Below are 56562 nucleotides of genomic sequence, written 5' to 3' on the forward strand. Positions count from 1 at the left end.
GGAAAATGCCAATTTCGTCTTTTACGGCTTCGGGCGCGATCCCAATGTCATGGTCGCCATCGAATCCTACAAGAATGAGGAGGCGGTAAACGCCATCCGCAAAACCGACGCCTTCAAGCAACTGGTCAGCCAGATGCTCGACCTGTGCAGCGGCCCGATGACGATGGAATTGTTCAACGGCCTGGAAATGGGACCGGATATTTTCGACGTCTATGCGCAGGGCAAGTCCACCGTCCACCCCCAAACCGCGACCAACTACGCCGAGTTCCTGTAAGCCTCTGTGGCGTCGCTGGCGGTATCGACCGGCCTGCCCTTCCCCAGCCAGCGCACGAACCGTGAATCCGGCCGCGACCATTCCATCGTCGCGCGCCGGCGCGCAATCAACCATCGGTCGCCATGGGGCACAAATTCATCATCGTATCGGCCGGCATGGTCTATCCCCAATTCGGTAACGACGATGATATAGGTCGTCACCTTCGCCCGGTCAGGCGCCGTGAAATCGATCATCGTCGTGGTCAGGTTATGGCGCTGGAAATTGCCCGAATCGAATGCGCCGCGTCGCCGCGCTGCGGGCAGCAGCATCGCAATGATGGCGTCAGGCCCCTGCAACGCGCCCTGCCCCTGCACTTCGAACAGCCCATCGGGGTGGAAGACCTGATGATGCAGGTCATAATCGGCCGTATCCGGCGCCCGGTTATAGAGTTCGATCGTGTAGCGGATCGCCTCGCGCGCCAGCATTTCCTCCAGCGTCATGCCTCTCTCCCTTTCCGCGTCAGAACAATCCGCGCGTCCAGCCCCCATCAACCGCGATCGTCTGCCCGGTGATATAGCTGGCCCGATCCGAGCAGAGGAATGCCGCAATGCCCGACACCTCATCGGGTCGGCCATGCCGCCCCATCTGGATCACCGGCGGCGGCTCCCGCTGGGTCCGCGCCTCCGTCCCGCCACCCTGCGTTTCCTGGTTCAGCCCCGTGTCGATGCTGCCCGGCGCGATCGTGTTGACGGTGATGCCATGCGGCGCCAGTTCGTTCGACAGGCTCCGCGCCAACCCGACGGCGGCGGTGCGATAGGTATTGGACAGGATGATGTCGAAGAAGCGATGCGGTTCCTTCGCGCAGACCGATCCCAGATTGACGAAGCGGCCAAAGCCCTTCGCCTTCATCGCGCCGTAGGTTTCCCGCACCAGCATAGCGATAGACAGCACGACCTGTTCGTTACTCAGCCGGAAATCGTCGTTAGAAGCTTCCTCGAACCCGTAGCGCACCACCGACCTGACGTTACCGATGACAAGGTCAGGGTCGCCGAACAGGCGGCGCGTTTCCGCCACCGCCCGAATGATCCCGGCTTCGTCGGCCATGTCCGCGCTGATCCACCCGGCCCGGCCGCCCTCGGCCTCGATCATGGCGACGGTGTCGCGCAGTGCCTCTTCGCGCCGCGCGACCACCATCACATGCGCGCCTTCCCGCGCCAGTTCGCAGGCGATCGCCCGGCCCATGCCGGCGCTGCCGCCCGATACCAGCGCGACCCGGCCTTCAAGCCCCAGCTTCATGCAAAACCATAGGGATCATAGCGGCCGTTGATGAACATCTCGACCTGCGCGGCGCCGGTGTGGACCGATCCGTCGGGCGCATGCAGCGTCACCCGCATCAGATATTCGACGCCATGGGTCTTGTTGCCGTCATTGCCCTTGTCCTCGACGCCGGTGCCTTCGCCGAAATTGGTCGCCAGTTGCTCGCCGCTGACCTTGTAAGGGACGTATGTGAAGGGCTGTGTCGACCAATCGAACGTTTCCCATTCGATCGCCAATTCCTCCGACCCATGATAGGTGTGGAAGGTGCCGCCATCCTTCCAGCTGCCCGGATGATAGCCCATCGTCTGCCCCATCCACGGCGGCGCGGCGACATCATAGCGGATTTTCCAAGTCCCGCCCTGGTCATCCTCCAGATACATGGTCGCATCGGTCAGCATCCGCGTGCCTTCCACGAAATGCATGTCATGCCGGGCCAGGGTGAAATGCAGCGCTTCGCTGTCCCATCCCTTGAACACATGGCCACCCAGCGGCGTGCCGAACACATCGTTCATCTTCGCCTGCACGCCCTCGGGCGTTTCATGCAGGTGGAAGAAGCCGCTATAATCGCCCGCGACGAAGCAGTTCCACCAGCGCATCGCCCGCTGCGGCCCGGATTTGCGACGCGGCGGCAACAGCGACGCCAGCGGCGCCAATGGCGGCCGCTCCGCATAGAGGCCCCAACTATGATCGCGCGCGGCGAACCATGTATCAGGCATGATTTCGAACCGTCTGCCCTGATATTCGGCCCAGCCCGTCGCCACGCCGGGCTGCGAATAGCGGCTCTGGTCGGTCGTCAGCCGCCCGCGATTTTCGGCCGAATGATGATCTTCCAGAAACGCCGGGGATACGCCTTCCCACAATATGTCGAAGGACAGACCGCTGCCATTATCCTCCAGCACCAGACGGATTTTTTTGAGCGGCTCGACGAATTCGACCCGCCAGGGGCCGATCGCCACGTCGAAATTGCCACGCCAGGTCCGGTTGAAGCGCGTGGTCGAATGGATGCCATTGTCGTTGATGAAGGCATAGCCACCAAACATGTCAGTGTTCGGATTGACCCGCGCGCCGGTCGCGATGAAAATCCCCTCATCGGGATTGAAGACGCCGAAATAATAGCCGTCGTCCCAGCTATAATCGGTCGATGGAATGAAGCTGAACGGGCGTGACGCCTGATGGACGGGAAATTCGTCATAGGGGGTGAGCATCTGTGGTCCTCTCCTTTTCTCTCTTGTCATTGTCGCAGGCGGCTATGCCGGGCGCCCCGTCCAAAGCGGTTCGCCCGGCCTGTTATTCGGCCTGCTTTTGGGAAGGGCTTTGCGCAAACCCTTCAGGAACTGGATCGAAACTTATTGCATCCGACCGCAAACGCAAGATACATTCTTTCTTGAATGTATTTATGTCAGCGCAATGACATTTGGAGGAGGATGCCCATCATGACTGAACCCCACCCTTGCGGCCTGTCCGCCCCCATAGCCATCGCCACGGAGGTCTGATCCATGAAGATCATCATCTTCGGCGCGACCGGCTATCTGGGGCGGCACATCGTCGCCAATCTGACCGCCCATGGTCACGAATTGTCGGGCTTTTCCCGCAACGCCGCCAATGACGCAACCTTGCAGGCCATGGGTGCGCGCGCCGTGCGCGGCGACCTGGCCCAGATCGACTCGATCCCGGCGATGCTGGAAGGGCAGGATGTCGTCATCTTCGCCGCCCAGCTGATGCTGGAGCATGAGAAGCAGGTTACACAGACCATCGTCGATCACTTCGAAGGCAGCGGCAAGACCTTCATTTTCACCAGCGGCACCAGCCTGATGTCGATCCCGACCGGCGGCTTGTGGGATGAACGCAGCTTTGCCGAGGATGAACCCTTCGAGCCCAAGCGCCAGATCGCGCCCCGCCTGATCAACGAAGCCATCGCCCGCGACTCCGCGCAAAGGGGCGTGCGCGCTATGGTGATCCGTCCGTCGCTCATCTGGGGCAATGGCGGCAGCCAGATCATCGCCGATCTCTATCATTCGGCGCGCACGACTGGCGCGGTCTGCCATATCGGGCGTGGCCTCAACGTCTATTCCAACATCCATGTCGAGGAACTGGCCGAGATCTATCGCCTCGCCATCGAGAAGGGCGAGGCCGGCGCGCTCTACTTCGCGGTATCGGGCGAGGTTGCCTATGGCGTGATGGCGCAGCGGATCGCCCAGCATCTGGGCGTGCCAACCCGCTCCGTCTCGGTCGAGGAGGCGTGTGAGATCTGGGACAAGGGGCTGGGCAAGATCATCCTGCAATCCAACAGTCGCCAGCGTTGTCCGCGCACCCGCACGCAACTGGGCTGGTCGCCGCGCGAGGACCGCGTCGACATATTGGAGGATTGTCTGCACCCCGATTATGCCGCCGCGACCGAACGCGCCGCCCCCTCCTGGGTCGCGCCACGCAAGGCGGCGTCCTGACGGCATAAAAAGACGGCGCCGGATCGCTCCGGCGCCGCAGCCCCCTTATTCGGTAACAGGCATCAGGCGCGTTTACGCGCCTGCCCTTCTTCAATCGCGGCCAAGATCACCTTATTCCACTGCTGAATGATCGATTCCTGATAGGCCCCCAGGAAGGTGGTGGGGTTTTCGATATTGGCCGAATGCGCGCCGCGCTGCACACGCGGCAAATTGCTGCAATCCTGATCGAAGATATAGGCGAGGAAGCCGAAGCTCTCCTGCATGGTCGCAAAGATCGACTCGTCCGGGCCAATATCCACGCGGGGCGCGGCGGCCGGTCGCGCTTCGCCTTCGCCGACCGGATAGAGCATGCGCACCTCGAAGTAGCTCTTGTTCGGGTCGGTCGCGTGCGGCCAGAACTGGTAGGTGAAGGGCACTGCCTCCGACAGCCAGAAGCAGCAATGCGGGTAGAAGAAATAGAGCAGGGAATCGAGCAGGATGGCGTCCGGCAACTCGGTATCCTTGCCATGTTTCGCTCGATATGCGTCGCGAATCCAATCCGCCACCTGCGCGCGCAAATCCTTATCCGGGTCCAGCACCGTCACCGGGTAGCCGGGATAATGCCAGTCGCCGGTGGTTTGCAGAAACATCTGCGCCGATGCGACCGGATCGGTATCGGCCGGCGCATGCGCCGACGGGATGGCCGAATAGGTCGAATTGCGGCCAATATAGCTGCCTTTGGTTTCCCAGACATCATATTTGCCCTGCGCGTCACCGGCGAAGGGCACCGCTTCGGGATGCGTCGCATAAAGGTGATAGGCTTCCTGAAACGCCTCCTGCGCCACCTTCCAGTTGCAATCCATCTCGCGGCGGAAATGGCCATAGGTGTAGCGATTGGCGTAATCGAACTCTTTGAAATGATCGGGGATCAGGCCCAGCGCATCCTGAAGCGACGGCGCCTCCTTGTCGGCATTGATGAACAGGAACCCGCCCCAGCGCTCCAGCCGTACTTCGGGCAGACCGCCATTATTGGGCGTGATTTCCTTGAAATCCCAATGGCTCGGAATGCGCTTCAGCTTCCCGCCATTCTGCCATTCCCAGCCATGATAGGGACAGCGGATCGACGCCGCATTTTCCTTCTGCGAACAGAGTTCGGTGCCGCGATGCGGGCAGCTATTATAATAGGCCTTATACTCGTCCGGCGATGCATGGACGATCATATAGGACCGCCGACCGACATTCACCGGCATGCGATCGCCGACATTGGGCAGATCCTCGTCCCGGCCGATATAGAGCCAGCTTTTCTCCCAGACATGCTCCTGCTCCAGCGCAGCGATGGCGGGATCGATATAGATATTATGGTCGAAACGTCGGCTATCCGGCTCGATCGTGCCGTCTATGTGCAGCGACACATGATCGGGGAAGAATGTCTCCTTATTCCACACTTCCTGCGTGACCGGCCGTTCCTTGGTGCCATAGCCGCGGGTAATTTCCGATTTGCGTACAATCGTCGCCATGATCGATCATCCTGTTCCTATGATTATGCTGTAAGTTTTATGCGTTTGCGGCGCGGTATCCGATCTGCAGGCTGGTGATCCCGCGATGCAGCAGGCCGGGCCAATAATCGGTGTCGCTGCCATCCAGGACGCGAATATCATGCAACCGCGCAAGCAGCGCCGGCAGGGCAATGGCCAGTTCCTTGCGCGCCAGCATCTGCCCCAGGCAGCGATGCACGCCCGGCGCACCGAAGGCGACATGATTGCGCGCTTCCTTGCGAGTGATATCGAACCGGTCCGGCTCCGGGAAACGCGCGGGATCGCGATTGGCCGCGTCAAAGCGCAGCAACACCGGCGCGCCTTCCGGGATGAAGGTGCCCGCCAGTTCGGTGTCGCGTGTGGCGATCCGCCACATCGACGTCGCCGGCGTTTCGTAGCGCAACAACTCCTCCACCGCATTGGCTATCAGCGACGGGTCGGCGCGCAGCATCTCCATCTGCTCGGGATGCCGCAGCAATTGCACCAGCCCGCTCATGAGCGTGTTGCGCGTCGTTTCATTGCCCGCCACGGCAATTTCCAACGTCAGCGCCGTCGCTTCATCGTCATTGAGCGGCGGGATACCGTCGACTCCTACATGAACCAGATTGGAAATCAGGTCGTCCGCCGGTTCGGCGCGACGCAGCGCCAGCCGTTCGCGAATGAAGCGGATGAACGCTACTACCTGCTTCGCCGCCTCGACCTCCTGCGCCATTGTTCCCATGCGGCTGACCAGCAGGATGGCAGCGTCCGACCATTGGCGCACCAGATGCCAATGATCGCGGTCCAGCCCCAATATGTCGGCAATGACATAGGTGGGCAGCAGCACGGCGAATTCATTGACGAAATCCGCCTCATGCTTGGCGGCCATATCATCCAGCAACTGCGTCACGATCCGTTCGATCAGCGGTTGCAGATTGGCGATGCGGCCATGGGCGAACACGGCGTTCACCAGCGCGCGATAGCGTTTGTGATCGGGGTCGTCGGACACCAGCAACAGGCCGGAACCGGCCTTCCCGGCCTCCGCCAATATCGCCAGCGCCTCATGATTATCCATGTTCGGCCGGTTGGTCAGATGCCCCATCTGCGACGAGAAATCCTCGGCCCGCTTGGTCGCTTCCGACACGGCGGCGAAGCTGGTGACGAGATAGGCGTCCATACCACCGGGCACGCGCGCCTTCACCACCGGCCCCTGCTCCCGCAATGTCGCCAGCGCCTCATGCGGATAGGCCAGCAGCGGCGGGGCGGTAAAATCAAAACTGGCTGGGGAATCGAGCGTATCGGTCGCCGTCACATCTTCTCTCCGGGTACATGATTGCCATCCCATCCTAAAAAGGCATAGAAGCAACATACATTCTTTATCGAATGTATGTACAAGCAGCGGAGCCTTGTAAAGGGGAACCGAACAGGGCATGCCGGAAAGCTGATGGCGACACGCACGACGATCGAGAAGAACGGGACAAGGAAGACAGGCCGAATCCGCCGTTCGCAGGAAGAGCGCAGCGCAACCTCGCGCGCCGGCCTGCTCGACAGCGCCATCCGCCTGATGCGCGAGCGCGGCATCGCCGCCACCAGCATGAGCGAGATCGCGGCCGATGCCAATCTGACGCGCGGCGCCATCCAGCATCATTTCAGCAGCCGGGAAGAACTGATCCTGGCCGCCGTGCGCGAACTGGACGACCGGCTGTCGCAGGCGTTCGAACGCTATAGCGTGCCCGATGGCGTGCGGGGCATCGACCGCGTTGCCGCCCTATTCGATCAGGTGACGGCGCTGACCGTCTCGCCCGACGCCATCGCCGTCTATGATCTGCTAAGCGCCAGCCGTGGCGATCCCGCGCTCAAGGATCGGACGTTGGAATTGCAGCGTCCGCTGACCCAGCAGTTCCGGGAGTTCTGGCGCCGCAATCTGGACGGCCATATCCCCGCGCCGCTGATCGAAACCAGCCTGGAAATCACCCTGATGATGAGCGAAGGCGCGGCAATGGCGCAATTGCTCAGTCAGACATCCGACACCATCGGCCGGACCATGGCCGACACCCGCACCATGCTGCTGGAATTTGTCCGCGTCCGCCTCTGATCGATAGAAAGGGAGCGCCCGAAAGCGCTCCCTCCCCCTATTTCAGAACTTATATCCCGCCGTCAGACCGAAGGAACGCGGTTCACCCGGCGTTAGCACCGATGCGTTGGACGTCAGCTGATAGGATACATAGGCGTCGTTATTGGTCAGGTTGCGCACCCATAAAGCGACTCGGAACGGGCTGCCTGCGGGCGTGAAGCCGACCTCGCCGCCCAGCTTGAACTCCTTGGTGGAGAAGAGATAGGTGGGGTCGAAATAGAGGCGCGAGGCATAATAGGCATTCACCGTCGCATCGATCTTGCCCCAATCATGCTCATGCTCGTAATTCAGTGCGATATTGCCGGTGAATTTGGGCGTCTTGAACAGGCGCTTGTTCTTTAGATCCACCAGTTCGCCGTTGACGAAGCCACCATAGGTGCCCGGCGGCAACGCAACCTGTGCACCCGGAAAACGGTCATAACGCGCGCGGGGAATATAGGACGCGCCCGCCCGCAGGCTGAAATCATCGTTCAGGGTCAGCGTGCCTTCCGCATCGAAGCCGTAAATGGTGGCGCTGGCGGCGTTCTGGATGGCGATGACCGTGCCACCGGCACCCAGGCTGGCCTGCACCTGCACATCGCTATAGTCATAATAGAAAGCCGCCAGGTTGAACGTATAGGCGCCGCTCTTCGCCGTCTTGAAGCCCATTTCATATGCAGTGATCTTTTCCGGCCGCACGCTGGGCAGCGGGTTGGCACTGCCCTGAATATAGGCGGCATTGCCCCCCGGGATCAGGCCCGATTTGAAGCCTTTCGACCATGTCGCATAAATGTTGGTGCGATCGGCGATTTCGTACATCAATGATATGCGCGGCGTCCAGGCATCGTCCTTGATCGGGACCAGCGGCGAAGCCGCCCCGCCGAAGAAGGATGTCGTGCCGCTCTTTTTCTCATCGCTATAGCGGATGCCCGCAACGCCGGTCAGCCGATCGGTGAATTTGAACGTCCCCTCGACAAAGAGGCCGATCGCCTTCGTCTTGATGCCGGTATTATAGGTGAAGATGGACGGATAATTCACCGACAGGTCGCCAGCGGGGAAAGCCCCCGTGGCAAAATCGCTGACCCGCACGTCGACCACCGACGTTCCACGATAATAGTTTGCCCCGGCAACAAAGCTGAAAATGCCGAAATCCTTTGAGGAGAAAAGCAGTTCCTGCTGGAAGGTCTTGTCCAATATCGTGTCGAACGGCGCGACGCAGCCAACCCCCGCCCCGACATTGGCGATTTCCAGACAATCGGGCGAATAGGTCGCATCGGAATCGACATATTCCCGACTGCGCGCGCGCGACCACGCCGCGGTCGACGTAAACTGCCCCATATCCAGATCCCATTTGATCCGCATGCTGGCGCCGCGCCCTTCAACGGAGGCATTGGGCCGGAGCGCATCATAGGCATATTGCCAGGGCCGCTTGCCCACGATGTAATTATAGGGATTGCCATTGGCGTCGTTCAGTTGCGCCGGTCCCGTCGCCGTGCCGCCATATTGCACGACGCCGATCTGGCCGCGATCGGACTCCCATTCGTTCCAATATCCCGACAACAGCACATCCAGATTGTCGGTCGGCGTCAGGCGCAGTTTGCCGCGCAGCAGCTTGTCCTCCAGATACATCATGCGATCGCTGCCGAATGCCTGCCGCACGCTATCTGACACCTGCGAATAGGCGACATTGCGCCCATATCCGTTGCTCTTGCGATAGGAGAAGGCCAGGCTGGCCGCCAGCAAATCTTCCACGATCGGCCCGGAGACAAAGCCTTTGAACGACAGGTCATAGGCCGACCGGCTTGACCCCGCACCGTCATAATAGCCGGTTGTGACATCGACCTTCCCCGCAACGTCATTGCCCGGTTCCCTGGTCGAAATGCGGATAGCGCCGCCGGTTGCGTTACGCCCGAAAAGCGTGCCCTGCGGCCCCTTCAGCACTTCGATCTGCTCGACATCGGGCAGCGACAGGATCGACCCGGCGAAGCTGGAAACATAGACATTGTCGAGATAGATGGCGATCGGATTTTCCGCGCCCGCCGTGACGACCGTAGTGGAAATGCCGCGCAGCGACGGGTTGAGGAAGCTGCTCTGCTGCTGGAAGACAAGCCCCGGCGTCAGTTGCTGAAGGCCGCGACTATCGGTTACGCCCGCCCGCGCCAGTTGCTCGGCGGACTGCACTGCCACTGTCAGCGGCACCTCCTCCAACCTTTGTTCGCGGCGCTGCGCCGTCACGATGATGTCGGCCTGCTGGCGGGCGGCGCTGCCGGCCCCATCCTCCTGCGCCATCGCCACATGATTCAATTGCGCAATCGCAATGAGCGATGCGCACAACAACAGCCTGTTGCTCGTCATGCCAATCCTCTCCCCATGTCGCGCCGCATTCGGGCGCTCTTCTTTTGTCAACGGGATGTACGGATCGGCTATGCACTCACCCTGCCGTCCGCACGCCATATGGTTAGCGTGCTTACCGCAATGAGTAAAGACATACATTCATGTTTGAATGTAAATTACAGGCAGGTCATCACTTCTTGAACAGGTCGCGCCCGATGATCTGCTTCATCACCTCGGCGGCGCCGCCCGCGATGCGGACGATGCGTGCGTCGACATAGGCACGGGCGATCGGATATTCGGTCATATAGCCATAGCCGCCAAAGAATTGCAGGCATTGATCAACGACCTTCACATGCAGGTTGGTGACGACCAGCTTCACCTTGGCCGCTTCCACCCCGGTCAGTTCTCCGGCCAGAAAACGCTTGATGCACCAGTCGGTGAAGACACGGGCCGACAGCACTTCGGCCGACAATTCCGCCAGAACGAACTGGGTGTTCTGGAAATCCGCCAGCGTCTGACCAAACATCTTGCGTTCGGACGTATAATCGACCGTCCATTGGATCGCCGCTTCCGCCACGCAGATGCTGCGCACGGCCTGCGTCAGCCGTTCCTGCGCCAGCTTGCCCATCATGATGCCAAAGCCGCCGCCTTCCGTGCCCAGCAGGCGATGGAGCGGCGCGCGGACATCCTCCAGGAAGATTTCCGACGTATCCTGTGCCTTGAGGCCGATCTTCTCCAGATTCCGGCCGCGCTTGAACCCATCCTGATGCGTGTCGACCGCGATCAGGCTGACGCCCTTGGCGCCGGCCGCCGGATCGGTCTTGCAGGCGCAGACCATGACATCGGCAAGCTGGCCGTTGGAAATATAGACCTTCTGCCCATTGAGAACATAATCGTCACCGTCGCGCACGGCCCGCGTGCGGATTTCCTTGACGTCGGACCCGGCGCCCGGCTCGGTCAGGCCCAGCGCGCCGATATACTCGCCCGTCACCATTTTCGGCAGGACGTCCTGCTTCAATTCCTCGGTGCCGGCCGCCAAAATATAAGGCGCGACCATCTCCGAATGCACCATGAAGCCGGGGCCGGTAATGCCCTTCTTCGCCAGTTCCTCGATGATCACGACATTGTAGAGCCAGTCCGCGCCGAAGCCGCCATAGGCCTCCGGAATATTGGGGCAAAGAATGCCGACCTCGCCCGCGCGCTTCCATATCTTGCGGGGGACGACCTCGTCCTTTTCCCATTGATGATGGTTTGGCACCAGTTCTTCGTCGACGAAGCGGGCCACCGTCTCGCGAAATTGCTCATGCTCGGCGGAGAATATGCCCCGGCCGCCATCATTGCGCAGCAGCGGGTCAGCCATGACGCGCCTCATGCATGGCAAGCGTACGTTGCGCCTGTTTCAGGTGCGGAATATCCAGCATCTTTCCGTCCAGTCCCAAAGTCCCCGAATCCGGGTTGGCGGCGAACAAATCGACCACCCGGCGGGCAAAATCCACCTCCGCCGGCGATGGCGAGAAGCTCTCATTGATGATGTCGACCTGCGCCGGATGGATGGCCACGCGCCCCGAAAAGCCTTCCGCCCGCGCCGCCATGCAGGATGCGTGCAAGCCATCGGGATCGCGAAAATCGACGTACAGCGTATCGACCGCTTCCACGCCTGCGGCATGTGCGCCGAGCAGACAGAGGGAACGAACCATCTTGTAGGTCAGTGTCCATTGCCCGCTCTCGTCGGTATTGCCACTCGCCCCGACGGCGGAACTCAGATCCTCCGCCCCCCAGGTCAGGCCATAGAGGCGGTCGAGGCCCGCTCCTGCATAGTCGCCCAGCCGGAAGGGCGAAATCGCCGTCTCCGTCGCCACCGGCAAAATGCGGATTGATCCCACTTCGATCCCGGCCGCCGTTTCCAGGGCAGACAGATAATGGCTGACCTGCGCCACATCCTGCGGCCCATTCACCTTGGGCAACATGATGCCATCGGGGGTGGCCGAAACGATCGCGGCCAGATCCTCCAGCGTCCAGGGCGTATCGAGCGGGTTCACCCGCACCCAATATTGCGCCTTGCGCTGGCTCTTTGGCCGTTCCTTGATGAACGCTGGCACCATTTCGCGCGCCACCGGCTTGCGCGCCACGGCCACGGCATCCTCCAGATCGAAGATGAAGGCGTCAGCGGCTGTGCCATCGACCTTCCCCATCTTCTTCTCGCTGTCCCCCGGAATGAACAGGAAGGACCGGATCGGCAGGTCGCTCATGCGTCCACCGGCTGCTTAAGCTGCAATCCCGACCGCTTGCAACTGGCGACCAGCTCATCCTTTTGATTGAACGCCTGATGCAGGAAAGTGACGATGCCCGCTTCCGGCCGCGATTTGGACTCCCGCAGTTCGATAACCTCGGTCACGACATGGATGGTGTCGCCCGCGAACAGCGGATTGGGAAAGCGCACCTCGTCCCAGCCCAGATTGGCGACCGCCGTACCCAGCGTCGTATCGCCCACCGAAATGCCGACCATCAGGCCCAGCGTGAAGGCCGAATTCATCAGCGGGCGCCCGAACGGCGTCCCCTTCATATATTCGGCGTCGATGTGCAACTGCGCCGGATTATGCGTCAGCGTCGACATCAACAGATTGTCGGTTTCCGTCAGTGTACGGCGGATCGGGTGATGAAACACCTGCCCGACTTCCAATGCATCAAACCAGACACCAGCCATTATGCGAGCCCCAGAACAGAGATGGCCGCGATCCCCTGATAGGGAACACCGCCCAGATTATGCGTCACGCCGATCGACGGCGACGACATTTGCCGTTCGCCCGCCCGGCCGAGCAATTGATTGTAGATTTCATAGGCCATGCGCAGCCCCGATGCGCCGATCGGATGGCCGAAGCATTTGAGGCCGCCGTCGATCTGGCACGGCATGGCGCCATCGCGATCATAGCGCCCGTCGAGAATATCGAACACCGCTCGACCATCGTCGGAAAAGCCCAGATCCTCCATCGTCACTAGTTCGGTGATCGAGAAGCAATCATGTACTTCGCTCAGATGCACCTGGCTGCGCGGATCGGTGATGCCCGCTTCCTTATAGGCCCGCGCGGCGGCCGCACGGGTCGTCGCGACATAGCTGCCGTCCCACGCATTGGTCTGCGTCTCGCGCCCCGAACTCGTCGCCAGTTGCAGCGCCTTGATCGTCACCAGATCACTCTTGCCCAGCGCTCTCGCAATCTCGGGCGTCGTCACGATGGCGCAGGCCGATCCGTCCGACACGCCCGAACAGTCGAACAAGCCCAGCGGATCGGAAATCATCGGCGCGTTCATGATGGTTTCCATCGACACCGCCTTCTGGAAATGCGCCTTGGGGCTATATTGCCCATTCTGATGGCTCTTCCACGACACATGGCTGATCGCGCGCTTCAGATCTTCCTTCGACGTGCCATATTTGGACCGATAATAGGGCGCCAATTGCGCAAAGCCCGCCGGCGCCGATCCCATCGGCATCCACATATCGTTGAACGTGCCTTTGAACGGTGGGGGCAGTCCGCCAAAGCCGGTATCCTTCAGCTTTTCCGCACCGATGGCGAGCGCGATGTCAGCCGCGCCGCTAGCCACCGCATAGGTCGCGCCGCGCAGCGCCTCCGTTCCGGTGGCACACATATTCTCGACGCGGCTGACCGGTATGCCCTCCAGCCGCAGCGCCATGGCCGCAGGAATGGAGGAGTTGCCGACATTGATGCCATCCCCCCAGCAGCCGAACCAGGCCGCGTCGATCTGCTTGCGCTCGATCCCCGCATCCGCCAGCGCTTCCTCGAACGCTTCCTTCATCAGGTCGGGCGATCCCGCATCCCAACGCTCGCCGAACTTGGAGCATCCCATGCCCAATATGGCGACCTTGTCCTTGATCCCTGTTGCCATGGCTCTTGCTCCTCAGGCCGCGCCCAGCGGCGTCGATTTCCAGAAATAACGGTTATAGCCGCGCTGCCGGTCCTTTTCCTTGATGCGGTAGACCATCCGCAGCTTTGCGCCGGTATCGATCCCCTCCTTGCCGATATCGACCATCTCCATCAGTACCCGCGCGCCGCTGTCGAACCGGACGAAGCCGACCCACAAGGGCGGGGAGGGATGATAGGATAGCCAGTCGGCGGTGGAGGTCAGCACCTCCGCCTGCTCATCGCGCAGCGACACATCGCTGAACCCTTCGGCCGACGCATGGCATTGCACGCAATATTGCAGCTGCGGGAACTGCACCGTCCCGCAGCTGCCGCACTTGCCGGCATTGAACCCTTCCAACTGGCCGGCAGAGCGATATTGTTCGGTCAGCGCCGTCTTGGCGCTCTTTTCCGATCGCATGCCCCATTCCGCTTCCAGCCCGCCATAGAAGGACAGGAGCCGCAAATAGCTGTCGGTCGGCAGGGCGTCGGCAATGCAACCGGCGACGCCCCGCGCCGGTTGGGCATTGCCGATCGCGTCCGTTACCTCGAAAATCAGGGCATCGGCGCCCTGCCCGAAGCCGACCAGCAATATGCGCTCGCCCGGCTTCGCCTTTTCCAGCGTTGCCGCCAGCATCAGCAGCGCATGCGCCGCGCCGGCATAGCCCACCCCATCTTCCAGCCCGCCAGCGACAGCGCCAGCAAATTTCACCTTCTTCGCGACGGCATCTGCCGCACCCTTCAGATAGGATGGCATGACGAAATGCTGGATATCGGCAATGTCGATCTGCGCATCGGCCAAAGCCGCCCGGATCGCCGCCGGGGCGATCTTGGCATAGCCTTCATCGCGCACCCACCGCTCTTCCCAAACATAGTCGCTGCTTGCATCGTCCGACCGGAAATGGTCGACAAAGACGCTGTTGATGCTGGCCGACCCAATCAGCCGCGCCACCACATCCTGATCCGACAGGAGGAAGGCTGCCGCCCCCGCGCCAAAGCTCAGCTCCTGCCCACTGGCTGGCTTGCCGAACGGATTGTCGGCCGCGATCACCAGTTCCGGTCGTCCCCCTTTCAACGCCTGCAACAGCGCCGACGTGCCTGCCCGCTGCGACCCGGAGGCGTCCGATGTGGCGATGGTCGATGGCGCGCCGATCGCCCCGGCGACGATGGCGGCGTTCTGAAGATCGGCATAGGGCAGATTGGTCGATGCCAACCGCAGCCCGTCGATGCCCGCCAGATCGCCCGATCCCGCGGCATCGCGCGCCGCCTCCACCGCCATGGTGATGGCATCCTCATCCCAACTGGTGAAGGCGCGGCTGCCCTTGGCCTGCCCCTTCAAACCCGGCGCCATCCACGCATGAGCAGCGGCGATGATCGACCGTTCGATCCGAAGGCGGGGAACATAGGCGCCAAAGCGCGCAATACCGATATCCGTCATGCACCTCACCTGCTTGGGGCCATGGCCCCTTTTCTGGTTGCGTCGGGCGGCATTACGCCGCGGAGAGGCCATCGCCTCTCGATTGATAAAGATTTAGTGCGCTATAGTACTTTATGCAAGTGACTTATTATCGGCCCTGTCCTATTATGCGGGGACAAGACAGGAAGGGAGAGGTTCGGATGCGGATTCCGCTGGCGCAATTGCCTGCCAATGGCACGCATATCGTGGAATGTGATGGCCGCCGCGTGCTGCTGTGCCGCAGCCAGAAGGGCATTCACGCCATGGCGGAAATGTGCCCGCACCAGAAACTCTCGCTAGATGGCGGGCGAGTGCGCGGCGATTTCATCATGTGCCCGCATCATGGCGCCCGTTTCAATCTGGAGGACGGGCGATCGCTGTCACCCCTGACGACGAACGGCCTGACCCTCTACCCGGTCCGGATCGACGGCGACATGATAGAGGTCGACTGCTGATCGCGGCGCATCATTGCGCCAGCGCACCGCCATCAACGGCCAGCGCATGGGCGGTGACGAAGCTCGCCCGGTCGGAGCAAAGCCACAAGACGGCCTCCCCCACTTCTTCCGGGCGCGCCATCCGGCCCATTGGCGCCAGATTCTCCAGCGTAGCGCGCACCTCCGGCCCCTGCTGCATCACCTCGCGCACCATATTGGTCATGGTAACGCCCGGCAGCACCGCATTGACACGTATGCCGTCGCGCGCATGGCGCAAGGCGACACTCTTGGTCAGGCCGATCACGGCATGTTTGCTGGCGGTATAGGCTGGCTGCGACGGCGCCACCGAAGCGACCAGACCCGCGACCGACGCCGTATTGACGATCGCCCCGCGCCCCTGCGGCACCATATGCCGTAACTGCGCTTTGATGCACTGCATCATCCCGCGCACATTGATGGCGAACGTCCGGTCAAAGGCATCATCGTCCCACAGCGCATCGGCGGGATGGCAGATGCCAGCATTGTTGAACGCACAGTCCAGACCGCCAAATTGCGCCACCGTCGCATCGACCATGCGCCGTACCTCTGCCGCATCGGAGATATCGCCGGGCAGGAAGATCGCCTCGCCACCCAATTGCCGGAGTTCGGCAAGCGCATTCTCGCCTGCGTCCCTGTCAAAATCGACAATGGCAACCCGTGCGCCGCGCTGGACGAACAATATGGCCGTGGCCAGTCCGATGCCATTCGCCCCGCCCGTGATGAATATGGACTTGCCTTCAAACTCGCGCATATCGCCCTCCTCTCCCGTCACGCTGCAAAACGCCTGATCGCCGCGCCCATGTCATGGCGGCGCCACAGCCACAGAAACACTGTCATCAGATGCAATTGCGCGCGCGGGATGAAGGCGTCACGGATGCGCGGATCATAGCGGTCGGCCAGCGACGCATGATCGGCAATTTCCGCGGCGATCAGGGCCGGCGCGTCCAGCATCCACGCGACGCCCAGCAATGCCGTCGCGATCAGCACGCATCGGTCGAACAATTCTGCATCGACTGTCGGGCCACCCAAAGCCGCGAGCCGTTCCAGCAGCAACGCACGCAAATGCGCGTCATGCCGATCCAGAAAGTCCGTTTCCGCCGCACAGACCATGCCGAAATAGGATTGGGCGATATTGGCCTGCCCCACACCGCCCCAGTCCAGCTGCCCGGATTGCAGGACACCCGCCTGATCCCGCCAGAACCAGGCATTGTCCGGGTTCATGTTCCAATGGGCCAGCGCCACCAGATCGGACTGCCCGTGCAGGAAAGCCCAAAGCGCCTCCTCCTTTTCCAGGACGGCGGGGGCATCCGCGCAAAAGGCATCGAGGACATCGGGATCGGTCAGTTCCGGCGGCAATAGCTGGGGCGCCTCGCGCGCGAAGGCACGCAACGCGGCCAGCTTTTCCGCCAATCCTGCCCGATCGAAAGGGATGACCTTCACCATCGCCGGGCTGTCCGGCTGGAAAGGAAACTGGCGCTCGACCGCATCGCCAAACTGCCCCGACCGATGGAAGGCCGCCAACGCCGCAATCGCCCGTGTCTGCGCCTCATAATAAGGCAGCGGATCAGCGATCTGATAGTCGAGGCATTTTTCCAGCGCCGGTTCGACCCCTTCTGCCCCATAGGGCACACGCTCGGTGATCAGCAGGCCGGTCTTGTCCGCCACGCTATAGTCGCCGAACAGGCACCATGGCACCCGCACCGGAAAATCGGTCCGGCGCGACAACATGGCGAAGCGTACTTCCGGGTCCATCACTGGAGAAAATAGCTCGCGCAGCGGGTCCCCAAATTCCCGCGTGAACTTGGCGAACAGACGAGTCGGCAAATCCGGTGCCGCATGCGCATAGCGCACATCGATCTCCATCTTGCGCCCCATGCCGCCGCCGAAAAATTCGCGCTTATGGGTGATCTCCGTCACGACATTGTCCGGCCCGATCGCTCCCGATGCGCGAAACAGCCGGGTCAGATGCCCCGGCGCATCTTCCAGCAGCACGTCGACGCTGGCCGGAAAGGCCGCGCCGACATGGTCGCCCTCGACCAGTTTGGGAAATCCCATCCTCTCACCTCATTCCGCCCGTCTTGCCGGGCATTGCCTCTTTGTGCCGACTATCCGCGATGGATGTTTACACGTCAATTATCGTATTGCTATTTATCATTCGCTGGCGAACTTATTGACTCGATAAGCATGAGGCGACCGGGAGAGGATAAATATATGCAAAACAGGCCATGGTATGCCGTCCTGCTACTCGCCGCCCTCTACGTCATCTCCTATGTCGATCGCCTGATCCTGACCCTGCTGGTCGATCCGATGAAGGCGGATCTCGGCATCAGCGACCTTCAGGTCGGCCTGCTGATCGGCCCGGCTTTCGCCATCCTCTTTTCGGTGATCGGCCTGCCGGTCGCATGGCTGATCGATCGCGGCAACCGCACAAAATATCTGGCAGCCGGGATCATCCTGTGGAGCCTGTCGACCCTGCTTGCCGGCTATGCATCTTCCTTCGCGATGCTGTTCGCTTTGCGGATGGGTCTGGCCGTGGGCGAATCGGTGCTGGCACCCGCCGCCATATCGCTGATCGGCGACCTGTTCCCGCGCGACCGGCGGGCGGCGCCCAGCGCCATCTTCATCGCGGCGGGCACGACCGGCGTGATGCTGGCCTATGTCGTCGGCGCCGCCGCGCTCGATCTGGCCCGCAGCGGCGCCCTTGCCACGCTGCCGCTGATCGGCGCGCTCCCGGCTTGGCGTCAGACATTGGTGCTGATCGCCCTGCCCGGCTTCCTGATCGTGCCTCTGCTCCTCCTCACCGTGCCGGAACCAAAACGCGGGGCGATGGAACAAGCCTCGACAGACGTCACGACATCGGCGGAGGCGACAGAACGCCGTTTCGGCATCTTCCTCAACCGATCGGATGCTGTCCGCTTCTATGGCTGCCTCTTCATCGGCAACGCCATATTGGGCACGATGCTCTATGGCGTGCTCGCCTGGTATCCGACCCATCTCATCCGCAGCCAGAATATCGCGCCAGCGCAGGCCGGCTATCTCTTCTCCACCGCGCTGGCGCTCGGCGTCGTGCTGACCATCCTCTTCCCGACCCTGTCCCAGCGCCTTGCCCGATCCGGTCGGCGTGACATTCTCATGCGCATTCCACTGGTCGTCATACCGATTGGCCTCCTGCTGTTCATCGCTGCGCTTCTCCAGCATAGCCTGCTTGGCGCATCGCTACTCATGGGGCTGGGCTTCAGCCTGCTCAGCGCCATCAATGCGCTGCCGTCCATCACGGTCCCGCTCACCGCACCGCCAGCCTTGCGCGGTCGCCTCGTGGCGATGGTCCAGTTCTGCAACAATATCATCAGCCTCAGCCTGGGCGCCTATCTCGTCGCCCTGCTGGCACAGACGCGCTTTCCGGGGCCGGCAGGGCTGGGACAGGCCATGCTGGTCATTGCGCTGATCGCCGGGCCGATTGCCTGGATACTCTATGCCTGCGCCTGGCGCCCCTATCGCCGCGCAACCATCGCCTGACCATTTCATCGGCGAGACCGCACCCGGCGCGCCTATCGGAGAGAGAAACACCATGGCAACGACCGCCGCCCGCAGCGGGCAATCCTTTCAGGGCTGGCGCATGGTCGCCCTGATCTTCGTCATTCTCAACTGCTCCTTGGGTGTCAACTTCGCCGTCTACGGCGCGTTGGTGGACGCGATCCAGACCAGCTTCACCACCAGTCGCGCTCTTGCCGCTGCCGGGCTCAGCATGCTGACGCTCGCGCTCGGCCTGCTGTCGCCTCTCGTGGGCGGACTGATGCGCCGCGTATCGATCCGCACCCTGATGCTGACAGGCATGATGCTCAATGCGCTCGGATTCTTCCTGCTGACGCAAGTCAGCCATATCGGGCTATTGCTTACGATCTACATGCTGCTGATCGGTCCCGGCTTTGCCCTGTCCGGCCCGGTCCCCTGCACCGCCATCATCGCCAACTGGTTCGATAGCGGTCGTGGCAAGGCGCTGGGCATCATCAACATGCCGGTCGGCAACAGCCTGATGCCGTTGCTGGCAGCCGCCATTCTCGCTACCCTTGGCCTGCGGGCTACCTTTTTAGGGCAAGGCATCGTCCTGATCGCCATGCTCCCGCTGATCTGGCTGGTCGTCGATCATCCCGGCCGGATCGGCCAGCATGCGCTCGGCGCCAGCTCCGATCAGGAGAACGAGACGGGGCAGTCCACATCCATGACGGCTGGCCAGATTCTGCGCTCGCCGCCCTTTCTGGTCCTGACGCTGGGCGTATCCTTGCTCAGCGCGGCGGGGCTGGTGATGGTGACCCATATCGTCGCTCTTGCCATGGACCGGGGCGTTGCACTGGCGCCAGCCTCCTTGCTGCTGTCCGCCTTCGGCCTTGCCGGTGTAGTCGGCGCGCCCCTGTTCGGCTGGATCGCGGACCGCATCGGTGGTGGCCGCGCCTTTGCGCTATTGGGCCTCATCCAGATACCCGCCTGGCTTGGCCTGATGGTCGCGGGGAGCGATCTGCCCGCCCTGTTGGGCCTGACCTTCGCGATCGGCCTGTGCTGCAACGCCATCCTGCCCCTTTTCGGGTCGCTAATGGGTAGCTGGCTGGGATCATCCAATGTCGGCCTGGGTATGGGCCTGTGCTATCTGCTGCAAATCCCGTTCATGTTCGGCGCCGGGCCGCTGGCCGGCGCAATGTTCGATCGCTTCGGCGGCTATGGACCAACGATCCTGCTGCATGTCGGCACCTTCGCCCTGATCGGCCTGCTGTTCCTGCTCTACCGACCACGCCCGATATGAAGCGGATCAGTCCGCGGCAAAGTCCGTGCTTTCGCTCAGCGTTCGCCAATCTTCCAATTCCATATGCCGGGCATCCAGCGCGTCCTTGACGATCGCATAGGCATCGCTGCCCAGCACCAGTCTGGTCGGCGGCGTCTGGGCATTCATGGCATCGATGATGGCACGCGCGCCCCTGCGCGGATCGCCGATCTGCGTCCCGCTGGCCGCCGACGCGGCCGCCCGCCGCCGGGCGAGAAAATCATAGTCGGGATGCGGGGCCGATGCATGCATGAGCGAGCGCCCGGAGAAATCCGTGCGAAAATAGCCGGGTTCGACGATCATCACCCCGATACCAAAGCGATCCACCTCTCCGACCAGCGCTTCGGACAAGGCCTCCAGCGCAAATTTCGACGTCGAGTAGAAGGCCGATCCGGCAAAGGATCGAACCCCCGCGATGGACGAGATGTTCACGATAAACCCAGAACCCCGCGCCCGCATATCGGGCAAGGCTGCGCGAATCAGGCGAAGCGGCCCAAAGAAATTGACGTCCATCTGGGTCGCAATCTCTTCGTCGCTGCTTTCCTCGACACCGCCCAGAAATCCATAGCCGGCATTGTTCACCAGCACATCGATACCGCCAAACGCCTTCGCCTGCTCCAGCGCGCCCGCCATACCGACCGGATCGCGAATATCCAGCTGAACCGCCAGCACGCGATCGGGCGCGATCGCCTTCAAATCGTCCAGCGTATCGGGATTGCGCGCGGTGGCGATGACCCGCCCGCCCCGCGCCAATATGACCTGCGCGATCGCCTTGCCAAAGCCGGAGGAGGCTCCGGTGATGAACCAGTTCTTCTCGCCCCATTCCATCAGCGCATCCTCCTCCAACTATTGGGTCGCCCCCGCTCAACCGGCGGGCGGCGGGTCATTCTTCCGGCATGATCCGGCCGTTGACGGTGCGTTCATAGCAACCATAGCCCGGCACCGATCCGTTCAGCCGCAGCTTCACCGACTGTTCCAGCAGGGCAAGCGTGGGCTCATCCGTGTCGGACTTGTACACGCCCACATATTGGTCGTTCGGCGACGTGAGCGAGGAATAGCTATTGCTGCTGTAGCCGACCGTCTCGATATCCAGCCGCCCCTTTTCATAGACGATGCTGAACGAAATCGGCTCCTCGTCGCGTGTGGCATCGTCGCACCGCCAGCCCATTTCCAGCTTGCCCGGATAGAGGCGGTCGCCCTCATAAACCACGGCTTCGGAGAACACGACCTTGCCGTCGCTGCGCGTCATCGCATCGAACAGCAGGAAACTGATGCCATTCTCAAAATAGCCCTGATGCCATTGATGGTTGAGCAGATCCTTATTGTCGCGCGGACCCAGGCTATGGTCCCGATTGGCGATCGTATCGATGTCAAAGCGATCCGCTCCAACCTGCAACCATCCGGTCACGCGCCCGATCTGCTCAATATGGCCGGCGGGCAGGAAGTCCTGCAACCCGCCGACCTTATGCAGATCCCAGATGTCCGCATCAGATTCGAAGGTAAGTTCATAGGTCATGGGCGTGCGCGGCCCTTCCAGCACCAACCCGTCCCGCATCGACTGGGCCGGCACCCGCCGGACGCCGCCTGCATAACTATAGGTCAGCTTGCGGCCCGGTTCGATGATGCGGATGGCATAATGCGGCCCGCCGGGACCGTCCTTGGCGGCCCGGCCATTGCCGATCGCGCGATTGCCCACGACGCTGCCGTCCGGCAAGCGGACGATGGTGGTTTCCCGGAACATGGTCAGGTCTTTGCGCCAGCGGCCAAGATGCAGCCAAAAACCCACGCCTGCCTTGGGATCGTCCCCGGCCAGCAGGAAATTCTCGCTCCAGTTGGGTGTGTCGGGGAAGGCCCCATCCCATGGATAATCGTTGATCGGCGGTGTCGGCATGGCGAAACTCCTGGTCGAAACAGCGGCGAACGATGTCAGCCACAGGGGTTCGACGCGCGAACACAGGGTTCCACCCGCTCCTCTCCAGCTTCCCATCGGATCTTGTGCCGCATTTAGTGGCTGACACCGGCGCGCCTGTCAATATAGTACGTCGGCATACGAATTTGCACTGTCGCGCTCTTGATGACGCAATTTCGCTGGACGCAATCGGTACGCTAGATTACTTCATGGGTCGCATACATACGGTAATCAACAAATGTCGAACTTGGAGAGAGGTTTTCATGGCTACCGAAATCATTCTGCCCAAACTTGGTTTTTCGATGAACGAAGGCCTTCTGTCCGAATGGCTGGTCGCCGATGGCGGCACGGTGACGGCTGGCGAACCGCTGTTCGCGCTGGAAAGCGACAAATCGACTCAGGAGGTTGAAGCGCCGGTCAGCGGCACGCTGAAAATCCTGAAGCAGACCGGCGAAACCTATGAAGTGGGGACCGTTCTGGGCGAAATCATCTGATCGCGCTACGATCCGAACATAGAAACCATAGGGAGAGGCGTGTCAGGCGCCGCACAAGATCATGAAGCGTACCGACAAGGTCATCATCACCTGCGCCGTCACGGGCTCGATCCACACGCCCAGCATGTCCCCCCATCTGCCGATCACGCCGGATCAGATCGCCGCAGATGCCATCGCCGCCGCACAAGCCGGCGCCGCGATGCTCCATCTGCATGCCCGCAATCCGGAAACCGGTCAGCCATCGCAGGACCCGGCCCTGTTCGCGCAATTCCTGCCCCGCATCAAGCAATCGACCGATGCGATCCTGAACATCACCACCGGCGGGGGCCTGGGCATGAGCCTGGACGACCGGCTGGCACCCACCAAGAAATTCAAGCCCGAAGTCTGTTCGATGAATATGGGGTCGGTGAATTTCAACATTTCCGGCGCCGGGGCGAAGATCGACAATTGGCAGCATGACTGGGAGAAACCCTATCTGGACATGACGAAGGATTTCATCCTGTCCAACACCTTCGCCCAGATCGAACGGGCCATGACCGAATTGTCGGACCAGGGCACCCGCTACGAATTCGAATGCTATGATGTCGGACATCTCTACAATCTGGCGCATTTCGTCGATCGCGGGATGTTGAAGCCACCCTTCTTCATTCAGGGCGTGTTCGGCATATTGGGCGGGCTCGGCCCGGACCCGGAAAATGTGATGCACATGAAATCGACCGCAGACCGGTTGTTCGGCGAGGATTATATCTTCTCCGCGCTCGCGGCGGGCAAGCATCAGATGCGCCTCGTCACCCTTTCGGCTCTGCTGGGCGGTTCGGTTCGCGTCGGGCTGGAAGACAGCCTCTATGCGGGCAAGGGCCTGATGGCGACATCCAACGCCGTTCAGGTGGCCAAGATTCGCCGGGTTCTGGAGGAACTGAGCCTCAGCGTCGCGACACCTGCCGAAGCACGGGAGATGATGCAGACGAAGGGGGGAGACAATGTCGCTTTCTGACATTGCCGTCCCGCATGCCGGTGTCGCAGCAGGCTATGCCTTTGCCGAGGGGCCGACGCTGGACGATAGCGGCATGATCCTGCCGTCGGAATATCCCAATATTTACGCGGCGATCACGCCTGACAAGCCGGCCCTGATCTTCGGCCCACATCACTGGACCTATGCGCAACTCGATCGCGGCGTGAATGCCGCCGTGACCTTGCTCGCCGACCATGGGATCGGAGAAGGCGGCCGCCTTGCCTATATGGGCAAAAACAGCGACCTGTTCTTCGTCCTGCTGATCGCGGCCATCCGGGCGGGCGCCGTCATGGTCCCCGTCAACTGGCGCAATACCGCACCCGAAACTCGTTATGTCATTGATGATTCGGCCGTGTCGCTCATCATCGCGGACAGCGCCTTCCTGGACCTGATCGGGGAAGCCAATTCCCAGGGCCTGCCTGTGCTGATCGTCGATCAGGAAGGCCCCGATGGGCTGCGCGCCCGAATCCATGCAGCGCGCGCCGCAGAACGCATCCCACTCGACCCGCATGCCCCGTGCCTGCAACTTTACACCAGCGGCACGACCGGTCGGCCCAAGGGCGTGGTCACATCGCAATATGCTTTCGGTAGCGCCCGGCATATCGAAAATATCTCCGGCTTCTTCGCCGACTGGGGCGATGACGAAATCCTGTTGTCGCCTTTGCCATCTTTTCATATCGGCGGCATGTCCTGGGTCTGCACCGCACTGGTGCGGGGGGCGACCGCCCATGTCATCGCCGATACCAGCCCAGCGGTCATTCTGGACAACTGCCTGGCGCATGGCATCACCCGCACCTTCATCGTCCCGACGCTCGTTAGGGCATTGATCGGTGAAATGGACGCGCGCGGTGTTCGCGTGCCGACATTGCGCGGCATCCATTATGGCGCGGCGTCCATGGACCCGGCCCTGCTGGAACGGTCGGTCGACCGGATCGGCTGCCGCTTCCTGCAATATTATGGCATGACCGAAGTGACGGGCACTATGGCGATCCTGGGACCGGACGAGCATGATGCCAGCAATCCCAATCTGCTGCGATCGGTCGGACGCCCGTTGCCCGGCTTCAGCATCGCCATTCGCGGGCCGGATGCGCAATTGCTGCAAACCAACATGCCGGGTGAAATCTGGGTCAAGGGGCCCAGCCTGCTGATGGAATATTGGAACAAGCCCGAAGCGACGGCCGATGCGCTGATCGACGGCTGGTACCGATCGGGCGATGGCGGCAAGCTGGACGATCATGGTTATCTGTTTCTGACCGACCGGATCAAGGACATGATCGTGTCAGGCGGCGAGAATGTCTATCCGGCCGAAGTGGAATCGGTCCTACGCGATCATCCGGCCATATTGGATTGCGCCGTGTTCGGCCTTCCCCATCCCAAATGGGGCGAGGGCGTCACCGCCGCGCTGGAATTGCGGCCCGGCCATGACGTAGATGCCGAGGAAGTCATCGCCTTTGCCCGCAAATCGCTGGCCGCCTACAAGATCCCGCGCCGGATCGAGACGGGTGTTCCGCTGCCCCGCACCGCATCGGGCAAGGTCCAGCGGGCCATGATCCGCAGGCATTTCATGGATCAGGCCTCATAAATCAGAAGGTGCCAGCCGGCCCGGTCACTCCAGTAACCGGGCACGAATGGCCTCAAGAATATCATCGCCCAGCCCCAGTTCTTCGCGCAGGAAACCCTGCGCCGATCCATGGCGCTGCTCGACCGTTTCAAACATTGCAGCCAGATAGCTGGGATCAGCCCGCATGATCGGCTCCCATACAGCCGGATCGATCCCCTTCAGTTTTGCACCGAACGGGTCCTTCGCCACCAGTTCGCAGCCCCGCGCGAAGAAGCGGTCAGTCAGGGCGTAATCCTGCGCGATTATGTCACGGGACACGCCCAACAGGTCGAGCAACAGCGCCGCCGCTATACCAGTGCGGTCCTTGCCCGCCGCACAATGAAAGACCAGCGGCAACGGGCCCTGCGCGATCCGCAAGAACAGCTCGCGATAAGAGGGTGCCTGCTCATAGGCCAGATCACAATACGCCTCCAAGATATAGGCACGCGCGGTATCGGCCGTCGCTCCCGGCTTTTGCAGCGCCATCGTGACATCGCCGGCGCTGGTCTGATGATCGCGCGCCCATATCTCGTAACTGGCCATGGCCGGCAGCCGCGATGGCCGCCGGTCGCGCTCCTGTGAAGACCGGAAATCGCAAATGACTTTCAGCCCGATCACGTCGAGCATCGCATGATCTTCGTCGCTCAATTCCGCCATGGTTCCAGAACGATAGACCAGCCCGCGCGCAACGGTGCGCCCGTCAATGGTTGGATACCCCCCCAGATCGCGGAAATTATGCCCGCCCGTCAGCGGAACGACTCGCTCCAGTTCCAGATCCGTCATGCCTTGCCTTCCTGATTGGTCGCGGCCGGTGCCAACAATGCGCCGGTGAAGCCGGGAATGCGTGCCATAGCCTCATCCGACAGGCCATAACGCGGCAAGGGAAATCCCAGAAAATGCGTCCGGCCGCTATCGGTGCGATATAGATAGGTGATGGTCTGGATCAGGCTGCCCCATTGTCCGCCCGGATGCATGAACGCCTCCCCCGCCAGCACATGGCCACCGGCCTGCTCCACCAGTTCCCGCACGATCCGCAGGTTATTCTGCCACAGCCGCCGACAGACGATATACACCCCGACCGGCGTCCCGGCGAACAACGCCTTCGCCTGATCACTTTCCAGAAAGGAGCGAATCGGCACGGATGGGTTATCGCCCCAGGTATTGCTGAACAACAGGACGGCGTCATAGCGCGCATCCGGGGCATCGGGCGGATCGAAGGCGATCGGCACCATTATCCCCTTCTGCGCGCCCTGCGTCCATTTCTTCGACGCGGCAATGTTCATCGGACGCGCCAGCGCATCCGCCGGATCGCTCATGCCGATGCGGCACAATGTCGCATCCCACCCGGCTTCAACGGCCGCACGTGCCGCCTGCGTGGCGGCCTTCTCCGCCTGCCCGGTCATCGAATAATAAAGGATCAGACAGCGCATCGTCGGCATCCCTGCTTTACGCCACCGTGGCAGAGCAACGGTCGAGCACCACGATGTCGCGTTCCACGGCAATGGCCCGGAAGCGCAATTGCCCTTCGCCTTCCTCGAAAAACTCGATGCGGATCGTCTCGCCGGGCATCACAGGCTTGCTGAAGCGCACGAACATGGATTTGAAGCGGGCGACGTTATTGTCGCAATAGGTGGACAGGATAGCCCGATTGGCCAGCCCCTTCGTGCACAGCCCATGCAGGATGGGCTTATCAAAGCCAGCCTTGCGGGCGATCGCCGGATCAGCATGGAGCGGGTTCCAGTCACCGCTCAATCGATAGATCAGCGCCTGTCGGGGCAATGTCGCGATCTCCACGACCCGGTCGGGCGCGCGATCCGGTACCGGTGCAGCCACTGGCATCGCGTCACCAAAGCCGCCTTCGCCCCCATTGCCGCGCAGGAACAGGGTGGAGCGGACCGTCGCCAGATGGGTGCCATCCGCATCATCATAAAGTTGCTTGACCTGATGGAGCAGCGCGCCACGTCCCTCGCCCTTGTCCTCCACCCCGGCAACGCGATATTCGCCACGTACAGCGCCAACGGCCGGCAATGGGCTGTGCATGACCAGATCCTGTTCTGCGTGCAGAATCTTCACCCAGTCGATGCCGAATTGCGGATCTTGCGCCCAGAAGCCCGGATGGCACAAGATATTGGCATAGGCTGGCAGGGAGCGAAGATCCTTTTCATAGACGAAGGGCAGTTCGCCTTCATCGAGCGGATCGGCGCCATAGCCCAGGCCAAGTGCGAAGACGATCGTGTCGCGCTTGTCATAAGGCTGGACGATCGGATCGATCGCCATGGTTTCAATCTTGCCCAGGTCCATCCCCATCATCTCCCACAGCGCCATCTGGCTTCATATTGTTTGCAATCACATGATACGCTAGCAATCATTTTTCAACAAGGCCAGCCTTCATATGATATTCTAGCATACCATATTGACTTGGCGGCGCTTCGACCTATCCTGCGGTGACATAAGACCGCCCATGAAGGCGCAGCGCCCCATCGGCATGTCAGGAGAGAAAAATGGGCCAGCAGAGCCAGTTCGCGCCCGACTATCGGGACAGTCCAGCCCCCCTGTTTCAACAGGTGATCGCCGACGATCCGGTCGCGGCGCCTCCCGTCTTGCGCGAATATTCCGAAGTCGACATTCCGGTCGCGCATGTACCGCGCAACCAGTATCGCAGCGCCGATTTTGCCGCGCTGGAAATGGAGCGGCTATGGCCCCGCGTCTGGCAATTCGCCTGCCGGGAGGAGCAGATTCCCGAAGTCGGCGACTATGTGCTATACGAAAGCCCCGGCGCATCGCTGATCATCATGCGTAGCGGCCCGGACGACATCAGGGCCTTCTACAATAGCTGCCTGCATCGGGGCATGCGCCTGTGCGCCGAAGACAGCAGTGTGCGCAAGCTCACCTGCCCCTTCCATGGCTTCACCTGGAATCTGGACGGAAAACTGGCCCATGTGCCTGCGCGCTGGGATTTCCCGGACATGCAGGATGACGCCATGAACCTGCCCGAAGCGCGGGTCGAACGCTGGCAAGGCTTCGTGTTCATCAACCGCGATCCGGCGGCCCCGCCGCTACAGGATTATCTGGGCCATCTGCCCGCCCATTTCGCCGACTGGTCCTATGGCGACCGCTATCTGGCGACGGTCATGCGCAAGACGATCGACGCCAACTGGAAAACCTGTATCGAAGGGTTCGTCGAATCCTATCATCTGGCCGGCATCCATGCACAGGCCCTGCCCTTCGGCGGCGATGCCAGCACCCAATATGACGTCTGGCCGGACGATCCCCATGTCAGCCGCTTTCTGGAACCGACCGGGGTGATGAGCGACCAGTTGCCCGTTCAATTGTCGGAACAGCAGATATTGGATGCCGCCCTCTCCGCCGTCTTCGTCGGCGCGCAGGTGCCCGAACTGGAGGCTGGAACGAAAGCGCGCCATTATATGGCCGCCGGCATGCGCGCGGCGATGAGCGCGGCGGACGGGGTGGATTATTCGACCCTATCGGACGCGGAGGCGGCCGACGCCATCCAATATTCCCTCTTCCCCAACATCATCCTGTTCCGCTCGCTCGGCTATCCCTATGTCTACCGCTTCCTGCCGGTACGGGGCGATCCGAACCGGGCGACCTTCGAATTCATGATCTTCAAGCCCAAACCGGCGGATGGCTATATTCCCGAAGTCGAGCTTGTCGATCTGGGCGAGGCAGACAGTTTCGCGGGCGCCGGCATATTGCCACCCTGGCTGGGTGAAATCTATGATCAGGATGTGACCGGCCTGCGCATGTGCCAGCAGGGGCTGCGCGATGGCGGCGACGCCGACATCCTCTATTCCGCCTATCAGGAAGTCCGCATCCGGCATCTGCACCAGACGCTCAACCGTTATCTCAGCGACGATCCGGCCGACGCGCCGGGGCGACGCTAGTCACCCCAATGCCAGTACAGGAGTTTCCCTTGCGGACCGATATGCCCAGTTTCACGACGCCCCGCACCAACCGGCAGATGGTGCTGGCGCAGCGGCCAAAGGGCACGCCCCGTCCCGCCGACTTCGCGCTACGCGAAGCGCCGATCGCTGCGCCGCAGGATGGCAGCTTCCTCGTCCGCAATCTCTATCTGTCGGCCGACCCGGTCCAACGCGGCTGGGCCGCCAATCCGGCGCTGACGCCGCTCGACGCGCCCATGCGGTCGCTGGCCATCGGCGTGGTGATCGACAGCCGCGATCCCAACATCCGGACAGGGGACGTCGTCTACGGCTTTTTCCGGTGGCAGGACTATGCCACTGCCAGCCGCGCCGACCTGCTTTCGCATATTGCAGACCCGCGCGCGCCATTGCCCGCCTATGCCGGGGTGCTGGGCATGCCCGGGGTCACGGCCTGGCTAGCCTTGCACGACATCGCCCCGCCCCGCGAAGGCCAGTCTGTCCTCGTGTCGACCGCCGCCGGCACGGTGGGCAGCGTCGTCGGCCAGATCGCGCGCCAAGCTGGCGCCCATGTCGTGGGCCTTACCGGCAGCGAGGACAAGATCACGCGCTGCATCGCCGATTATGGCTATCACGCCGCCTATAATTACAAGGTCGGCGATCTGGCTGAAACGCTGGCCGCCGCGCGTCCGCAGGGTTTCGACACCTATTTCGACAATACGGGCGGCACGATATTGGACAGCGCGATCCGCGCCATGGCCCGCTTCGGCCGGATCGTCCAGTGCGGCACCGCCGCTACCTCCAGTTGGAACCCTGCGCCCACGGGCCTGCGCAACGAACGCGAAATCCTGATGCGGGCGCTGACCTGGACCGGCTTCGTCATATTCGACCATGTGGATCGCTTCCCCGCCGCGATCGAGCGCCTGACCGAGATGCTGCTGGCCGGTCAGTTGAAGCATGACGAAAGCGTGGAAACGGGCATGGAGCGCATCCTGCCGACGCTGGAGGCGCTGTTCGCCGGCACCAATAGCGGCAAGATGCTGGTCTATATCGGCGAGGATTGAGACGAAAGGCCCGCCTCGATCAGGCGGGCCGCCACACGCCCAGCGCCGGCCGCACCGGTTGCACCGTCACTTCGTCGCCGAAAATCCCCTCGATCGTGAAGGGATCAGCGGCGATCAACGCGCGTACTGCCGCTTCATCCTCGGCCTCGATCAGGAAGGAACTGCCGATCGGCGCAGCGTCCGACGCATCGGATTCCAGCATCGCGCCTGCGACCTTCAGCGCATTGCCCTGCCCGACCCAATAATCGACATGCGCCGGCCTGTGCACCAGACGCTGTTCCAGCATGCCCGGCTTATCAGGGGCCAAAACGAAGAAAAACATTCAGACATCCTCTCTCGTGCTGGTCAGTCGTCCAGACCCTCGACATTGATATCGCCCGATCCGTTCACACCGCCATTTTCGGCCAGGATGGTCTTCAGATTCTTCTTCACACGCCCCAACACCTGTTCGCACATCGCAACTTCCTCCGGCGACAGGCCGGCCAGAATGCGCTGGTTCATGGTCGAGGCGACCTCCACCATCAGCTTGACGACGCCATGCCCCTTTTCGGTTATGAAGACGCGCTTCACTCGCCGGTCGGTCGCATCGGGACGCCGCTCGACATGGCCGGATGCCTCCAACCGGTCGATCAGTCCACCCACCGTCACCTTGCCCACTTCCATCAACCGGGCCAGATCGACCTGCATCATCCCGTCATTGCCGCCACGTGCCAGCGTCGTCAGCACCGACCATTGCGATCGCGTGATGTCATAGGGACGCATGGCCATGTCCATGACCACGCGCCGAACGCGCGACACGTCGTGCACCAGATAGCCGAAGGTGAAGGGCTGCGCGCCAGCCTGCTGTTCCGATATCGCCACCGCAACGGCGGCCTGATCTCCATGTTTCATCTGTACAACTTCGTCTGGACGCACATTAGCGTTGCGCCACGGTCATCATGACGCAAGCCGGCGCGCTATGCACGCGGAATATTCATGCATGCTTATCATAATCGCCCATATGATAAGAATTTGGATGGATATCATCATGGCGTTATCGCAAGCCGCGGAAGCAGTCCCGCACCTCCCCAACGAAAAGGCCTGGCTGCTCAAAGGCGGCAAAATGACCGCCCTTTTCCAGTTCGTTCCAATGAATGATATTGCTGAACACCTGCTCCGCCCAATGGCGCGGCGGTGCCATGATCTCACGCGGGAACTGGCTATAGCCCAGCGGCAGGTCGATCTTCGTCGGCCGAAAACTGCCCATGCTTTCCCAATAGAGGCGGGCCGATGACACGCCATTACCGGGCAACCAGTAGAGCATGATATTGTCGAGCATCTCGTCGCGAGTGAAGATCGTTTCCGGCTCGCCACCGCAATCACTCCATCCTCGCAACTTCTCATAAATCCACGCGGCCTGCGCAACTGGGGAGTCGGCGAGCGCATAGCCGATCGTCTGCGGCCGCGTGGCCTGAAGACGGGCATAAGCGGACTCGACATTGCCGAAATAGTCGAGAGCATCGATCGCCGCCTGTTCCAGCGCATCGGGATGCTCTGACACATGCTCCGGCCGGATGGAAAGCATGTTGAAATGCACGCCGACAAGGCCCGGCGGCGCCTGAACGCCCAGCGACACCGTGACCGCCGATCCCCAATCGCCGCCCTGCGCAACATAGCGGTCATAGCCCAGCCGCCGCATCAGTTCCGCCCAAGCGCGCGCGATCCGCTCCACCCCCCATCCCGTTTCCGCTGGCTTGTCGGAAAAACCATAGCCCGGCAGCGACGGCACGATCAGGTGAAAGGCATCGGCCGCATTGCCGCCATGCGCCGCCGGATCGCTTAACGGCCCGATCACCTTGTGAAATTCGATCACCGATCCCGGCCAGCCATGGGTCAGCAGCAGCGGCATCGCGTCAGGATTGGGCGACCGGATATGCAGAAAATGAATGTCGAGGCCATCGATCCGCGTCTTATACTGGCCAAAGCTATTCAGCATCACCTCGCACCGGCGCCAGTCATAGCCGTGGCGCCAATGATCGACCAGCGCACGCAATCGGTCGGTCGGCACACCCTGACTCCAGTCGACGACGGTTTCGCGTTCCGGCCAGCGTGTCCTGTCGAGGCGGTCGCGCAGGTCATCCAGAACATCCTCCCCGATCGACAGGGTGAAAGGGCGGATGGCCTCGCTCATGCGTCGCGCTCCAGCACCGACGCGAGGATCACGGCGATACGATGCAGCAACCTCTGCGTGAAATGCGCGCCGGCGCTGGCGACCAATATATCGTCGCTCAATCCCTTTTCGAAGGAATCGCGACCGCCATGCATGACCAGATGCATCAGTCGCAGTCCCGCGCGCAGGGCGAAATAATCGATCTGGCGCTGCGGAATATCCGCCCCGCCAGCCACGCGATAGGCGTCCATGAAGCGGCTCCAGTCGGTGACGGCGATGACGACCGGATAGCAATAGCCCAGATCCTCGCCGGGGTGGCCGATCGCCGCCTGCTCCCAGTCCAGTACCGCCGTGATCTGATCTCCGTCCGCCAATATATTGTGAAATACCATGTCGTTATGGACGATGGCGCGCCGGTCATCGAGACAGTCGACATTCTCCCGCAGCCAGGCGATGACCGCCGACATGGTGACGGACGGCCAATGCGCCGCGCCCTCCCACTGCGCCGCCAGTTGCTCCAACTCGGCACGCCAGCCGTCAATGTCATAGCGCTCGCGCGCCTGTCGTAGCCCTTCGCCCACGCTCTCCACCGGCTGGCTGTGGAGCAATGCCATTTCCCGCGCCAGACTCAGGACGATCTGCTCGCTTTCCGCCGGCAGCCAGTAATCGGGCTGCACCGGCGCGCCCTCGACCCGCTCGACCAGCAGGAAGGGCGCGTCCAGCCACGCCGCATCTTCCTCCACCAGTAACGGACGCGGCACGCGCATGCCGACGGCATGCAATTGCGTCAGCAGCCGATATTGCGCGATTTCACTAAGGAAGGCGGCGCTGCCTGCCTGCCCGGGAATGCCGCGCTGGATGACCATATGCGCGGGCAAGGTGTCCGCGCCCGAAACCGAGAAGATCGCCGTCTGACGCGATCGGCCGCCCACGATCAGGCGGAAGGCGGAAAGCTCCGCCCCTTCGCAACCCGGTTGGCGGCGCAGATAAGCTTGCAGACGCGCCGGATCGATCGCTTGATCATCCGCCTCTACCGCCGGGGGGAGCGCCCTCTCGACCGCATCCATCCGGGCGATCGCGCTATCTAGCAACGACTTTTCCCAGCGGATCGCATCGCCAAGACCCGACAGGGGCGCACCAGTCGACAGCCGTTCTGCCGCATCAGCAATCGCCGCGCCCGTATCGCGATAGGCGGCGGCATTCTCGGCCGGACCGCCCTGCCGATCGGTATCCGCTGTCGGGAAAGTGTAGAAATGCGCCGGAATTCGTCCCGCCTCCGGCTCCAGCGCGTTGGCCACGGCTGTAAGGATGCGAATGCCATTGTCGAGCGCGCCCAGCGCGGCGCTATCCTCCACCTTGGGCCGGACCTGCGTCCGCAAGCCCATGGCCGCGCTCCAGAGATATTGTGCATTGCTCACGTCAGCGCGCCTCTCCGATATATGATTATATACATATCGTACTAATGCATATTATATTGCCTGTCACCCCTCTTATACGGCTGTGGGATCGAACAAACGGCTTTCCCCGTCCCAGTTCGCCGCTGCCGCCCGGATCGCATCGAACAGGCCAATCACCTGCGGTTGCAACACGCCGACTTCCAGGATGATCGATTCATCATCGGTCATTGCGAAATAGGCGATTTCCGATCCGTCGCCGAACGCCGCGCCCTGCAAGCGTTTTCCACCGACGCTGTCGACCCAGGCCTGCGTCGCCGCCATATCATCGGCAAAGGCGCACAGATGATGTACGCCCTGCCGACCGGCATCGAGAAATTCCTGAAAGATGGAGGGGCCGCGCGGCTCGATCAGTTCGACCATCAGATCGCCGGAAAAGCTGACGGCCGCGCCAAATTCCACCTTCTGGTCCGCACCGCGATAGTCGGACCGCACCATGTCGAAGCCGGGGAAGACGAAGAAGGGGCCGACACCCATCACCTGCGTCCACCAGTCGATCGCCGCGTCAAGATTGGGCACCATATAAGCGATCTGGTTCAGCCGGCCCACGGGTTTGCGCGCCATAGTCTCTCTCCTGAAATGCGGTCATCATCACTGGTTATCATTCATACCATATGCTAGCATTTCATTTCGGCAAAGAAAATCGATCGAACGCCGGATCAAGGAGAGGATATGCAACGCACCAACAGCCCCAGTCTGACGGGGAAGGCTGCCCTCATTTCCGGCGCAGCGCGCGGCCTTGGTGCGGCGAGCGCCTGGGCGATCTGCGAGGCGGGCGGTCAAGTGATGATAGGCGACCTGCTGGTCGATCGCGGCGAGGAAACCGCTGCGGAGTTGCGCGCCGCCGGCCACGCCGCGCAGTTCGTCCAACTCGATGTACGCGACGAAACCGCATGGGCAGCAGCGGTCGACGCCACGGTTCAGGCCTTTGGCGGACTTCATATCCTCGTCAACAATGCCGGCATTGCCACGGCGGCCACCGTGGAGGATCTTACAGTCGCGGATTTCCAAACTATCCTAGACATCAACCTGCTCGGTGCCTTTCGCGGCATGCAGGCAGCGATCCCGGCAATGAAGGCCAGCGGTGGCGGGGCGATCGTCAACATATCGTCCAATTCAACTCGCCGCGTCAGCGCAATCACTACATCCTATGCTGCGACCAAAGCAGCGCTGGCGAACATGACCAAATCCGCCGCCATCCATCTGGCTCAGACCGGCACAGCCATTCGGGTCAATTCCGTCCATCCCGGCCCGCATGCGACCGACATGCTGTTGGGCAACGACAGCAAGGCGGACTTGCCGGAAGTACAGGCCCTGCGTGACGCAATCCCGATGGGGCGCATGGGCGAGGCGCGGGAAGTCGGCGCGGTCGTCGCCTTCCTGGCATCGGATGCAGCCTCCTATGTCACCGGCGCGGAACTTTTCGTCGATGGCGGCCTGACCCCGCACTGAATCGCACGCCATGCCTTTGCTCGCCCTTGACTCTGGAAATGATGCATATAGTAATAATGCATACGAATTGAGAGCCGGCCGACTGAACCGGGCCTCACAGGAGAGATCGAGTGGATATCAGCCTTTCGGAAGATCATGAAACCATCCGCGACAATGTGCGGAAGGTGTGCGACCAGTTCGACGACGAATATTGGTCGCGCTGCGATCAGGAAAAGACGTTCCCGTTCGAATTTCACCGCGCCATGGCCGATGCTGGCTGGCTGGGCATCACCATGCCGGAGGAGTTTGGCGGCGCCAATCTGGGCGTCACCGAAGCGGCGATCATGATGCATGAAGTGGCATGCAGCGCGGGCGGCTATTCCGCCGCCAGCACGCTGCACCTCAATATCTTCGGCCCCCATGCGGTGGTGGTAAACGGCACGCCCGAACAGAAGGAGCGAATGCTCAAGCCGCTGATCGACGGCACCGATCGCGCCTGCTTTGGCGTGACAGAACCGGACGCGGGCCTCGACACCACCAGCATCTCGACCTTCGCGACCAAGGTGCCGGGCGGCTATCGCGTCACCGGGCGCAAGATATGGACATCGTCGGGGCAGGTCGCGAACAAGATCATCTTGCTGACGCGAACCACACCCAAGGACCAGTGCAAGAAGCCGACCGACGGCATGACGCTGTTCTACACTGATCTGGACAAGAGCCAGATCGAGGTGCGCCGCATCCCCAAGATGGGCCGCAATGCGGTCGATTCCAACGCCACCTTCATCGACGATTATTTCATCCCGGATGAGGACCGCATCGGTGAAGAAGGCAAGGGCTTCCACTATATCCTGCACAGCCTGAACCCCGAACGCATCCTTGTCGGCATCGAAGCGGTCGGCCTCGGTCGTGGCGCACTGGCGCGCGCGTCCCGCTATGCCGGCGAACGCAAGGTCTTCGGCAAGTTGATCGGCGAAAATCAGGGCATTCAGCATCCACTCGCGGAGAACTGGACCTATCTTGAATCCGCCTATTGGATGATCATGCGCGCGGCCAATCTCTACGATCAGGGCAAGCCCTGCGGCGCGGAGGCCAATGCCGGCAAGTTTCTGGGCGGACGGGCCGCGTTCGATGCCTGCACCCGCGCGGTCATGACTCATGGCGGCATGGGCTATTCCACCGAATATCAGGTCGAACGTCTGTTCCGGGAATCGATCCTGTTGCGCATCGCGCCCATCACGGAACAGATGATCCTCAGCTTCATCGCCGAAAAAGTGCTCGACCTGCCCAAATCCTACTGAGCCATAATCAGGAGAGGTTATGTCCAACTATCCCAAGCCCGATCCGGCAACCCTGCTGGAAATCTACAAGAAGGCGGCGCTGATCAAGCTTAACGACGAGCGCATCATCAAGCAGATGATGGCCGGCAAGCTGGTCATGCCCTATTACAGCCCGCGTGGGCAGGAAATCATCCCGTCGGCCATTTCCGTCAGCCTGACCGACGATGATTATATCTGCACCATCTATCGCGGCATCCACGATATGCTGGCCAAGGGCTTCCCGCTGGACGAGATGTGGGCGGAACTGGCCGGGCGCGTCACCGGCACCTGCAAGGGCAAGGGTGGCCCGATGCACCTGACCTGCCCGGACAAGGGCATGATGGTCACGACCGGCATTGTCGGATCGTCCATGCCGATCGCCACCGGCCTTGGCTGGGCGGCGAAGCTGGATGGCAAGAATCGCGTGTCCATCGCCAATTTCGGCGATGGCGCCGCCAATATCGGCGCTTTTCATGAATCGCTGAACATGGCGGCGGTGTGGAAGCTGCCGGTCATCTTCCTGTGCCAGAATAATCTCTACGCTGAACATACCAGCGTCGCCTATTCCCGCGCGGTCGACAAGATTTCGGATCGGGCGGCGGGCTATGGCATGCCGGGCGTTACGGTGAACGGCAATGATCCCGATGAAATGTATGGCGCCGCCAAGGTCGCAATCGACCGCGCCCGCGCCGGCGAAGGCCCGACCCTGATCGAGGCGATGACCTTCCGCTTCAACGGCCATCTGCTGGGTGAGGCCGGGCATTATATGGACAAGGGCCTTTATGCCCAGGCGCAGAAGGATGATCCGATGCCGATCCTGCGCGCGCGCCTGATCGCCGACGGGATTGCGAACGAGGACGAACTGGCCGCTATCGAAGCGGATATCGACGCCCGCATCGATGTCGCGCTGGCTGCTGCCTATGACGCGCCATTCCCGGATGTCGCCGAACTGAAGCGCGACGTGTTCGCCGAAGAAATTGCGTGAGAGGATCGTCATGACCGATACCACCACCACAACCGCCCCGGCCGACAATCAGGTCAGGAAAATGACCGCCGTCGAAGCCATCAACCTGGCGCTGCACGATGCGATGGAGGCCGACGCCAAGGTACTCGTGCTGGGCGAGGAAGTCGCCGACCCGCAGGAAGGCGGCGTCATGGGCGTGACCAAGGGCCTGTCCACCAAATTCGGCGAAGACCGCGTCAAATCGACCCCGATTTCCGAACAGGCGATCATCGGCGCGGCGATTGGCGCGGCGGTCGGCGGCTACAAGCCCGTCGCCGAAATCATGCTGATGAACTTCGTCACCGTGGCGATGGACATGATCGTCAACCATGCCGCCAAGCTGCGCTTCATGTCGGGCGGGCAGACCGGCGTGCCGATGGTGATCCGCACCATGACCGGCGCAGGCTTTTCCACCGGCGGCCAGCATAGCGACTATTGGGAGGCCTGGTTCGCCCATGCGCCCGGCATCAAGGTGGTCGCCCCGTCCAACCCGGACGACGCCTATGGCCTGATGCGCGCGGCGATCGACGATCCCGATCCGGTCCTGTTCATCGAAAATCTGCCCAGTTACTGGACGCCCGCGCCGGTGACGAAGCAGATCATCCCGATTGGCAAGGCGCGGATCGCGCGCGAAGGCAGTGACGTGACCGTCATCGCCCATTCGCTGATGGTGACGCACAGCCTGGCCGTTGCGGAAAAGCTGGCGGATGAAGGCGTGTCGGTCGAAGTGATCGACCTGCGCACCATTTCGCCATGGGACAAGGAAACGGTGTTGGCGTCGGTGCACAAAACCGGCCGTGCCGTCGTGGTTCATGAAGCGGTCAAGCAGTTCGGTATCGGCGCGGAAATCGCGTCGGTCATCACCGAAGAGCTTTGGGGCACGCTCAAGCGCCCGGTAGAGCGCGTCGGTGCCGCCTTCAGTTCGGTGCCCTTCTCCAAGCCACTGGAAACCGCCTTCGCGCCGCAACCTGACACGATCGCCGCCGCCATCAAGGCAGCGCTCGTTTGATTGTCGCGGGGCTGTCCTTTGCGGCAGCCCCCTTCCTTACAAAGGTTTCTGCATGATCGCATCCGCAGAAGATGACAGCTATCTGGTGGAATTGACGGACGGCGTGCTGCGCCTGTCCTTCAACCGCCCGCAATTTGGCAACGCCATTCCCAAAACGGCCGTGCCGGGCCTGACCCAGTTGTTTCACGCTGCGCAGGCCGATCCGTCGGTGCGCTGCATATGGGTGCGCGGCGAAGGCAAGATTTTTTCCGCCGGTGGCGACGTCGCTAGCTTCGCCCAGTCGATCGAACAGGATGTGGCAACGCGGCAGGCCGATTTCGCCCGCCGCCTGCCGCTGGCGCGCGGGTTGGTGGAAGCGATCGCCGCCTTCGACCGGCCGATCGTGACGTCGGTACGCGGCGCGGCCGCAGGCGCCGGCCTCTTCTACCCACTTGTCGCCGACTATGCGATCGGTGACGACAGCGCGACCTTTGTTTTCGCGCATCAGAAGGTCGGCCTGTCGCCCGATGGCGGCGTCACCGCCGTCCTGCCGCAGGTGGTCGGCACCCGCATGGCGCGCATGCTTCTGATGACAGCGGCCAAGGTCGACGCGCAGGAGGCATTGCGGTTGGGCATGTTGCATCGGATCGTCGCGGCGGACGCGCTGGAGCAGGAAGCCATGAAGATGGCGGTCCGTCTCGCACGCGCGCCGCAACTGGCGATCACGCGCGCCAAGAAGCTGGTCAATGACGCGCCCAAACAGTCGCTGGCGCAGATATTGGACGCGGAAACCGACGGCATCGTCGCCTGCGTGGGCGATCCCGATTTCGAAGAGGGCGTCCGTGCCTTCCTCGAAAAGCGCAGCGCCGTCTTCCCCTCGACGCGCTGATACCTACAGCGCGTCGATCAGGTACATGCGCGTCGTCGCACCCGCCTGCCGACTTTGCGCATAGGGCTGATATTCCGGGCTGGCGAGAAAACCCTTGAGCGCCTGCGCCGAGGGGAAGTCGAAGATCACGACCCGATCCGGCACAGCCCCCTCCCCCTCCAGCACATCGGGTGCGCCTGCCGCCAGATAGCGCCCTCCTGCGGCCGCCACCATCGGCGGCACGGCGCGCCCATAGCCGGCGCGCCAGCCCTCATCCTGATAGGTGAGTTCGACAACGAGATAGACAGTCATGACGCTCTCCTTCAGGCCGCTGCAGCCGATCGCGAGGGCCATGCGATCAGCAGCAACGACAGGATGACGGGCGCAAAGCCCATCACGAAACCGAAGGTCGCAATCGGCGCAAAGTCGACCTTCACGATCCCGGCCAATGTCCAGAACGCCACCAGCGCCGCCATCCCACCGCTCGGCACGCGCACTACCACGCCGATCCGCAGCGTCGGCAAAGCGCCTTCACGGCGCCCCATGAAGAAGCGCCGATCATCCCCGCCCGACTGCCAGAGCGCCAGCAGCACATAGGCGGCCACGACGATATTGCCCCACCACATGATCATCCACACCCAGACGATCCGGTCGGCTAGCCGTCCGCCCCATTCGCGGAAAATCAGCCAGCCGGCCATGAAAAGCAGCCCCGTCACCAGATCATTGTTGATGAACAGCTGCCATGGGTCGCCCGATCCGGCGAGGAAGGTATCGAAACCGACGCCATGATCCATGCCGCTGTTTATCGCGACATTGGCCATGTTGACGCCCATGATGGCAATCACGACCCAGGCGATGATCCGTGCGCCTTTCATGTCCTCCTCCCCCCGCTCGGTTCAGCGCTGCTGGCTCATCTTGTAGACATAGTCGTTCCACTGGACTTCCTGGCTTTCGCCATAGCCGGTGCGCCCGTCCCAATCCCATTCGACTAGGCCGATATGGCAGGTGATGTTGGACCATCCGCCCCAGATGGTCTGCGCCAACAGCTTGCCACGAATATGATAGGTGTCGCCCCTGTCATCCTCGAAGCTGTAATCATGGGTGATCGGGCCGAATTGGTCAGGGGTGCGGGTCGTGATTTTCGACGCATTGCGGATACGCCGCTGTTCCCCCTTCACCACGACCCAGCCATCGTTGAAGATGCGCGTGGGCACCGGCATGATCCCCTTCCATTCGGGATTGCGATCCGGGTCATCATGCGATCCGACATTGAAAGCGAAATCTTCGCCGAACGCGCCCGTCACCCAGGTATAGGGCGGCGCAGGATTATGATTTTCCGGCCGCGCCTCACCCCAACTACGATCGCGCACGGCATGGCAATCGACCTTGTAGCGCTCGCCGCGCAGGATCAGGTCGCCGGTGACATGCATCACCTGTTCGAAATGCTTGTTGTTCGCCCGCATGATCGGCACGCCGATGGCGCGCAGATCCACCGCAACGCTTGTCTCTCGGACCGGATCGTCAAAGGTCAGACGCACATGCTCCAGCGGCTTGATCGCCTGCACGCGCATGCTGTTGGGCAACTGGATATCGCTGCCGTCACCCACCACGCTCATCGCCATATAATCGCGATAGTCGAACAATTCACAGGCCAGATGGCTCTGCTTTATCCCCTTGAAGATCATCAGGCCCGAACTCACGGTCCCCAGCGTGGGGTGTACCCAGCAATAGGCGAAGCAGTTGATCGCCGCTTCAGGCACATGGAAATTCCAGTACCATGTCTCGGTCAGCGTATCGACCGGATCACCCACGCCATGATAATATTCGTCCTGCGGGACATGCGATCCAAAGCCTCCGCCCAGATTGCTGTTCCAGTCGGTATCGGACATCAAGCCTCTCCATTTGCGCCGTCATCGGCCTTAGCCCGACCATTAGGATGCTTACGCATCATATGCTAGCATAATTTATTGCGCGCTGGACCAGTCGGCATTTTGTATGGTAGCATACCATATTGGAAATGCGAACCCGCAGCCAAGGGAGACGGATGATGGCAGTCATTGCCGAACGGGATGTGGTGAAGGGCTATGGCAGCAAGGAACGCCCCTTGCTGAGCGAATTGTGGAGCCGGGACAGTCGCGGTCCCAACGCCGCCATGCAGGCGCGCGGCGACCATCAGCCGAACAACCGACAGATCGACTATGCCCGCTATCATGACCCTGCCTTTTTCCAGCAGGAACTGGACAAGATCTGGAACCGCCAATGGCTGTTCGCCTGCCGCGAAGAGGATATTCCGCAGGTCGGCGACCGGGTGCCGCTGACCATCGGTCCCAGCAGCTATTTTATCGTGCGGTCGGATACGGACAGCTTCAAGGCTTTCTACAACAGCTGCCTGCATCGCGGGACCAAATTATGCGCGAAGAAGGAACAGGCGGAAACGATCCGCTGTCCCTATCATGCGTGGGAATGGAATGTGGACGGGCGGCTGAAGCGCATCCCCAGCCATTGGGATTTCCCGGACATCACCCGGCTGAACGGCGCCTTGCCCGAAGTGCGGCTGGAACGCTGGGGCGGCTTCATCTTCATCAATGCCGACAAGGATGCGCCGCCGCTGCTGGATGCGCTTGGCCCGATGCCGGATCATTTCGCCGCCTTCGCGCCGGAAAAACGCTATACCAAGGCCCGCTTCCGCAAACTCGTCCGCGCCAACTGGAAAATCACGCAGGAAGCCTTCCAGGAATCCTATCATCTTTACGCCACGCACCCTGAAGGCGTGCCCTTCACCGGTGACAGCCAGTCGCAATATGATATTTTCACCACGCCGCTGGGTGCCGTAGGGCGCGAAGCGGTGCCGTCGGCCGTACCCAGCATGCATGCGGATTCCTCGGCAACGGCGCATGCCGCCGCGATGGTGGCGGCGCAGGTGCAGCAGATGTGGCATTATCCTGATGCCACACTGCCCGACATCGATCCGGCACAGGACGTGCGCGCGCAACTGGGCGACTGGCTGCGGCAAAGCTATGAACAAAGCTATGGCCGCCCGATCGCAGAGAGCGACGCGGTCATGATCGATAGCTCGCTCTATTTCCTCTATCCGCACTTTACCCTGTGGCTGTCGGAATCGGTGCCCTTCGTCTACCAGTTCCTGCCGCACGAAACGGATCCCAATCTCTGCTATTTCGACGTCCGCCTGCTGATGCCCTGGCGCGAGGGCGAGCCTCGGCCGCCGGCGGCCGAACCGATCGAGATCGGCGCGGACGAAAGCATTGCGGAAAAGGCACCGGCCTATGGCTTCCTCGCGATGATCTTCGATCAGGATATGAGCAACCTGCCGCTGGTCCAGCAGGGGCTGAAGGCTGCCAACCCCGCCGCTCCCTATTCGCGCCTTGGCGCCTATCAGGAAGGCATGATCCAGGCCTGGCACGAACTGATCGACCGCGATCTGGCGCGCTGATCAAAAGACGCGGGCAAGGAGCGATCCCCCTTCCCCGGACAAAAAGAGAGGCGACCGGGACAACCCCGACCGCCTCTCTTTTTGAACAATGGTCCATTCAGAATTTGAAGACCAGTTCCCCACCATAGGTGCGCGGAGCACCCGGCGCACTGGCAAAGGCCGATCCCGATGCCTGCGCATAATAATTGATATTATATTTCTTGCCGGTGATGTTCTTCATCCAGAAGCGCAGGGTCAGATGCTCCCAGCGTTCCGGCGTGAAGGCGACCGCGCCGTCCAGCAGGAAGCGCGACGGCTCCTTGATCAGATTGTCGGCATCCCAGTTGAAACTGCTCGACCAGTTGCCGGTCAGGTCGAGCGTCATCTCGCCCGCGCCCTCAATCTCACGAACATAGCTGGCGCCGCCACTGAACTTCCACTTCGATGCGTAAGGCATGCGGTTGCCGCTGCAATTGATGCTGATCTGGTCCAGATTGCCCGGTGCGGTCGGCGAATAGACATAGGATGCGCAATCGAGCGTGCCATTGCCATCGACATCGCCGAAATTACGGAATTTCGCATCCAGATAAGTACCACCCAACCGCAGCGTCAGTCCCTGCGCCACGACCGTCGTGAGATCGAACTCCGCACCCTTGGTGCGTGCCGATCCGGCGTTGGCCAAGAACACCAGTCCATTGCGCTGTGCCTGAATCTGCGGGTTGCTGATGTCGTTCCAGAACAGCGCCGTGTTGAAGCGCACCTTGCGATCAAACAACTCGGTCTTCAGGCCGATTTCATAGGCATCCACGATTTCCGGATTCAGCGCCTTGGTATCGAGCGGGAGCGTGTTGAACGTCCCCGCCTTATAGCCCCGGCTATAGGAGGCATAGGCCATCACATCCTCATTGAACTTGTGATCGCCGGAAATCTTGTAGGTCCATTTCTTGAACGTCTTGGACGCAGATGGATTGTCGCCATCGACGATATTAATGCCGTTCGGATTGCCGAAATCATTATGCGCGTCGAACTGCTGCGCCCGCAACACGAACGGATCGGGACCGAAGACGCCAGGGAAGAAGGTGACGTCGGTATAGCCCGTGCCGCGCACCTTATCGACGGTATAGCGCAGGCCGCCTGTCACATTGGTCATCTCGCCCAGCGGCACCGTGACTTGTCCGAAACCGGCATAGGATTTGACCTTCTGCCGTCCGACGATCTTGATCACGTCGATGCCATTGGCATTCTGTCCGGGGCCACCGATATAGGTGGGATCAAAGCCGCCATCGGCATTGAGATAATAAGCGCCAAGGATCCAGTTGACCTTGCTGCCGGCCGCCGATTTCAGCTGGAATTCCTGCGACAACTGCTTGTCGACAATGTTCAGATCATAGACCAGCCAGTCATAGTCCGAATAATTGCCGGACGAATGATAGAGTTCCTTATTGTGGCGATAGGCGGTGATGCTGACAAAATCGGCAAAGCCCAGTTCCTGATCTATGCGCGCGGATACGCCCCAGCCTTCAGATTCGTCATATTGCTCCTCCGCCAGCGACACATCGTAAAAGCTGAGCGCGGGCAGAACTTGCGACGGCACCGGCGCTTCCGGGATCGGCCCCGCGCCATTGTGCGACGGATCGGGTGATCCGCCGACCGTGCCGGGGAAGGGACGGGAATAGATGCCGATCTGGCTCCAACTGCTCTGATAATAGCCGATCAGCTTGACCGCGGTGGTATCAGTCGGCTCCCAAAGCAGCTTGCCGCGCAGGCTGATGCTATGCCCCTTCCAATAATCATCGCCGCCATCCTTATAGCCTTTGGACGTATCCAATTGGTCGACCAGGTTCTTGTTGCGGCCCCAGCCCTGATCCTGATTATGCCAGCTCATGGAGAAGTTCGCGGCCAGCCGATCGGTGATCGGCATGTTGCCATAGAATTTCAGGTCCATCGTCTCATAATTGGAATAGCCCATCCGGGCTTCCAGTTCGGCGTCCTGGTTCGGGTCCTTGGTATAGATGGAAATGACGCCGCCCGATGCGTTGCGCCCGAACAGCGTGCCCTGCGGCCCCTTCAGTACCTCGACCCGATCAACGCTGGCCAGGTCGAAGAAAGGGAAACCTGCGCGGATGAAATAGACGTCGTCGATATAGACGGGAACGCTCGCTTCGTTACCGGCGGTGGTCACCGGATTGCCGATGCCGCGAATGAAGGTCGTCACCGTGCCGGTCGCCTGCCCGATCTGGAGCGCGGGATCGATGCGGTTCAATTCCTGTACGCTGGTAATTCCCTGCGACACCAGCGCCTCGCCGCTCACAGCCGTTACCGACAGAGGCGTATCCTGCACATTTTGCGACCGCTTCTGCGCGGTCACGACAATATCCTGAAGCTGGTAATTTTCTGATTGCGCTTCCTGCGCATGGGCCACTGTGCCGGTCAGGCCGACAAGGGTCGCAACGGAAGCAAGCAGCGCAGTCTTGCGCGCGCCATTGATGCAAAGATCACGAACGGATCCAGACATGGACATCCTCCCTCATTATGATTGTTGCAAATGCGCCTTTTTCTGCGGCGCCTTTTATATGCAGCAAAATCTGCTACCGGCATGCGGCGCAGCTTTTTTATGGTCAACAGGGTTGGCTCGCCCTTTTACGGCGCCACACATCCTCCCATATCCTGCCCGGATTTGATTCGCGTCCATTTGATATGGATACAATCCGTATGCTCGCAAACTATACGCTTATTTTGCAGGAACGCAATGCATCCTGCGCGTCGTCTTTCTAAATTTGCAGGTCAATAATCGGGGGCGTTCCACCATGGGAAAAAGGACGGCATATCGTCCGTCACGCGGTCTGGAAATGTCGGCCCGCGTTTCTCCAGAAAGCTCGCGACCCCTTCCCGCACATCGGCTGCGCGTGCGCGGGCATGGATGCCGCGACTTTCGATCCGGTGCGCTTCCATCGGATGCGCCATGCCCAATGACTGCCAGAGCATCTGCCGGGTCAGCGCTACCGACACCGGTGCACTTTGGGTGGCGATCTGTTGCGCCAGAGCCAGAGCGGCAGGCATCACTCCTTCGGGCGGATGGAGCGACCTAACCAGTCCTGCCCGCAAAGCCTCCTGCGCCGGGAATGTCGCGCCGGTCAACGTCCATTCCAGCGCCTGCGCTATGCCCACGATCCGCGGCAGGAACCAACTCGACGCCGACTCCGGCACGATCCCCCGCCGCACGAAGGGCAGCGCGAACTTCGCCTCCTCCGACGCCAACCGGAAATCGGCGGCGAGCGCCATGGTGACGCCCATGCCGGCCGCCGATCCGTTGAACGCGACGATGACCGGCTTCAGGCAATCATAGATTCGCAGCGTGATGAGGCCACCAAAGTCGCGGGTGGCAGGGTCCGACCAGTCCATGGGCACATCCGGGGCCGATCGCTCGCCTGAAGAGAGCGAGGATTGACCCGGCGACAGGTCCGCCCCCGCGCAAAAGGCGCGCCCCGCCCCGGTCAGGATCACCGCGCGCACCGCATCGTTCCGATCGACCCGGTCGAACAACGCCACCAGATTCTTCGCCATCGGCCGGGTAAAGGCATTGAGCCGCTCTGCCCGGTCGATGGTGATGGTGGCAACGCCATCGGCGATGTCGAACCGGAAATATTCGGGATCATGCATGGCCGCTGCTCCCGTCTCAGACGTCCTTCAGGGCGCCGATCTCGACATTGGCCAGCCCCTGCTCTCCGGTTTCCTCACAATGGACCCGGCACATATTCTCGACATTCAGATAGACTTTGGCGCCGGGCTTTTGCGAATGGAGCGGCAGCCGGGCAAAGGCATTCCCGACATCGGCGACCAGCGTATAGGCTTTGCCGCTCAATGTCGTTGCGCGATAGATGACCTTGTCGGGCATGCCCTCCGGTCCTTCACCGACCGTTTCGATCTCCAGTGATTTAATGACCTCATTGCCTTCGGGCAGGGCGATATAGCCTTCCGCCGTGCGGCTTTCAGGCCGGATGACATTGCGCACACGCATCAGGTGAAAGCCCATGGACGGGAAGTTGAAGAAGGACCAGTTATGGTCCAGCGTCATCTGATCGTTGCGCATGCCCCAGCTATGATCGCGATAGCCCGATCCATCGACGTCAATCGACGTGCCGGAAAAGTCCCCGGACTTGAAGGTGACATTGCCGGTCGCGTTCATGCACTGGCCCTGATGGCGAAAGCTGTTGCGTTCGAACGCGGTGTTTTCGGAAATCGAGAACCAGTCAGGATTGACGTCAGCGCAGGCCTGAAAATCGAACAGATGCATGCGCCGGGTGAACACCAGTCTCGCCGCGACCGCCTCATCCTCATATTCCACCACAAATTCCGCCTGTGGCTTCACGAAGTCGATCGTCAGGTCGCCATAATGCAGCGTCTTCGCATGCTCGAAGGGCGACGGCATCGGCACTTCCTTGCCACTGATGATCTTCTGCCCCTTGTGCAGGACAGTGAAGGACGCGAAAGCGCGGTCATAGGTCGGCTCGGCGGTGCAATGGGCCAGACAGCAAATGTCCCGCTCCGGATCCATGAACACCCAGAAGTAATTTTCCTTCCAGCGCAGCCAGGCGCGGGTCGGAACGCTGTGGGGATAATCCTCGTGCAGCAGCATGTCTCTCTCCAATATCTAAATTCTGTCGATAAAACGCGCCATATGGTGCGATAGCATATTATAATTTTGCAATCGAAAGGGACGGCGCTATTGGCAGTTTCCCGATCTGCGCGTTAGATTGCGCGGATCCACTTTTGCATGAACCAAGGACGTCGATGCCCAAGAAACCGGCCAGCCCAGCCAAGGAAACCAAGTCCGTAGCGCGGCCGGTGGTAAAGCCGTTCCGCTTTGGCTTTCTGGTCCATGACGTGTCACGCATGCGCCGCACCCTGTTTGACGATGTGATGCGGTCGCGCGGCGTGACCCGATCGCAATGGTCGGTACTCGCCACCCTGTCCCGCGTCGGTGCCGACGGCATGATGCAGGTCGACATTTCGCGTCACATGGATGTCGGCAAGGTGACGATTGGCGGCCTGATCGACAGGCTGGAGGCTGCCGGCTATGTCGAACGCCGACTTGACGCCGAAGATCGCCGGGCACGCCGCGTCTTCATCACGGAACAAGGCTATGAAGTCATTGCCGAAATGCAGAAGGCTGGCAGCAAGCTCAACAAGTCGATCCTGGCCGGTGTCTCGCCCGAACATCAGCGGATTACCGAGGAGACGTTGGCGCAGGTGAAAGCCAATATCCGCGACATGCTGCAAAACGACTGACGAGGGATCACCCTGTCACGGCGGATCATGCCACTGGCCCCAAACCCGCCGCGCTTTCCAGCGCTGTCGCCAAAGCGCCCAGAAAATCCCCCGCCGGGCCACCGTCGATGGTGCGATGGTCGACGGTGAGCGACAACCCCATCACCGGACGCACTATGACCGTCTGCCCATCCGCATCGACCCATGGCTTGGCAACGATCCGGCCAAGTCCGACAATCGCCTGCTGCGGGTAGGTCAGGATCGGCGTGAAATGCTCGACCCGTGTGAGGCCCAGATTGGTGATCGTCACCGTGGCGCCGGTCAATTCCGCAATCGTCAGCTTGCCCAGTCGCGCTCTTGCCACCAGATCCTGCCGGATCGTCGCAATTTCAGGCAGCGGCAGTTGCGCCACGTTGCTGATCGCCGGTGCGACCAGCGCGCCCGGCAGGGCAATGGCGCATCCCACATGCACTTCATCATGCAGTTCCACGCCTGCCGGCGTCTCCACGCCGTTAAATGCTGGAAAGTCGGCCATGACACCCGCAATCGCCTTAGCAATCAGATCCTCATAGCCGATTTTCACGCCCGCCGCTTTCCATGCCTCGCGCGCGGCGGTCAGGGCGGTGACGTCTATGTCGCAGAAGAAACTCAGTTGCGCGGTTTTCTCCAGGCTTTCGGCCATTTTCTGCGCGATGATCCCGCGTATACCCGCCAATTTGACAATGTCGGTGACCGCCAAAGTCCCTCTCCCTCATTCCGAATATGATTTGCATATATACTATATTGATGATTATCAACTCACATCCAGCAGGAGAGAATGATGCAAGACAGGACGTTCAGCAGGATCGTGATAGACGGAGCGATCGCGACCGTGACGATCGATCGTCCGGCGCGCATGAATGCCCTTCACCCTGCCGCCCATGAAGAATTGTCCGATATCTTCGATCGACTGGTCACTTTGGAGGGCCTGCGCGCGGTGATTATCACGGGATCGGGCGACCGCGCCTTTTGCGCCGGTTATGATCTCAAGGATAATCTGGAAACCGGCATCATGGCGCTGCCGTCCACAGGCTTTGCCGGCTTCAACATGCGCACCGACTATCCTCTGCCCGTGATCGCGGCCGTGAACGGCATGGCGCTGGGCGGCGGATTCGAACTGGCGCTTGCCTGTGACATCATCATCGCATCCGATCAGGCCAGCTTCGCCCTGCCGGAACCGAAAGTCGGCTGGGCGGCCGTAGGCGGCGGGGTGCAGCGCCTCCCCCGCGCCATTGGCATGAAGCGTGCCATGGACATCATCCTGACGGGCCGCACCGTGGATGCCACCGAAGCGGTGGCCATCGGCCTCGCAAGTGAAATGGTGCCTGCCGGGGACTTGCTCTCAGCCGCACGGCGATGGGCAGAGCAGATAGCCGCCTGCGCCCCGCTGGCGCTGCGATGTGCGCGACAGATTGCCCATGCCTCTTTCGATATGCCGCTCGCCCGCGCGCTCGACATGGACAATTTCCCTTTGTCCGACGCGGTAATGGCCAGCGAAGACGCGATCGAGGGCAAGCGCGCCTTCGTCGAACGCCGCCCCCCCGTCTGGACGGGTCGGTAAAACACCATCCCATTCTCAGGAGCATCGGAACATGACTTCCAATCTCGACCACACGAAGGATTTCATTGCCCTGTGGAGCAGGATCGATCTGGAAGCGATCCTTGCCGTGATGGCGCCCGATTGCATCTACCATAATATGCCTTGGGCGCCGCTTCAGGGTCATGATGCCATCCGGGAGGGGCTGGCCGGCTTTCTGGCGGGTGCCGGAGCGATCGACTGGCAATTGTTGCATGTTGCCGAAAGTCAGGACGGCATGGTGATGACGGAACGGGTCGACCGCTTCCTGATCGGCGAGCGCTGGATCGAAATGCCCGTCATGGGCATATTCGAATGGCAGGATGGCCTGATCGTCCATTGGCGCGACTATTTCGATTCCGCCCGGTTCCAGGCCGAAATGGCTACCATCAGCTAGCCATTACCGCTTCCCCAGCGCTTACGCCGCGACACCGAAACGGGAAATCCGCCGCTTTCCAAACATCTTCCATTGCAGCATCGCTCATAAACATATAGTACGCATACTGACGAAACGATAACGGACTATATGGAGCGGACGCAGATGGCCATCGGGGTAGGGATTATTGGCGTGTCCCCCGGCAGAAGCTGGGCGGCGCTGGCGCATATTCCCGCTCTTCAGGCGCTGCCCGATTATGAAATCCGCGCGCTCAGCACCACGCGACAGGAAAGCGCCGCCGCCGCCGCCGCCGAATTCGGCATCGCCAAAGCCTATGACAATCATCAGGCGCTGGTGACCGATCCGGACGTCGACCTGGTCGCCGTCACGGTGAAGGTGCCGCATCATCTGGAACTGGTCAGCGCAGCGATCGCCGCAGGCAAGCATGTCTATTGCGAATGGCCGCTCGGCAACGGCCTTGCCGAGGCTGAAACCATGGCAGCCATGGCGCGAGACAAAGGCGTCGTCGGCGCCGTTGGGCTACAGGCCCGCTCTTCCCCGGCCCTGCGCCATGTCCGCGACCTAATTGCCGATGGCTATGTCGGCGAAGTCCTGTCGAGCACGCTCGTCGGCTCCGGCATGAACTGGGGTGCCTATATCGACCAGCCCAATGCCTATACGGCGGACAAGGCCAATGGCGCCACGCTGCTGACCATCCCCTTCGGCCACACCATGGATGCCGTCGCACAATGCCTGGGGGAGTTTTCCTCGCTACAGGCGCTGCTGGCCAACCGGCGCGACCATTTCACGCTGGTGGAGGATGGCTCGCAAAAACCGATGACGGCCGAAGACCAGATATTGGTGACAGGCGTGCTAGAAAGCGGTGCGACCATGGCGGTCCATTATCGCGGCGGCTTTTGCCGCGGCACCAACTTCCGGTGGGAAATCAACGGAACGGAGGGCGATATCGTGGCCACGGCCGACGCCGGCCACGCGCAGATGTTTCCGATCACCCTGCATGGCGGCCGGGGCGAAGACAGGTCGCTGCAACCCCTTCCGGTTCCGGCAGATTGCAAATGGACATCCGCAGACATTCCACCCTTCGCCGAAAATGTCGCACAGGCCTATGCCCTGCTCGCCAGCGACCTGCGCGACGGCACATCCCATTGCCCCACCTTCGCCGACGCTGTGCGGCGTCACCGCCTGATCGACGCGGTCGAACGCGCCGCGATCAGCGGCGATCGGGTGTCGCTCTGACCATCATCATCCAAAAATTATGACAGTGAGGGAAAATTATGAGTCTGCTTGAAGGGAGAGTCGCCATCGTCACCGGCGGCGGTCGCGGCGTGGGCCGCACCTATGCGCTGAAACTGGCCGAATATGGCGCGAAGGTCGTTGTGAACGACCTGGGCGGCGACGCATCAGGCGGCGGCGCAGACCTGACCCCCGCGCAGGAAGTCGTGGAGGAGATCAAGGCCAAGGGCGGCGAAGCCATCGTCAATGGCGGCGACGTGTCCGACTGGACCAATGCCAAGGACATGGTGGCACAGGCGGTCGACACCTTTGGACGGCTCGACATCCTCATCAACAATGCCGGCATCCTGCGCGATCGCATGCTGGTCAACATGACCGAGGAAGAATGGGACATCGTCGTCAAGGTGCACCTCAAGGGCACCTTCGCGCCGACCCATCATGCTGCTAACTATTGGCGCACGGAAAGCAAGGCAGGGCGCCAACCCGACGCCCGCGTCATCAACACGACCTCGCATTCGGCGCTGTTCGCCAATATCGGCCAGGCCAATTATGCAGCGGCCAAGGGTGGCATCGCCAGCTTCAGCCAGGTAGCCGCGCGCGAATTGCAGCGCATCGGCGTGACCGTGAATGCCATCGCCCCCCGCGCCGAAACCCGAATGACGGCCGGCCTGCGGGAATGGACGCCCGAACAGTTGGAGCGGCGCGATCCGGAATGGATCGCCGGCTTCATCGCCTGGCTAGCCAGCCCGGAATCCGCGCAAGTTAGCGGTCGCGTGTTCGAAGTCTGGGGCTATGGCATCACCGTTGCTGAAAGCTGGCAGCATGGGCCTAGCTGTGAAGCCTCAAAGGACCCGACCGTACTGGGCGAACGGATCGCCAAGATCTTGAAATTCGCCCGCTCCAACGCCGGGATCAATCCGGGCGAATGGCTCGATCCCTAAAAGACCATAGGAAGGGAGAGGCATGCCTCTCCCTTCATCTGTTTAAATAGTAGAGAAAGTCGCCATGTCTCTCGACGCGCTGTTTCAGCCCCTGACCATCGGCAGCTTGGCCGTTCCTAATCGAATCGTCATGGCGCCGCTCACTCGTGCGCGGGCCGACGCGAACAATATTCCAACATCGATGCAGGGCGAATATTATGCCCAACGCGCGGATGCCGGACTGATCATCTCCGAAGCCACCGCTGTCGACCCCTTAGGCATGGGCTGGTATCGCGCGCCCGGCATCTGGTCGAACGACATGGTCACCGCATGGCGGGGCGTGACAGACAGGGTGCATGCGGCGAACGGCCGCATCTATTGCCAGCTGTGGCATATGGGTCGGCTCGTCTTGCCCGATTATCTTGATGGCGATTTGCCTATCGGCCCCTCTCCTATCGCGGGTGAAGGCGAAACGATGGCACCACCCACAGGTGCCTATGATGGCGGCTTCCTGCCCATGAAACCCTATGTCGTGCCGCGTGAAATGACGCAGGCCGACATTGATCAGTTGATCGCAGCCTATGGCAAGGCCGCGGCCAATGCGATGGCCGCCGGATTTGACGGCACGGAAATTCACGGCGCGAACGGCTATATCATCGATCAGTTTCTACAGTCCAAGACCAACCAGCGGCAGGATCCCTACGGCGGCAGCATTGAAAACCGTATACGTCTGCTCGGCGAGATCATTGAGGCGGTCATCGCTCATGTCGATCCCGGCCGCATCGGCCTGCGGGTCAGTCCCACCAGCGAGCGCAAGGGCATGGGGGATGCCAATCCGGCAGCCCTTACTGAAGCGATCGGCGCGCTGGCGCAGCGACATGGCCTGGCCTATATCCATCTGATCGAACCGATCGCATCCGGCTTCATGGAAAAGCCAGATTATCCCGTCATGGATCATCTACGAGCGGTCTTTACGGGCACGATCATCCAGAATGGCAGCTTCGACGCCCAGACAGCAGCCGACTATATCGATGCTGGCCGGGCAGAAGCCATCTCCTTTGGTCGCCCTTATATCGCCAATCCCGATCTCGTGAGCCGCTTCCGCAAAGGTCAGGCACTGACCCAACCCAATTTCGACTATGCCTATGTCGGCGACAAGCAAGGCTATACCGACTATCCAACAGCCAATGGCGGCTGAACTGCTGCTTTGAGCTTTTAAACAAGCAAATATACTGACCTAATGCTTAGGCAGCGATAGCGGTTCCGCAATCTCAGTGCGTTCGTCCTGACGTGCCCCCCGGATTTTCCTCCAAGCTTGATTAGAGTCTGGCCTGATGGAAGGACGAACGAATGAAGCGAGCAAGGTTCACAGAAGAGCAGATCATCGGCGTGCTGAAGGAGTAGGAGGCTGGCGCGAAGACTGCCGACCTGGCTCGTCGCCACGGGGTATCGGAAGCGACGATCTACAACTGGAAGGCCAAGTATGGCGGTCTGGAGGTCTCGGAGGCCAAGCGGTTACGGTCGCTCGAGGACGAGAACGCCAAGCTGAAGCGACTGCTGGCTGGCCTGCTGCCGGTTTGGTGGACACCGAGATAAGGTGTTTTCACCTATCGGAGAGCAGGAATGCAGAGAAGGAAGTTCAGCCGCGAGTTCAAGCTCGAGACGGTAAGGTTGGTCCGTGAGCGGGGTGTTGCTGTTGCTCAGGCCGCCCGCGATCTGGATGTGCACGAGAATGTGCTGCGCAAATGGGTTCGGGAGTTATCCGCCGATCCGGCTCAGGCCTTTCCCGGTAATGGTCAGATGAAGCCGGAGCAGTTGGAGATAGAGCGGCTGCGCCGCGAAGTGGCCAAGCTGAAGGCGGAAAGAGACATACTAAAAAAGCCGCCGCCTACTTCGCGAGGGACTCGATATGAGGTTCACCTTTATCGCGAAGCACCGAGGGATCTGGCCGGTGGCATGGATATGCGAGGCGCCCAAAAGTTCTTGGCGATGTTTCGCGAAGCGGCTTTCATGCCTGGCTGACGCGAGCGCCGTCGCAGCGGTCGCGTGATGATGAGGAGATCAGCGCCAGGATCAGGGCCAGCCATATCGGCAGCTATCGCACCTATGGTGCGCGTCGGGTCTGGCACGACCTTCTCGCCGAAGGCTATCAATGCGGTCTGCACAAGATCGAGAGGCTGATGCGCGATCAGGGTCTTCGGGCGCGTCCGCGTCGTCGCGGGCTTCCCAAAGATCAGGGCGAGCGATCCGTCATTGCTGGCAATGTGCTGGATCGCCAGTTCACGGCCGATAAGCCCAACCAGAAATGGGTGGCAGACTTCACCTATATCTGGACCGCAGAAGGATGGCTCTACGTGGCCGCCGTCATCGACCTGTTCTCCCGCAAAGTAGTAGGCTGGTCGATGAGCGCCACCATGACAGCACAGCTTGTCACGGATGCCCTCATCATGGCGATCTGGCGGCGTGGCAAGCCCGACGCCCTGCTGCACCATTCGGATCAGGGCAGCCAATATACGAGCGAGCAGTTCCAGCGGCTCATGGCAGATAATGGCGTCACCTGTTCGATGAGCAGGTCCGGAAACTGCTGGGATAATGCCGCCATGGAAAGCTTCTTCTCATCCCTTAAGACCGAGCGGATCGGAAAGAAAGTCTACCGATCGAGAGCCCAGGCGAAGGCCGATGTGTTCGACTACATCGAATGCTTCTACAATCCGACCCGGCGGCACTCGACCCTTGGCTATCTCAGCCCCATAGATTTCGAACGGGAAGCTGGTGTAGCCTGATTGAGCCTATCTCGGTGTCCGCCAAACCGGCAGCAGGCCACTGATCGAAAGCAACAAACGGCTGCTTGCACCGTTCACCCTCAATGACAGCCGCGCCACCAAATCGAGACACTACGAAAATCGGCGGCCGCTTGCGGCGCATACCCCTTTTAGCGAAGATCGCGCTGGGCTTACTTGCCGCCATCGTGGCTATCTGGCTCATCCTTTTCTTCACAAAGGGCCGTTTCCTAAAACACCCATTCGAGCGGACGGTCGCCGCTCTGACTGAACGCAATGTCACGGTTAAAGGCGACTTCCAACTCTATTTCGCACCCTTCAGCCTGAAATTTCTTGCCGAAGGCTTCACACTGTCGAACCCGAAATGGGCGCGCCATTCCACGCTCTTCTCGGCCCGTCAGATCGATGCGCGGATTGCACCATTTTCGCTGTTGTTCGGAAAGCGCCATTTCTATGCTCTGACGCTGCGCGATGCAGCGATCGACCTTGAGTGGAATGCCGCGCATGACGCCAATAGCTGGACCTTCAGCGATAAAAAAGGCGGCGAGCCGCTCGCCTTTCCCCGTATCGACCGGGCCAGCATAGCGGGAACCCGGCTGCGCTATCTCGATCCGCGCATGCGGCTGCTGGCCGATCTCGAATTCGATACGATCCAATCGACGGAAGCGCGGATCGGCAAAGCGGTGGGCGCCAAGGGAACGGGCCATATCCGGGAAACGCCTTTCCGCCTCACCGCACAATTGCTCTCGCCCGACGAAACCGCCAATCGCGGGCGTAATCAGGTTTCGCTCCGGGCTTGGGCGGCGAACAACATCATTGATGTGAAGGGCACGCTGCCTTCCGTCGCGGATATCGAGAATGTCCCCTTGCAGACGCAGGCCAGCGGCCGCGACATGTCGGAACTGCTGGCGATCATTGGCGTGGCCGTTCCGCAAACCCGATCGTATCGACTGAAGGGCCAGCTCATCAAGCAGGATGATATCTATCGCTTCACGGACCTCAGCGGCACCTTTGGCAATAGCGACGTCGCGGGCAGGCTCACCATCACCAATGGGGAGCGCGTGCGCCTGGAAACCGAACTCTCCACCAAGCGCCTCGATATCATCGATGCCGCGCCTTTCA

At 61.3% G+C, this 56562-nt stretch carries 54 protein-coding genes and 2 pseudogenes (2 of these 56 running past the window's edge); 26 read left to right on the plus strand and 30 right to left on the minus strand.

The window, feature by feature from the left end; genetic code table 11:
• Window positions 1-274, plus strand: the 3' portion of a protein-coding gene (locus BMY84_RS09260) for a putative quinol monooxygenase (RefSeq protein WP_093083295.1). Its footprint begins 125 nt before the window's first position; the window shows 274 of its 399 coding nt (coding positions 126-399); its start codon lies beyond the left edge, outside the window; the stop codon is at window positions 272-274.
• Here the strand turns inward: BMY84_RS09260 and BMY84_RS09265 are convergent.
• The 3 genes from BMY84_RS09265 to BMY84_RS09275 are packed head-to-tail and all read right to left on the minus strand — an operon-like array spanning window position 256 to window position 2775.
• Window positions 256-753, minus strand: coding sequence for a nuclear transport factor 2 family protein (locus BMY84_RS09265; protein WP_177203956.1), 498 nt, complete (start codon window positions 751-753; stop codon window positions 256-258). The genes BMY84_RS09260 and BMY84_RS09265 overlap by 19 nt on opposite strands.
• Window positions 754-772: 19 nt before the next feature.
• Window positions 773-1549, minus strand: coding sequence for an SDR family NAD(P)-dependent oxidoreductase (locus tag BMY84_RS09270; protein WP_093083299.1), 777 nt, complete (start codon window positions 1547-1549; stop codon window positions 773-775).
• Window positions 1546-2775, minus strand: coding sequence for a hypothetical protein (locus tag BMY84_RS09275; RefSeq protein ID WP_093083300.1), 1230 nt, complete (start codon window positions 2773-2775; stop codon window positions 1546-1548). Before BMY84_RS09275 ends, BMY84_RS09270 begins: the two co-directional genes overlap by 4 nt.
• A 291-nt stretch (window positions 2776-3066) precedes the next feature.
• On the opposite strand from BMY84_RS09275, the gene BMY84_RS09280 reads away from it, so the two are divergent.
• Complete coding sequence (locus BMY84_RS09280; RefSeq protein WP_093083302.1) at window positions 3067-4014, plus strand: NAD-dependent epimerase/dehydratase family protein; 948 nt, start codon at window positions 3067-3069, stop codon at window positions 4012-4014.
• Window positions 4015-4076: 62 nt separating this feature from the next.
• Here the strand turns inward: BMY84_RS09280 and BMY84_RS09285 are convergent, their stop codons facing one another.
• Together BMY84_RS09285 and BMY84_RS09290 are read right to left on the minus strand one after the other, a co-directional pair.
• On the minus strand, window positions 4077-5510 hold the full coding sequence (locus BMY84_RS09285) for an aromatic ring-hydroxylating oxygenase subunit alpha (protein WP_093083303.1): 1434 nt from the start codon (window positions 5508-5510) through the stop codon (window positions 4077-4079).
• A gap of 37 nt (window positions 5511-5547) precedes the next feature.
• The gene (locus tag BMY84_RS09290; protein ID WP_177203957.1) at window positions 5548-6819 is read right to left on the minus strand and encodes a cytochrome P450; all 1272 of its coding nucleotides are present in this window, start codon (window positions 6817-6819) and stop codon (window positions 5548-5550) included.
• Between the two features lie 132 nt (window positions 6820-6951).
• Here BMY84_RS09290 and BMY84_RS09295 point away from each other — a divergent pair, with 132 nt between their 5' ends.
• The gene (locus tag BMY84_RS09295; RefSeq protein ID WP_177185113.1) at window positions 6952-7602 is read left to right on the plus strand and encodes a TetR/AcrR family transcriptional regulator; all 651 of its coding nucleotides are present in this window, start codon (window positions 6952-6954) and stop codon (window positions 7600-7602) included.
• Window positions 7603-7644: 42 nt separating this feature from the next.
• Here the strand turns inward: BMY84_RS09295 and BMY84_RS09300 are convergent, their stop codons facing one another.
• From BMY84_RS09300 to BMY84_RS09325, 6 genes are all read right to left on the minus strand, one after another.
• Window positions 7645-9975 (minus strand): TonB-dependent receptor, encoded by a 2331-nt coding sequence (locus BMY84_RS09300; RefSeq protein WP_177203958.1) that lies wholly within the window; start codon window positions 9973-9975, stop codon window positions 7645-7647.
• A gap of 169 nt (window positions 9976-10144) precedes the next feature.
• Window positions 10145-11314, minus strand: coding sequence for an acyl-CoA dehydrogenase family protein (locus BMY84_RS09305; RefSeq protein WP_093083308.1), 1170 nt, complete (start codon window positions 11312-11314; stop codon window positions 10145-10147).
• Complete coding sequence (locus BMY84_RS09310) at window positions 11307-12203, minus strand: HpcH/HpaI aldolase/citrate lyase family protein (protein WP_093083309.1); 897 nt, start codon at window positions 12201-12203, stop codon at window positions 11307-11309. Before BMY84_RS09310 ends, BMY84_RS09305 begins: the two co-directional genes overlap by 8 nt.
• Window positions 12200-12658, minus strand: coding sequence for a MaoC family dehydratase (locus BMY84_RS09315; RefSeq protein ID WP_093083311.1), 459 nt, complete (start codon window positions 12656-12658; stop codon window positions 12200-12202). Before BMY84_RS09315 ends, BMY84_RS09310 begins: the two co-directional genes overlap by 4 nt.
• The gene (locus tag BMY84_RS09320; RefSeq protein WP_093083312.1) at window positions 12658-13854 is read right to left on the minus strand and encodes an acetyl-CoA acetyltransferase; all 1197 of its coding nucleotides are present in this window, start codon (window positions 13852-13854) and stop codon (window positions 12658-12660) included. The genes BMY84_RS09315 and BMY84_RS09320 overlap by 1 nt, the downstream gene beginning before the upstream one ends.
• 12 nt (window positions 13855-13866) lie before the next feature.
• On the minus strand, window positions 13867-15306 hold the full coding sequence (locus tag BMY84_RS09325) for a 3-oxoacyl-[acyl-carrier-protein] synthase III C-terminal domain-containing protein (RefSeq protein WP_093083314.1): 1440 nt from the start codon (window positions 15304-15306) through the stop codon (window positions 13867-13869).
• A gap of 179 nt (window positions 15307-15485) precedes the next feature.
• On the opposite strand from BMY84_RS09325, the gene BMY84_RS09330 reads away from it, so the two are divergent.
• Window positions 15486-15779: a Rieske (2Fe-2S) protein gene (locus BMY84_RS09330; RefSeq protein ID WP_177203959.1), complete on the plus strand. Its 294-nt coding sequence runs from the start codon at window positions 15486-15488 to the stop codon at window positions 15777-15779.
• Between the two features lie 10 nt (window positions 15780-15789).
• Here the strand turns inward: BMY84_RS09330 and BMY84_RS09335 are convergent, their stop codons facing one another.
• Both BMY84_RS09335 and BMY84_RS09340 read right to left on the minus strand, forming a co-directional pair.
• A complete protein-coding gene (locus BMY84_RS09335; protein ID WP_093083317.1) occupies window positions 15790-16548 on the minus strand; it encodes an SDR family NAD(P)-dependent oxidoreductase in 759 nt (252 codons plus the stop codon).
• A gap of 17 nt (window positions 16549-16565) precedes the next feature.
• Entirely contained in the window at window positions 16566-17852 is a 1287-nt protein-coding gene (locus BMY84_RS09340; protein WP_177203960.1) for a hypothetical protein, read from the minus strand.
• 156 nt (window positions 17853-18008) lie between these two features.
• On the opposite strand from BMY84_RS09340, the gene BMY84_RS09345 reads away from it, so the two are divergent.
• Window positions 18009-19313 carry an MFS transporter gene (locus BMY84_RS09345; RefSeq protein ID WP_177203961.1) on the plus strand — a complete coding sequence of 435 codons (1305 nt, stop codon included), beginning with the start codon at window positions 18009-18011 and terminating at the stop codon, window positions 19311-19313.
• A gap of 52 nt (window positions 19314-19365) precedes the next feature.
• Entirely contained in the window at window positions 19366-20592 is a 1227-nt protein-coding gene (locus BMY84_RS09350; protein WP_177203962.1) for an MFS transporter, read from the plus strand.
• Between the two features lie 6 nt (window positions 20593-20598).
• Here the strand turns inward: BMY84_RS09350 and BMY84_RS09355 are convergent, their stop codons facing one another.
• Together BMY84_RS09355 and BMY84_RS09360 are read right to left on the minus strand one after the other, a co-directional pair.
• Window positions 20599-21438: an oxidoreductase gene (locus BMY84_RS09355; protein ID WP_093083323.1), complete on the minus strand. Its 840-nt coding sequence runs from the start codon at window positions 21436-21438 to the stop codon at window positions 20599-20601.
• 55 nt (window positions 21439-21493) lie between these two features.
• Window positions 21494-22501, minus strand: a complete 1008-nt coding sequence (locus tag BMY84_RS09360; RefSeq protein WP_093083325.1) for a hypothetical protein — start codon at window positions 22499-22501, stop codon at window positions 21494-21496.
• A 281-nt stretch (window positions 22502-22782) separates the two neighbouring features.
• Between BMY84_RS09360 and BMY84_RS09365 the strand changes: the two genes are divergently transcribed.
• The 3 genes from BMY84_RS09365 to BMY84_RS09375 all read left to right on the plus strand — a co-directional run bounded on the left by BMY84_RS09365 (window position 22783) and on the right by BMY84_RS09375 (window position 25607).
• Window positions 22783-23013 carry a biotin/lipoyl-containing protein gene (locus BMY84_RS09365; protein ID WP_093018807.1) on the plus strand — a complete coding sequence of 77 codons (231 nt, stop codon included), beginning with the start codon at window positions 22783-22785 and terminating at the stop codon, window positions 23011-23013.
• Window positions 23014-23074: 61 nt separating this feature from the next.
• Window positions 23075-24007: a BKACE family enzyme gene (locus BMY84_RS09370; RefSeq protein WP_093083326.1), complete on the plus strand. Its 933-nt coding sequence runs from the start codon at window positions 23075-23077 to the stop codon at window positions 24005-24007.
• Complete coding sequence (locus BMY84_RS09375; RefSeq protein WP_093083328.1) at window positions 23994-25607, plus strand: class I adenylate-forming enzyme family protein; 1614 nt, start codon at window positions 23994-23996, stop codon at window positions 25605-25607. The genes BMY84_RS09370 and BMY84_RS09375 overlap by 14 nt, the downstream gene beginning before the upstream one ends.
• A gap of 24 nt (window positions 25608-25631) precedes the next feature.
• On the opposite strand, the gene BMY84_RS09380 is transcribed toward BMY84_RS09375, so the two are convergent.
• Genes BMY84_RS09380 through BMY84_RS09390 form a run of 3 tightly spaced genes read right to left on the minus strand, consistent with a single transcriptional unit; the run spans window position 25632 to window position 27935 of the window.
• Window positions 25632-26408: a tyrosine-protein phosphatase gene (locus BMY84_RS09380; protein WP_093083329.1), complete on the minus strand. Its 777-nt coding sequence runs from the start codon at window positions 26406-26408 to the stop codon at window positions 25632-25634.
• Window positions 26405-27055, minus strand: a complete 651-nt coding sequence (locus BMY84_RS09385) for a hypothetical protein (RefSeq protein WP_143075014.1) — start codon at window positions 27053-27055, stop codon at window positions 26405-26407. The genes BMY84_RS09380 and BMY84_RS09385 overlap by 4 nt, the downstream gene beginning before the upstream one ends.
• A gap of 16 nt (window positions 27056-27071) precedes the next feature.
• Window positions 27072-27935 carry a MaoC family dehydratase gene (locus tag BMY84_RS09390; RefSeq protein ID WP_218146930.1) on the minus strand — a complete coding sequence of 288 codons (864 nt, stop codon included), beginning with the start codon at window positions 27933-27935 and terminating at the stop codon, window positions 27072-27074.
• A 191-nt stretch (window positions 27936-28126) separates the two neighbouring features.
• Between BMY84_RS09390 and BMY84_RS09395 the strand changes: the two genes are divergently transcribed.
• A complete protein-coding gene (locus tag BMY84_RS09395) occupies window positions 28127-29530 on the plus strand; it encodes an aromatic ring-hydroxylating oxygenase subunit alpha (protein ID WP_093083332.1) in 1404 nt (467 codons plus the stop codon).
• Between the two features lie 29 nt (window positions 29531-29559).
• On the plus strand, window positions 29560-30588 hold the full coding sequence (locus tag BMY84_RS09400; RefSeq protein ID WP_177203963.1) for an NADP-dependent oxidoreductase: 1029 nt from the start codon (window positions 29560-29562) through the stop codon (window positions 30586-30588).
• A 19-nt stretch (window positions 30589-30607) separates the two neighbouring features.
• Here BMY84_RS09400 and BMY84_RS09405 read toward each other — a convergent pair whose 3' ends face one another.
• The 5 genes from BMY84_RS09405 to BMY84_RS09425 form a co-directional block, all read right to left on the minus strand.
• Window positions 30608-30910, minus strand: a complete 303-nt coding sequence (locus tag BMY84_RS09405) for a YciI family protein (protein ID WP_093083336.1) — start codon at window positions 30908-30910, stop codon at window positions 30608-30610.
• A 23-nt stretch (window positions 30911-30933) separates the two neighbouring features.
• Entirely contained in the window at window positions 30934-31479 is a 546-nt protein-coding gene (locus BMY84_RS09410) for a MarR family winged helix-turn-helix transcriptional regulator (protein WP_093083337.1), read from the minus strand.
• Window positions 31480-31621: 142 nt separating this feature from the next.
• On the minus strand, window positions 31622-32758 hold the full coding sequence (locus tag BMY84_RS09415) for an epoxide hydrolase family protein (RefSeq protein ID WP_093083339.1): 1137 nt from the start codon (window positions 32756-32758) through the stop codon (window positions 31622-31624).
• Complete coding sequence (locus BMY84_RS09420; protein WP_093083340.1) at window positions 32755-34155, minus strand: phosphotransferase family protein; 1401 nt, start codon at window positions 34153-34155, stop codon at window positions 32755-32757. Before BMY84_RS09420 ends, BMY84_RS09415 begins: the two co-directional genes overlap by 4 nt.
• Before the next feature lie 72 nt (window positions 34156-34227).
• Window positions 34228-34755 (minus strand): VOC family protein, encoded by a 528-nt coding sequence (locus BMY84_RS09425; RefSeq protein ID WP_093083342.1) that lies wholly within the window; start codon window positions 34753-34755, stop codon window positions 34228-34230.
• Between the two features lie 108 nt (window positions 34756-34863).
• Here BMY84_RS09425 and BMY84_RS09430 point away from each other — a divergent pair, with 108 nt between their 5' ends.
• From BMY84_RS09430 to BMY84_RS09450, 5 genes are all read left to right on the plus strand, one after another.
• A complete protein-coding gene (locus BMY84_RS09430) occupies window positions 34864-35643 on the plus strand; it encodes an SDR family NAD(P)-dependent oxidoreductase (RefSeq protein ID WP_093083343.1) in 780 nt (259 codons plus the stop codon).
• A 110-nt stretch (window positions 35644-35753) separates the two neighbouring features.
• Entirely contained in the window at window positions 35754-36920 is a 1167-nt protein-coding gene (locus BMY84_RS09435; protein ID WP_093083345.1) for an acyl-CoA dehydrogenase family protein, read from the plus strand.
• A 19-nt stretch (window positions 36921-36939) separates the two neighbouring features.
• Window positions 36940-37923 carry a thiamine pyrophosphate-dependent dehydrogenase E1 component subunit alpha gene (locus BMY84_RS09440; RefSeq protein ID WP_093083346.1) on the plus strand — a complete coding sequence of 328 codons (984 nt, stop codon included), beginning with the start codon at window positions 36940-36942 and terminating at the stop codon, window positions 37921-37923.
• 10 nt (window positions 37924-37933) lie between these two features.
• Window positions 37934-38950: an alpha-ketoacid dehydrogenase subunit beta gene (locus BMY84_RS09445; RefSeq protein ID WP_218146931.1), complete on the plus strand. Its 1017-nt coding sequence runs from the start codon at window positions 37934-37936 to the stop codon at window positions 38948-38950.
• A gap of 52 nt (window positions 38951-39002) precedes the next feature.
• Entirely contained in the window at window positions 39003-39818 is an 816-nt protein-coding gene (locus BMY84_RS09450; protein ID WP_093083348.1) for an enoyl-CoA hydratase/isomerase family protein, read from the plus strand.
• Window positions 39819-39821: 3 nt separating this feature from the next.
• Here BMY84_RS09450 and BMY84_RS09455 read toward each other — a convergent pair whose 3' ends face one another.
• From BMY84_RS09455 to BMY84_RS09465, 3 genes are read right to left on the minus strand one after another with little or no spacing between them, the layout of a single operon-like run.
• Window positions 39822-40109, minus strand: coding sequence for a DUF1330 domain-containing protein (locus BMY84_RS09455; RefSeq protein WP_177203964.1), 288 nt, complete (start codon window positions 40107-40109; stop codon window positions 39822-39824).
• Window positions 40110-40120: 11 nt separating this feature from the next.
• Window positions 40121-40672: a hypothetical protein gene (locus tag BMY84_RS09460; RefSeq protein ID WP_093083351.1), complete on the minus strand. Its 552-nt coding sequence runs from the start codon at window positions 40670-40672 to the stop codon at window positions 40121-40123.
• Between the two features lie 21 nt (window positions 40673-40693).
• Complete coding sequence (locus tag BMY84_RS09465) at window positions 40694-41686, minus strand: DUF7064 domain-containing protein (RefSeq protein ID WP_093083353.1); 993 nt, start codon at window positions 41684-41686, stop codon at window positions 40694-40696.
• A gap of 155 nt (window positions 41687-41841) precedes the next feature.
• On the opposite strand from BMY84_RS09465, the gene BMY84_RS09470 reads away from it, so the two are divergent.
• Window positions 41842-43248 carry an aromatic ring-hydroxylating oxygenase subunit alpha gene (locus tag BMY84_RS09470; RefSeq protein WP_177203965.1) on the plus strand — a complete coding sequence of 469 codons (1407 nt, stop codon included), beginning with the start codon at window positions 41842-41844 and terminating at the stop codon, window positions 43246-43248.
• A 97-nt stretch (window positions 43249-43345) separates the two neighbouring features.
• On the opposite strand, the gene BMY84_RS09475 is transcribed toward BMY84_RS09470, so the two are convergent.
• From BMY84_RS09475 to BMY84_RS09485, 3 genes are all read right to left on the minus strand, one after another.
• Window positions 43346-45742 (minus strand): TonB-dependent receptor, encoded by a 2397-nt coding sequence (locus BMY84_RS09475; RefSeq protein WP_177203966.1) that lies wholly within the window; start codon window positions 45740-45742, stop codon window positions 43346-43348.
• 269 nt (window positions 45743-46011) lie between these two features.
• A complete protein-coding gene (locus tag BMY84_RS09480) occupies window positions 46012-46887 on the minus strand; it encodes an enoyl-CoA hydratase-related protein (protein WP_093083357.1) in 876 nt (291 codons plus the stop codon).
• A gap of 16 nt (window positions 46888-46903) precedes the next feature.
• Window positions 46904-47863 (minus strand): hypothetical protein, encoded by a 960-nt coding sequence (locus BMY84_RS09485; RefSeq protein WP_093083359.1) that lies wholly within the window; start codon window positions 47861-47863, stop codon window positions 46904-46906.
• Window positions 47864-48018: 155 nt separating this feature from the next.
• Between BMY84_RS09485 and BMY84_RS09490 the strand changes: the two genes are divergently transcribed.
• Entirely contained in the window at window positions 48019-48516 is a 498-nt protein-coding gene (locus tag BMY84_RS09490; RefSeq protein WP_093083360.1) for a MarR family winged helix-turn-helix transcriptional regulator, read from the plus strand.
• A gap of 25 nt (window positions 48517-48541) precedes the next feature.
• Here the strand turns inward: BMY84_RS09490 and BMY84_RS09495 are convergent, their stop codons facing one another.
• Complete coding sequence (locus BMY84_RS09495; RefSeq protein ID WP_093083362.1) at window positions 48542-49234, minus strand: 2-oxo acid dehydrogenase subunit E2; 693 nt, start codon at window positions 49232-49234, stop codon at window positions 48542-48544.
• 78 nt (window positions 49235-49312) lie between these two features.
• Here BMY84_RS09495 and BMY84_RS09500 point away from each other — a divergent pair, with 78 nt between their 5' ends.
• From BMY84_RS09500 to BMY84_RS09535, 8 genes and pseudogenes are all read left to right on the plus strand, one after another.
• Window positions 49313-50095: an enoyl-CoA hydratase-related protein gene (locus BMY84_RS09500; RefSeq protein WP_218146932.1), complete on the plus strand. Its 783-nt coding sequence runs from the start codon at window positions 49313-49315 to the stop codon at window positions 50093-50095.
• Between the two features lie 31 nt (window positions 50096-50126).
• Window positions 50127-50507 (plus strand): limonene-1,2-epoxide hydrolase family protein, encoded by a 381-nt coding sequence (locus BMY84_RS09505; RefSeq protein ID WP_093083363.1) that lies wholly within the window; start codon window positions 50127-50129, stop codon window positions 50505-50507.
• Between the two features lie 144 nt (window positions 50508-50651).
• On the plus strand, window positions 50652-51743 hold the full coding sequence (locus BMY84_RS09510) for a Gfo/Idh/MocA family protein (protein ID WP_093083365.1): 1092 nt from the start codon (window positions 50652-50654) through the stop codon (window positions 51741-51743).
• A 38-nt stretch (window positions 51744-51781) separates the two neighbouring features.
• Window positions 51782-52681 carry an SDR family NAD(P)-dependent oxidoreductase gene (locus BMY84_RS09515; protein WP_093083366.1) on the plus strand — a complete coding sequence of 300 codons (900 nt, stop codon included), beginning with the start codon at window positions 51782-51784 and terminating at the stop codon, window positions 52679-52681.
• A 64-nt stretch (window positions 52682-52745) separates the two neighbouring features.
• A complete protein-coding gene (locus BMY84_RS09520) occupies window positions 52746-53858 on the plus strand; it encodes an alkene reductase (protein WP_093083368.1) in 1113 nt (370 codons plus the stop codon).
• Between the two features lie 152 nt (window positions 53859-54010).
• Window positions 54011-54223: pseudogene (locus BMY84_RS09525) on the plus strand (transposase); the annotation flags it as partial.
• 60 nt (window positions 54224-54283) lie between these two features.
• Window positions 54284-55443: pseudogene (locus BMY84_RS09530) on the plus strand (IS3 family transposase).
• An 83-nt stretch (window positions 55444-55526) separates the two neighbouring features.
• Window positions 55527-56562, plus strand: the 5' portion of a protein-coding gene (locus tag BMY84_RS09535; RefSeq protein ID WP_093083370.1) for an AsmA family protein. It continues 1010 nt past the right edge of the window; 1036 of the gene's 2046 nt are visible here — the first part of the coding sequence; its start codon is at window positions 55527-55529; its stop codon lies off the right edge, out of view.

Source organism: Sphingobium sp. AP50 (assembly GCF_900109095.1).
Lineage (GTDB): Bacteria > Pseudomonadota > Alphaproteobacteria > Sphingomonadales > Sphingomonadaceae > Sphingobium.

Bases quoted from the DNA above. Each gene is read 5' to 3' on its own strand.
- BMY84_RS09265 (WP_177203956.1), bottom strand. From the start codon at position 753: ATGACGCTGGAGGAAATGCTGGCGCGCGAGGCGATCCGCTACACGATC.
- BMY84_RS09270 (WP_093083299.1), bottom strand. From the start codon at position 1,549: ATGAAGCTGGGGCTTGAAGGCCGGGTCGCGCTGGTATCGGGCGGCAGC.
- BMY84_RS09275 (WP_093083300.1), bottom strand. From the start codon at position 2,775: ATGCTCACCCCCTATGACGAATTTCCCGTCCATCAGGCGTCACGCCCG.
- BMY84_RS09280 (WP_093083302.1), top strand. From the start codon at position 3,067: ATGAAGATCATCATCTTCGGCGCGACCGGCTATCTGGGGCGGCACATC.
- BMY84_RS09285 (WP_093083303.1), bottom strand. From the start codon at position 5,510: ATGGCGACGATTGTACGCAAATCGGAAATTACCCGCGGCTATGGCACC.
- BMY84_RS09295 (WP_177185113.1), top strand. From the start codon at position 6,952: ATGGCGACACGCACGACGATCGAGAAGAACGGGACAAGGAAGACAGGC.
- BMY84_RS09300 (WP_177203958.1), bottom strand. From the start codon at position 9,975: ATGACGAGCAACAGGCTGTTGTTGTGCGCATCGCTCATTGCGATTGCG.
- BMY84_RS09305 (WP_093083308.1), bottom strand. From the start codon at position 11,314: ATGGCTGACCCGCTGCTGCGCAATGATGGCGGCCGGGGCATATTCTCC.
- BMY84_RS09310 (WP_093083309.1), bottom strand. From the start codon at position 12,203: ATGAGCGACCTGCCGATCCGGTCCTTCCTGTTCATTCCGGGGGACAGC.
- BMY84_RS09315 (WP_093083311.1), bottom strand. From the start codon at position 12,658: ATGGCTGGTGTCTGGTTTGATGCATTGGAAGTCGGGCAGGTGTTTCAT.
- BMY84_RS09320 (WP_093083312.1), bottom strand. From the start codon at position 13,854: ATGGCAACAGGGATCAAGGACAAGGTCGCCATATTGGGCATGGGATGC.
- BMY84_RS09325 (WP_093083314.1), bottom strand. From the start codon at position 15,306: ATGACGGATATCGGTATTGCGCGCTTTGGCGCCTATGTTCCCCGCCTT.
- BMY84_RS09330 (WP_177203959.1), top strand. From the start codon at position 15,486: ATGCGGATTCCGCTGGCGCAATTGCCTGCCAATGGCACGCATATCGTG.
- BMY84_RS09335 (WP_093083317.1), bottom strand. From the start codon at position 16,548: ATGCGCGAGTTTGAAGGCAAGTCCATATTCATCACGGGCGGGGCGAAT.
- BMY84_RS09340 (WP_177203960.1), bottom strand. From the start codon at position 17,852: ATGGGATTTCCCAAACTGGTCGAGGGCGACCATGTCGGCGCGGCCTTT.
- BMY84_RS09345 (WP_177203961.1), top strand. From the start codon at position 18,009: ATGCAAAACAGGCCATGGTATGCCGTCCTGCTACTCGCCGCCCTCTAC.
- BMY84_RS09350 (WP_177203962.1), top strand. From the start codon at position 19,366: ATGGCAACGACCGCCGCCCGCAGCGGGCAATCCTTTCAGGGCTGGCGC.
- BMY84_RS09355 (WP_093083323.1), bottom strand. From the start codon at position 21,438: ATGGAATGGGGCGAGAAGAACTGGTTCATCACCGGAGCCTCCTCCGGC.
- BMY84_RS09360 (WP_093083325.1), bottom strand. From the start codon at position 22,501: ATGCCGACACCGCCGATCAACGATTATCCATGGGATGGGGCCTTCCCC.
- BMY84_RS09365 (WP_093018807.1), top strand. From the start codon at position 22,783: ATGGCTACCGAAATCATTCTGCCCAAACTTGGTTTTTCGATGAACGAA.
- BMY84_RS09370 (WP_093083326.1), top strand. From the start codon at position 23,075: ATGAAGCGTACCGACAAGGTCATCATCACCTGCGCCGTCACGGGCTCG.
- BMY84_RS09375 (WP_093083328.1), top strand. From the start codon at position 23,994: ATGTCGCTTTCTGACATTGCCGTCCCGCATGCCGGTGTCGCAGCAGGC.
- BMY84_RS09380 (WP_093083329.1), bottom strand. From the start codon at position 26,408: ATGACGGATCTGGAACTGGAGCGAGTCGTTCCGCTGACGGGCGGGCAT.
- BMY84_RS09385 (WP_143075014.1), bottom strand. From the start codon at position 27,055: ATGCGCTGTCTGATCCTTTATTATTCGATGACCGGGCAGGCGGAGAAG.
- BMY84_RS09390 (WP_218146930.1), bottom strand. From the start codon at position 27,935: ATGATGGGGATGGACCTGGGCAAGATTGAAACCATGGCGATCGATCCG.
- BMY84_RS09395 (WP_093083332.1), top strand. From the start codon at position 28,127: ATGGGCCAGCAGAGCCAGTTCGCGCCCGACTATCGGGACAGTCCAGCC.
- BMY84_RS09405 (WP_093083336.1), bottom strand. From the start codon at position 30,910: ATGTTTTTCTTCGTTTTGGCCCCTGATAAGCCGGGCATGCTGGAACAG.
- BMY84_RS09410 (WP_093083337.1), bottom strand. From the start codon at position 31,479: ATGAAACATGGAGATCAGGCCGCCGTTGCGGTGGCGATATCGGAACAG.
- BMY84_RS09415 (WP_093083339.1), bottom strand. From the start codon at position 32,758: ATGAGCGAGGCCATCCGCCCTTTCACCCTGTCGATCGGGGAGGATGTT.
- BMY84_RS09425 (WP_093083342.1), bottom strand. From the start codon at position 34,755: ATGGCGCGCAAACCCGTGGGCCGGCTGAACCAGATCGCTTATATGGTG.
- BMY84_RS09430 (WP_093083343.1), top strand. From the start codon at position 34,864: ATGCAACGCACCAACAGCCCCAGTCTGACGGGGAAGGCTGCCCTCATT.
- BMY84_RS09440 (WP_093083346.1), top strand. From the start codon at position 36,940: ATGTCCAACTATCCCAAGCCCGATCCGGCAACCCTGCTGGAAATCTAC.
- BMY84_RS09445 (WP_218146931.1), top strand. From the start codon at position 37,934: ATGACCGATACCACCACCACAACCGCCCCGGCCGACAATCAGGTCAGG.
- BMY84_RS09450 (WP_093083348.1), top strand. From the start codon at position 39,003: ATGATCGCATCCGCAGAAGATGACAGCTATCTGGTGGAATTGACGGAC.
- BMY84_RS09455 (WP_177203964.1), bottom strand. From the start codon at position 40,109: ATGACTGTCTATCTCGTTGTCGAACTCACCTATCAGGATGAGGGCTGG.
- BMY84_RS09460 (WP_093083351.1), bottom strand. From the start codon at position 40,672: ATGAAAGGCGCACGGATCATCGCCTGGGTCGTGATTGCCATCATGGGC.
- BMY84_RS09465 (WP_093083353.1), bottom strand. From the start codon at position 41,686: ATGTCCGATACCGACTGGAACAGCAATCTGGGCGGAGGCTTTGGATCG.
- BMY84_RS09470 (WP_177203965.1), top strand. From the start codon at position 41,842: ATGATGGCAGTCATTGCCGAACGGGATGTGGTGAAGGGCTATGGCAGC.
- BMY84_RS09475 (WP_177203966.1), bottom strand. From the start codon at position 45,742: ATGTCTGGATCCGTTCGTGATCTTTGCATCAATGGCGCGCGCAAGACT.
- BMY84_RS09480 (WP_093083357.1), bottom strand. From the start codon at position 46,887: ATGCATGATCCCGAATATTTCCGGTTCGACATCGCCGATGGCGTTGCC.
- BMY84_RS09485 (WP_093083359.1), bottom strand. From the start codon at position 47,863: ATGCTGCTGCACGAGGATTATCCCCACAGCGTTCCGACCCGCGCCTGG.
- BMY84_RS09490 (WP_093083360.1), top strand. From the start codon at position 48,019: ATGCCCAAGAAACCGGCCAGCCCAGCCAAGGAAACCAAGTCCGTAGCG.
- BMY84_RS09500 (WP_218146932.1), top strand. From the start codon at position 49,313: ATGATGCAAGACAGGACGTTCAGCAGGATCGTGATAGACGGAGCGATC.
- BMY84_RS09505 (WP_093083363.1), top strand. From the start codon at position 50,127: ATGACTTCCAATCTCGACCACACGAAGGATTTCATTGCCCTGTGGAGC.
- BMY84_RS09510 (WP_093083365.1), top strand. From the start codon at position 50,652: ATGGCCATCGGGGTAGGGATTATTGGCGTGTCCCCCGGCAGAAGCTGG.
- BMY84_RS09515 (WP_093083366.1), top strand. From the start codon at position 51,782: ATGAGTCTGCTTGAAGGGAGAGTCGCCATCGTCACCGGCGGCGGTCGC.
- BMY84_RS09520 (WP_093083368.1), top strand. From the start codon at position 52,746: ATGTCTCTCGACGCGCTGTTTCAGCCCCTGACCATCGGCAGCTTGGCC.